Annotated in this window: 39 protein-coding genes, 1 tRNA gene and 5 pseudogenes; 26 read left to right on the forward strand and 19 right to left on the reverse strand. The window is 39.6% G+C overall.

The genetic code is table 11. The features are described 5' to 3' along the window. The first annotated feature begins 196 nt into the window (after nt 1-196). The 4 genes from P20652_RS20305 to P20652_RS01210 all read left to right on the forward strand — a co-directional run bounded on the left by P20652_RS20305 (nt 197) and on the right by P20652_RS01210 (nt 3357). Entirely contained in the window at nt 197-343 is a 147-nt protein-coding gene (locus P20652_RS20305; RefSeq protein ID WP_008172538.1) for a helix-turn-helix transcriptional regulator, read from the forward strand. A gap of 341 nt (nt 344-684) precedes the next feature. Beyond that, on the forward strand, nt 685-1182 hold the full coding sequence (locus tag P20652_RS19200; protein ID WP_237707160.1) for a transcriptional regulator: 498 nt from the start codon (nt 685-687) through the stop codon (nt 1180-1182). Between the two features lie 472 nt (nt 1183-1654). Then, a complete protein-coding gene (locus tag P20652_RS01215) occupies nt 1655-2245 on the forward strand; it encodes an ATP-binding cassette domain-containing protein (RefSeq protein ID WP_008172545.1) in 591 nt (196 codons plus the stop codon). After that, nucleotides 2242-3357, forward strand: coding sequence for a DUF6136 family protein (locus P20652_RS01210; protein ID WP_008172547.1), 1116 nt, complete (start codon nt 2242-2244; stop codon nt 3355-3357). The genes P20652_RS01215 and P20652_RS01210 overlap by 4 nt, the downstream gene beginning before the upstream one ends. On the opposite strand, the gene fadE is transcribed toward P20652_RS01210, so the two are convergent. Then, nucleotides 3358-5814 carry an acyl-CoA dehydrogenase FadE gene (gene fadE, locus P20652_RS01205; RefSeq protein ID WP_008172549.1) on the reverse strand — a complete coding sequence of 819 codons (2457 nt, stop codon included), beginning with the start codon at nt 5812-5814 and terminating at the stop codon, nt 3358-3360. A gap of 324 nt (nt 5815-6138) precedes the next feature. On the opposite strand from fadE, the gene P20652_RS01200 reads away from it, so the two are divergent. Next, nucleotides 6139-6903, forward strand: coding sequence for a class II glutamine amidotransferase (locus P20652_RS01200; RefSeq protein ID WP_008172551.1), 765 nt, complete (start codon nt 6139-6141; stop codon nt 6901-6903). Between the two features lie 300 nt (nt 6904-7203). On the opposite strand, the gene P20652_RS01195 is transcribed toward P20652_RS01200, so the two are convergent. From P20652_RS01195 to cmoA, 5 genes and pseudogenes are all read right to left on the reverse strand, one after another. Next, nucleotides 7204-7938, reverse strand: a complete 735-nt coding sequence (locus P20652_RS01195) for a DUF3108 domain-containing protein (RefSeq protein WP_008172553.1) — start codon at nt 7936-7938, stop codon at nt 7204-7206. 16 nt (nt 7939-7954) lie between these two features. Continuing rightward, entirely contained in the window at nt 7955-8602 is a 648-nt protein-coding gene (gene purN / locus P20652_RS01190; protein WP_008172555.1) for a phosphoribosylglycinamide formyltransferase, read from the reverse strand. Then, nucleotides 8602-9653: pseudogene (purM, locus tag P20652_RS19205) on the reverse strand (phosphoribosylformylglycinamidine cyclo-ligase). The gene purN and the pseudogene purM overlap by 1 nt, the downstream one beginning before the upstream one ends. Before the next feature lie 190 nt (nt 9654-9843). Further along, nucleotides 9844-10812, reverse strand: a complete 969-nt coding sequence (gene cmoB, locus P20652_RS01185) for a tRNA 5-methoxyuridine(34)/uridine 5-oxyacetic acid(34) synthase CmoB (RefSeq protein ID WP_008172560.1) — start codon at nt 10810-10812, stop codon at nt 9844-9846. Nucleotides 10813-10824: 12 nt separating this feature from the next. Continuing rightward, nucleotides 10825-11550 carry a carboxy-S-adenosyl-L-methionine synthase CmoA gene (cmoA, locus tag P20652_RS01180; RefSeq protein WP_008172562.1) on the reverse strand — a complete coding sequence of 242 codons (726 nt, stop codon included), beginning with the start codon at nt 11548-11550 and terminating at the stop codon, nt 10825-10827. Between the two features lie 116 nt (nt 11551-11666). On the opposite strand from cmoA, the pseudogene P20652_RS19210 reads away from it, so the two are divergent. Beyond that, nucleotides 11667-12352 (forward strand): annotated as a pseudogene (locus tag P20652_RS19210) (DUF3334 family protein). Between the two features lie 154 nt (nt 12353-12506). On the opposite strand, the gene P20652_RS01175 reads toward P20652_RS19210, so the two are convergent. The 6 genes from P20652_RS01175 to P20652_RS01150 all read right to left on the reverse strand — a co-directional run bounded on the left by P20652_RS01175 (nt 12507) and on the right by P20652_RS01150 (nt 19102). Beyond that, nucleotides 12507-13184, reverse strand: a complete 678-nt coding sequence (locus P20652_RS01175) for a response regulator (protein WP_008172568.1) — start codon at nt 13182-13184, stop codon at nt 12507-12509. Between the two features lie 4 nt (nt 13185-13188). Then, entirely contained in the window at nt 13189-14565 is a 1377-nt protein-coding gene (locus P20652_RS01170; protein WP_237707161.1) for an ATP-binding protein, read from the reverse strand. Nucleotides 14566-14767: 202 nt separating this feature from the next. After that, nucleotides 14768-15223 (reverse strand): hypothetical protein, encoded by a 456-nt coding sequence (locus tag P20652_RS01165; RefSeq protein ID WP_237707162.1) that lies wholly within the window; start codon nt 15221-15223, stop codon nt 14768-14770. Nucleotides 15224-15313: 90 nt separating this feature from the next. After that, complete coding sequence (locus P20652_RS01160) at nt 15314-17497, reverse strand: YHYH protein (RefSeq protein WP_008172573.1); 2184 nt, start codon at nt 17495-17497, stop codon at nt 15314-15316. A gap of 231 nt (nt 17498-17728) precedes the next feature. Beyond that, the gene (locus tag P20652_RS01155) at nt 17729-18229 is read right to left on the reverse strand and encodes a M48 family metallopeptidase (RefSeq protein WP_008172574.1); all 501 of its coding nucleotides are present in this window, start codon (nt 18227-18229) and stop codon (nt 17729-17731) included. Between the two features lie 24 nt (nt 18230-18253). Next, nucleotides 18254-19102: a DUF72 domain-containing protein gene (locus tag P20652_RS01150; RefSeq protein ID WP_033018145.1), complete on the reverse strand. Its 849-nt coding sequence runs from the start codon at nt 19100-19102 to the stop codon at nt 18254-18256. A gap of 249 nt (nt 19103-19351) precedes the next feature. On the opposite strand from P20652_RS01150, the gene aspS reads away from it, so the two are divergent. The 3 genes from aspS (at nt 19352) to P20652_RS01135 (ending at nt 22093) form a co-directional block, all read left to right on the forward strand. Beyond that, complete coding sequence (gene aspS, locus P20652_RS01145) at nt 19352-21130, forward strand: aspartate--tRNA ligase (protein WP_008172577.1); 1779 nt, start codon at nt 19352-19354, stop codon at nt 21128-21130. Nucleotides 21131-21250: 120 nt separating this feature from the next. Beyond that, on the forward strand, nt 21251-21481 hold the full coding sequence (locus tag P20652_RS01140; protein ID WP_008172579.1) for a hypothetical protein: 231 nt from the start codon (nt 21251-21253) through the stop codon (nt 21479-21481). Between the two features lie 15 nt (nt 21482-21496). Then, a complete protein-coding gene (locus tag P20652_RS01135) occupies nt 21497-22093 on the forward strand; it encodes a pentapeptide repeat-containing protein (RefSeq protein ID WP_033018139.1) in 597 nt (198 codons plus the stop codon). Nucleotides 22094-22165: 72 nt separating this feature from the next. Here P20652_RS01135 and P20652_RS01130 read toward each other — a convergent pair whose 3' ends face one another. Further along, nucleotides 22166-22489, reverse strand: a complete 324-nt coding sequence (locus tag P20652_RS01130; RefSeq protein WP_002959968.1) for a hypothetical protein — start codon at nt 22487-22489, stop codon at nt 22166-22168. 128 nt (nt 22490-22617) lie between these two features. Between P20652_RS01130 and P20652_RS01125 the strand changes: the two genes are divergently transcribed. After that, nucleotides 22618-23385 (forward strand): alpha/beta hydrolase, encoded by a 768-nt coding sequence (locus tag P20652_RS01125; RefSeq protein ID WP_008172582.1) that lies wholly within the window; start codon nt 22618-22620, stop codon nt 23383-23385. 58 nt (nt 23386-23443) lie between these two features. Here the strand turns inward: P20652_RS01125 and P20652_RS01120 are convergent, their stop codons facing one another. Then, nucleotides 23444-24646: a bifunctional alpha/beta hydrolase/OsmC family protein gene (locus P20652_RS01120; protein WP_008172583.1), complete on the reverse strand. Its 1203-nt coding sequence runs from the start codon at nt 24644-24646 to the stop codon at nt 23444-23446. 575 nt (nt 24647-25221) lie between these two features. On the opposite strand from P20652_RS01120, the gene P20652_RS01115 reads away from it, so the two are divergent. Together P20652_RS01115 and P20652_RS01110 are read left to right on the forward strand one after the other, a co-directional pair. After that, nucleotides 25222-26061, forward strand: a complete 840-nt coding sequence (locus tag P20652_RS01115) for an isopenicillin N synthase family oxygenase (protein WP_008172584.1) — start codon at nt 25222-25224, stop codon at nt 26059-26061. Nucleotides 26062-26261: 200 nt separating this feature from the next. Continuing rightward, the gene (locus P20652_RS01110) at nt 26262-27656 is read left to right on the forward strand and encodes a DEAD/DEAH box helicase (RefSeq protein ID WP_008172585.1); all 1395 of its coding nucleotides are present in this window, start codon (nt 26262-26264) and stop codon (nt 27654-27656) included. Nucleotides 27657-27787: 131 nt separating this feature from the next. Here P20652_RS01110 and P20652_RS01105 read toward each other — a convergent pair whose 3' ends face one another. Then, nucleotides 27788-28531: a DUF3307 domain-containing protein gene (locus tag P20652_RS01105; protein ID WP_008172586.1), complete on the reverse strand. Its 744-nt coding sequence runs from the start codon at nt 28529-28531 to the stop codon at nt 27788-27790. Next, the gene (locus tag P20652_RS01100) at nt 28531-29154 is read right to left on the reverse strand and encodes a hypothetical protein (RefSeq protein WP_008172589.1); all 624 of its coding nucleotides are present in this window, start codon (nt 29152-29154) and stop codon (nt 28531-28533) included. Before P20652_RS01100 ends, P20652_RS01105 begins: the two co-directional genes overlap by 1 nt. A gap of 137 nt (nt 29155-29291) precedes the next feature. Between P20652_RS01100 and P20652_RS19215 the strand changes: the two are divergent. The 8 genes and pseudogenes from P20652_RS19215 (at nt 29292) to P20652_RS01065 (ending at nt 36804) form a co-directional block, all read left to right on the forward strand. Continuing rightward, nucleotides 29292-29796 (forward strand): annotated as a pseudogene (locus P20652_RS19215) (NYN domain-containing protein). Between the two features lie 173 nt (nt 29797-29969). Next, entirely contained in the window at nt 29970-30890 is a 921-nt protein-coding gene (gene nudC / locus P20652_RS01095) for an NAD(+) diphosphatase (RefSeq protein ID WP_008172592.1), read from the forward strand. A 9-nt stretch (nt 30891-30899) separates the two neighbouring features. Continuing rightward, nucleotides 30900-32081 (forward strand): cystathionine beta-lyase, encoded by a 1182-nt coding sequence (locus P20652_RS01090; RefSeq protein WP_008172595.1) that lies wholly within the window; start codon nt 30900-30902, stop codon nt 32079-32081. A gap of 143 nt (nt 32082-32224) precedes the next feature. Further along, nucleotides 32225-33052 carry an ABC transporter permease gene (locus P20652_RS01085; RefSeq protein WP_008172597.1) on the forward strand — a complete coding sequence of 276 codons (828 nt, stop codon included), beginning with the start codon at nt 32225-32227 and terminating at the stop codon, nt 33050-33052. Then, nucleotides 33049-33957 (forward strand): ABC transporter ATP-binding protein, encoded by a 909-nt coding sequence (locus P20652_RS01080; protein WP_007377980.1) that lies wholly within the window; start codon nt 33049-33051, stop codon nt 33955-33957. The genes P20652_RS01085 and P20652_RS01080 overlap by 4 nt, the downstream gene beginning before the upstream one ends. Next, nucleotides 33957-34331 carry a PH domain-containing protein gene (locus P20652_RS01075; RefSeq protein ID WP_008172599.1) on the forward strand — a complete coding sequence of 125 codons (375 nt, stop codon included), beginning with the start codon at nt 33957-33959 and terminating at the stop codon, nt 34329-34331. Before P20652_RS01080 ends, P20652_RS01075 begins: the two co-directional genes overlap by 1 nt. A gap of 199 nt (nt 34332-34530) precedes the next feature. Next, on the forward strand, nt 34531-35325 hold the full coding sequence (locus tag P20652_RS01070) for a putative porin (protein ID WP_002962833.1): 795 nt from the start codon (nt 34531-34533) through the stop codon (nt 35323-35325). A 675-nt stretch (nt 35326-36000) separates the two neighbouring features. Further along, on the forward strand, nt 36001-36804 hold the full coding sequence (locus P20652_RS01065) for a putative porin (protein ID WP_008172601.1): 804 nt from the start codon (nt 36001-36003) through the stop codon (nt 36802-36804). Between the two features lie 68 nt (nt 36805-36872). Here the strand turns inward: P20652_RS01065 and P20652_RS19220 are convergent. Continuing rightward, nucleotides 36873-37592 (reverse strand): annotated as a pseudogene (locus tag P20652_RS19220) (M2 family metallopeptidase); the annotation flags it as partial. 641 nt (nt 37593-38233) lie between these two features. Here P20652_RS19220 and P20652_RS01060 point away from each other — a divergent pair. Further along, nucleotides 38234-40511, forward strand: a pseudogene (locus P20652_RS01060) (acyl-CoA dehydrogenase). 72 nt (nt 40512-40583) lie between these two features. Here the strand turns inward: P20652_RS01060 and P20652_RS01055 are convergent. Both P20652_RS01055 and cysK read right to left on the reverse strand, forming a co-directional pair. After that, nucleotides 40584-41018, reverse strand: a complete 435-nt coding sequence (locus P20652_RS01055) for a hypothetical protein (RefSeq protein ID WP_008172610.1) — start codon at nt 41016-41018, stop codon at nt 40584-40586. Between the two features lie 143 nt (nt 41019-41161). Continuing rightward, entirely contained in the window at nt 41162-42130 is a 969-nt protein-coding gene (gene cysK / locus P20652_RS01050; protein WP_008172612.1) for a cysteine synthase A, read from the reverse strand. A 360-nt stretch (nt 42131-42490) separates the two neighbouring features. Between cysK and P20652_RS01045 the strand changes: the two genes are divergently transcribed. The 5 genes from P20652_RS01045 (at nt 42491) to P20652_RS19225 (ending at nt 47108) form a co-directional block, all read left to right on the forward strand. After that, complete coding sequence (locus P20652_RS01045; protein WP_008172616.1) at nt 42491-43642, forward strand: dicarboxylate/amino acid:cation symporter; 1152 nt, start codon at nt 42491-42493, stop codon at nt 43640-43642. Nucleotides 43643-43750: 108 nt separating this feature from the next. Beyond that, nucleotides 43751-44401 carry a UvrY/SirA/GacA family response regulator transcription factor gene (gene uvrY, locus P20652_RS01040; protein WP_002963136.1) on the forward strand — a complete coding sequence of 217 codons (651 nt, stop codon included), beginning with the start codon at nt 43751-43753 and terminating at the stop codon, nt 44399-44401. A 9-nt stretch (nt 44402-44410) separates the two neighbouring features. Continuing rightward, nucleotides 44411-46234: an excinuclease ABC subunit UvrC gene (gene uvrC, locus P20652_RS01035; RefSeq protein ID WP_008172618.1), complete on the forward strand. Its 1824-nt coding sequence runs from the start codon at nt 44411-44413 to the stop codon at nt 46232-46234. Nucleotides 46235-46346: 112 nt separating this feature from the next. Continuing rightward, a complete protein-coding gene (gene pgsA / locus P20652_RS01030; RefSeq protein WP_008172620.1) occupies nt 46347-46820 on the forward strand; it encodes a CDP-diacylglycerol--glycerol-3-phosphate 3-phosphatidyltransferase in 474 nt (157 codons plus the stop codon). Nucleotides 46821-47032: 212 nt separating this feature from the next. Further along, nucleotides 47033-47108 (forward strand) — tRNA-Gly (locus P20652_RS19225). Nucleotides 47109-47137: the final 29 nt, after the last annotated feature.

Genomic DNA, 47137 nt, shown 5'->3' on the forward strand with positions numbered 1-47137 from the left:
CTTGTTATTTCCTCAATAACAAGTTTATAAAATCCTTGATTAAATAATTTAGTAAAACATTCTTTGGCTATCAGCTATCGTCTCGACTCTTTTGTACTAACCTGCTAATATTCCTGCTTATTCTTTAATATTCAGCTTCTCATATCTGCATGAATTACCAAGAATCTAATCTCACTTTAAAAAAGGAAGCATTAAGATGAGTACATTAGGTCAACAATTAAAGCAGCTACGAAATGACAAAAAACTGAGTCAGCCTGAATTTGCCCAGCAAGTGGGTATAGAGCAAAGCTATACCCAAACCACCTCAAGATGCGAGTTTCAGTTGGAATTAAAAGCGATTTAGGCAAGGCATTGATTGCAAGTAATAGTGGTTCTATTGTTAAAATCAATAACGCAGTATAAATCGCTTTTAAACCAACCCATAGGGCGTTTCACAGGCACTTACTTTCATCGTTGTTACTTCTTAAAAGGGATTGCCATTTTTGCAAAGTAACGCCTTGATATTAAGCCCCTGTGAAACGCTGAATTCTGCACCTTGAGGTGGCTTGGGTATATATATCCAAACTTGAAAACGATAAATCTATCCCATCGAATGAAATATTTAGATCTCTACTGATAGCATTAGCGCTTTCAATTGATGAGTTTATGGAGCCCCTCGTATCTAGCCATGACAAAACACGACTCATGCAAATACCCGATGTAGAGCTGTGGTTTAAAAGTAAAGCTGTAAAGAGCTCAGCCGCACAGCGTAAAATTATATACCTCGCTATGTTTTTGATTGCTTTTGGCTGTGCATTATTTTATGCAGGACATAAAAACTATGTGTTCAATGAACGCTTTTACGAATACAAATCAACGGGTGTGATCAAAACAGATGAACCTCTGAATGTTTTTACTCATTGGAGCAATTATATAATTGAGTCAAGCCGAGAGAAAAGAGAGGAAAAAAATCGGGAAATGCTGGCCAGAAGGGTACCAAGTTTTAAGTTAATGGATGAGTATGTCGGTGAATCATTTGTCGAAGAGGTTGAGGGAGGTAAACGTGTTTATAATGCAAATGAACTCTCGCGGACCATGTCACACGCGGGCAATAGTTGGCTTGAGTTTATCGGCATATTTGCCGCTGTATTTGGTTTGGTGTTCGCTGTATTTGAGCCAAAATTAACACGCCATCCACAATAAGTTTTAAGTTAAAAATACGCAGTTTAACTTTCAGTTTAGCCCACCGCTTCGTGGGCTCTCGTTATTTTATAAGCAAAACCTTCCAAGCTTATCTATTAGGCTAGGGAGAATGTGCCCTTTTTGCAATTGCATCTGCAATTATACTATTTACCTGATCAGGCGCTAATACATAAAATATTCAAGAGTGATATTAAAATTGCTTTTTAAAACAGTTTATATTGGCTTGAGGCTAAGCCATAACACCGTAGCTGTTAAAACTTATCTTTAGTGTGAAAACGGTAGGGTAAGTCGCTATTGATGACAGAGGTGGTTTCAGAGCTTCTTAAACTGTTTCATCTTTGCTAACAAAGCTCTATTACTATTAAGGAGTGAAGCTATTTTTATCATTAGTGTTGTTTCAAAAACGATCTCAATGGTTTTATTTCAAAGAAAAGTCTACTTATAATGTCATGCAAATTTAAAGGGATATTTTATGATTGAAGTGATTGGCTTAAATAAGCAGTTTTCTGACAACGTGGTTTACCGTGATTACAACAAAGTGTTTAGTAGCCAAAAAGTGTGTATTGATGCACCTAACGGTCAAGGTAAAACCACGTTACTTATGATGCTAGCGGGGCTTGAAAAGCCGCAAAGTGGTACATTTTTATTTGCAGGAAAAACGGCTAAAGAGCTAGGTAAAGAGGTCGCCCTTGCTACTGACCGTATTGCGTTACCAGAGTTTCTAACTGCCCGGCAAATTATACATTTATCTGTTAGTACACTGGGTTGCCAATGGCCTGAGGCGGTTATTAGCGGTTTTAATTTTAGTGAATTTCTAAATACGCGTTTTGATGCATTGTCATCTGGCAATCAAAAAAAGTGCCAGTTAATTTTAGCGTTAATGCGCAAAGCACCTTATCTATTACTTGATGAGCCTAGCGCAGCTCTTGATCAAACGAGTATCCAATATCTTCTCTACTTACTTGACTTCTACTTAGCAGATAAACCAAACGGACAAATTATTATTACTTGCCACGAGCCTGCGCCGTTTGTTGAACAGGGTTTTGAGTGCATCTCGTTATGAATATTGCTTTTAGTAAACACTCATTAACCCAATATAGAGTATTTATGGGTTATCGGTATTTGGCTTATCAGCTAGAGCTTAAGCAATTATTGTTACAACTGAAAAGCTTTGGGTTGTTATTTTTAGTGGTGCTAGGCTCGTCAGTGTTGGGTTTGATATTACTACTTTTTTTAGGCCTAGGAAAAATTATAGACAGTAGCTCAGCACCCCAATACGGCGCACAAATGGCGTTATTTTATTTGTTACTACAAAGCGTGATGCTTAGCGCAATGAAATCAGCGATTAAAAATAGTCACCAGCGGTTATTTCAGCGCACTATTGCGCGATCAGTTTGGTTATATTTAGTCGATATTAAATTATTAACTTTAAGTAATGGTTGGCTAATAGCCAGTGTATTAATTGCGCTGGATTTAACACTGTCACAATGGGTTAAAGTACCGCATTTTATTGTATTTATGTTGCTGCAGTTTAGCTTGGGCGTTTTGTGTTTATATAAACCCAGCGCACTGGTATATGGCTTTTTATTTAGCACGATATTAGTGCTGGTTCCTATTCATATGCAACCGCTCACTTATCATATGAGCTTTGCTTTACTGTTTGCGCTGAGTCTTTTTGTCCCCGTGGTTAATGTTAACGGGCGTATTGCAGTAAGTTCATTATTTGGCTTTTGGTTTTGTTATTTACTAAACCATCGTTGGACACTTGTTTGGCGCGTGTCGCTACTTTTATGTGTATTCATGGCATCAGCTGCGCTAATAAACGAACGTGCTGATTTAGTAGCTATACTTGTGATATTAGCCATGGCTTTTATTGTGCTTTTTAGTAGTTCATTGCAATTTGATTGCGGTAGGGTGTATGAGCAGTATCGATTATTTTTTAAAACATGCGAGCGAGAACGCGCCTTTTATATTAGCCAGTTTTTACCTAGCATATTGCTGTTTTTAGTAGCCACAATAAGTTATAGCGTTATTTTTGGTCACTCTCATAGTGTATTATTTGTCATTGGAAATATGTGGTGTGTATTACAGGTTTACCTTGCACAAAAAAAACCAGCGCATTATGCGCTGGTTTGGATTGCTTTTACAGCTGGGCTGCTTGCTTTACTAAATTAGTTAAGCGGCATCAGCTTCTTTTTTAACGCTATTACGCGCGGCTTTGCCTGCAAGTAAGTCAGCAGGGTCGAAGTCATCAACGTTAATAACATCTAAACGAGATTGCTCAACAGCAGCTAGTTTATCAGCCTCTGCTTGGCTTAAAATGCCTGCTTCAAGTCCCATTTGCGCTACTTTATCAAGCTGGAAGAATGGCAGTTTAAGACCTTTTTCTTTGCATACACGGTCAAATAATGGCTCAACAGCAAGTACGTCTTTAAGCGTTTGTTCTTGACGACCTACAAGGTTAAGCGGCTCATTTGTTAAGTATACATAGCTTGCTAAACGGTTACGCGTTTCGCTAGGTACTTGTAGTAGTTGCGCAAGTTTATGCTCAAGTTGGTCAGTTGGTTTACGAACCGGGCGACCAAACGGGAATAACAATACTTTTAACACGGCGCGTAGTGGAGCCGAAGGCATGTTATTAATTAAATCAGCAAGTGCACGTTGGCAATGATAAAGGTGATCTTGGCAACTCCATTTTACTAGCGCAAAATCTTCTTTTTTACGGCCTTCATCGTTGTAACGCTTAAGCGTTGCAGACACTAAATATAAGTAACTAAGTAAGTCACCTAAACGTGCTGAAATACGTTCTTTACGTTTTAGTGAACCACCAAATACTGCCATGCTAATGTCTGACATAAGAGCAAGTGATGCACTAAAGCGTGAAGCTATACGGTAAAACTCAGCGGTTTCGTCGTTGTATGGCACACTTGTAAAACGAGCACCGGTAAGTGCAAGCCACTTAGTACGTACCAGGTTCGACATGGTAAAACCAATATGACCCATTAACGCTTTATCAAATACATTAAGCGCTTCTTCGCGGTCTTCAATTTCGCACGCACCAAGCTCGGTAAGTACAAATGGATGACAGCGAATTGCACCTTGACCATAAATAATCATATTACGGGTCAAGATGTTTGCACCTTCAACGGTAATGGCAATAGGTGCACCTTGATAGCCACGACCTAAATAGTTATTTGGCCCAAGCATGATGCCCTTACCGCCAAGTACATCCATTGCATGAATAGTTGCATCACGCATTTGCTCTGTCAGGTGGTATTTAATAATGGCAGAAACAACCGATGGCTTTTCGCCTAAATCAACAGCACCCGTAGACATACTAACCGCAGCATCAGAGCTGTAAGCGTAACCAGCAAGTTTTGCTAGTGACTCTTCAACACCTTCCATTTTACCAATAGGTAAACGGAACTGACGACGAATACGGCTATACGCACCCGTTGCAACGGCAATCATTTTAATGCCACCGGCAGAGTTTGACGGCAATGTAATTGCACGACCAACCGATAAACACTCAACCAGCATGCGCCAGCCTTGACCAGCCATATCTGGACCACCAATAATATAATCAAGTGGTACGAAAATATCTTTACCGCGAGTAGGACCATTTTGAAATGGTACGTTTAGCGGGAAATGTCGACGACCAATTTCAACTCCAGGAGTGTCCGTTGGAATAAGTGCACAGGTAATGCCTGGCTCTTTATTGTCGCCAATTAGGCCATCTGGATCTTGTAACTTAAACGCAAGACCAAGTACGGTAGCCACTGGGGCAAGTGTAATGTAACGCTTATTCCACGTTAAACTAACACCCACAACCTCTTCACCATTCCATTGCCCTTTACATACCACACCGTAGTCTGGAATTGAGCTTGCATCAGAACCCGCTTCTGGCGACGTTAACGCAAAACATGGAATTTCTTGACCGCTCGCTAGGCGCGGTAAGTAATGATCTTTTTGCTCTTTTGTACCATAGTGCTGTAATAATTCACCTGGGCCTAAAGAGTTCGGTACACCAACAATTGACGAAAGTAATGTTGATTTACTTGTCAGTTTTTGAAGTACACAAGACTGTGCAAATGCAGAAAACTCTAAACCGCCGTATTCTTTTTTAATGATCATGGCAAAGAATTTATTATCTTTTAGATATTGCCATACATCTTGAGGAAGGTCGGTTAACTCGTGCGTTGCTTCCCAATCGTCCAACATGCTACAAACTACTTCAACAGGGCCATCAACAAAGGCTTGCTCTTCAATAGTAAGTTTAGGAACTGGGTATTGGTGAAGTTTTTTCCAATCTGGGTTACCGCAAAATAAGTCAGCTTCCCACCACGTCGTACCGGCATCAATAGCTGATTTTTCAGTATCAGACATGCTTGGCGTTACTTTTTTAAACGTAGCAAAAATAGGCTTGATGATATATTGCTGACGAAGGCCAGTAACAGAAAGAGGAACCGCGATGATCAAAAAGATCAACCAGCTAATTAAACCAAAAGCACCCGCAAAGGTACCAATTAATAAAGTTATAGCCGAAACACCAAGTGCTGTGTTCCAACTTGCTCTGTGGTAAACCGCTGTGCAAAGCAGCGCGATTAATACCAGTGTAAATATGAGTGTCATTTTTATTCCTTAATAGAGGTCAGACCACCTCACTTAGAGTAGCGCTAGTAACAGTAATTTTCAAGTACATAACGATGTTAAATTGTAGTAGATAGTAACTTAAATATTATATTTAATTACCCGGCAGAGGAGGGCTTAATTACTATAGTATAGTCAAAGCGTTAGCCGTAAGTAGTGTTAACGTAAAAATAAATAAATCTAATAGCAAAATGACACTTTTTAAGTAAGTATAGTTGTTATAGCGGGCTGCAAATTAGTGTACGCTTAATACACAACTATAACGCCATTTATTTTAATGTATGGTTTTTAAGGGTTATTTTATTAATGTGTGAATTACTTGGCATGTCAGCCAATGTGCCTACCGATATTTGTTTTAGTTTTTCAGGCCTTTTAGAGCGTGGCGGGAACACGGGACCACATAAAGATGGTTGGGGTATTACATTTTACGAAGGTAAAGGCTGTAGAACCTTTAAAGATCCGCAGCCGAGCTATCAATCTGAAATTGCAAAGTTCGTCAAAGCATACCCCATTAAAAGTGTCTCGGTTATTAGCCATATTCGCCAAGGTAACCGCGGGAGAGTATGCCTTGAAAATACTCATCCTTTTACGCGAGAGTTATGGGGGCGCGAGCTTACTTACGCTCATAACGGGCAGCTATCTAATTATCATGATTTAAAACCGCAGTACTATCGTCCAGTAGGTAACACCGATAGCGAACTCGCTTTTTGTTGGTTACTTGATAAAATTCGTGAAAAATACCCAAAGCGTCCAAGTAATATGGCGTCGGTTTTTAGATACGCCGCGAAGCTTTCGCATACGTTACGTGAAAAAGGGGTGTTTAATATGTTATTGACCGACGGGGTGTTTGTTTTAGCGTATTGCACTAATAACTTACATTACATAACGCGCCGTGCGCCATTTGGTAAAGCAACGTTGATTGATGCCGACATGGTGGTTGATTTTCAACAAGAGACAACTCCAAACGATGTGGTAACAGTTATAGCTACAAGGCCGCTTACAAACGATGAACGCTGGAAAAAAATGGAGCCGGGGGAATTTGCTTTGTTTAAAATGGGTGAGCTAATTTAGCCCACCTATTTTAAATATCAGGACCTGTTTATCTTTCGAGGTTAAATTTGCAGCAGACTGTTTGGTATTTAGGCAAGGCAGAGCCTATGTAGTGTGGTTATTCCCCATAAATAGGCGATAACGTTGCATAAATGCCAAACATGCGCTGTCCGAAGGGTTCTGCCTAGGGGCTATCTACTCTTTGTTGCTCGGTTTTTACTTAGCCCACTAGGTTACAAACCTCGCGCCGCGATTAAATAGCCCCTAGGTTGAACAAATTTTAATCCTGAAAGGTCAACAGGTCCTTTGGTTTAATTAAATTTAGTTAGCTTCTTGAGGTTGTTGTGCTGTTGCAGGCGCAATAGCTGTTGGTGCAGTAACAGTAAATGAATTCATTTGAACTTCAAACTGCTCCATACCTTTTTCGCCTTTCCACATACGTACCAGCATGTAATCCATTTCTGGTGCAAACCACGCAATTGCTTGGCGTTTATCATTATCGTATAAACGTTTTACTTTAATGGCTTCTACATTACCGATAGGTAGGGAGATCATCTCTTTTTCTACAACTTCAAAGTTGTAGTCGCGGCGGTTACCTTTTTTGTCTATGAGCGGGAATGAAAAACTTGTTTCGCCTTTTTTCAATCCTTCGCGCACTTGCACTTGGTATGAAATAGCATCCTGAAATTCATCAGTCCATTCGCATTTAAGTGGGTATTCGCTGACGCTACTAGTCACTACTTTATTTGTCGTATCAAAATCAATTTTATAATCTTTATCTGGGCCTGTACCGGTGCGGATCATATTGTAATGATGCGGGGTAACCTTGCCATCTTTAAAGGTAAACTGTGATGTTTCTTCACGAGAATCAGAGAAAATCATCCACTCAATATTGCTGTGGTATGTTAGTTCATAAGTATCGTCGCCCATTTTTTTGAGCTCACGAACAGCCTCACCATGATTTTTACCTTTGCGTAAAATATCGTAGTTAGCTTGATATTGGGTCAATTCGCCTGCAATTAGGCTAGTTGGAAGTAAAGCGCCCGCACATAGCAACAGGGCACTTATTTTTTTATTGTGAGTAGTGCGCGCCGTGTGCAGGAAGTTGTTTTTTGTCAAGAACTGCATAATCTGCTTCCATAGTAAGTCTGTGTTCACTGAACCACTTGACCACCAAAGGATAAATTATATGCTCTTGCTCATGCACGCGTTTTGCTAATGTGTCTGCTGTATCATCCTTGAGTACAGGTATTTGCGCCTGAAGAATAACGGGACCGCCGTCTAATTCTTCAGTAACAAAGTGAACACTTACGCCATGAACATCGTCTTTTGCATCAATTGCTCTTTGGTGGGTATTCAGCCCCTGATACTTAGGCAACAAAGATGGATGAATGTTCAACATTTTTCCAACATATTTTTGCACTAAGCCAGGAGTAAGAATACGCATAAACCCAGCTAATACAACTAGATTTGGCATAAAAGAGTCGATAACGTTCATTAATTGCGCATCGTACGCTTCGCGCGAGTCAAAATCTTTATGACTGAGCACTTTTGTAGCAATACCAGCTTGTTTTGCACGCTCTAGGCCATAAGCGTCTGCTTTATTACTAATAACAGCCGCTATATGTCCGTTTATCTCGCCACGTTCGCAGGCATCTATGATGGCTTGTAAATTAGAGCCACTACCTGAGATTAAAACTACCAGACGAGTCGGTGCCATTACTTAGCACCACCTACAATTTCAACTTGCTCTTCGCCAACTGCTGCATCTTGAATTTCACCAAGGTGCCATGCATTTTCGCCCAAGTCTTTTAGCATTGTTAAGCTTTGCTCAAGTTTGTCTGCAGGGACTACTAAAACCATGCCTACACCACAGTTAAATGTACGGTACATTTCGTGTGTAGTAATATTGCCGTTTTCTTGTAACCAATTAAAAATTGGTGGCCACTGCCAGCTATCACCTTTAACTACAGCTTTTGCTGAAGCGGGTAATACACGTGGAATGTTTTCCCAAAAACCGCCGCCAGTAATATGCGAAAGCGCATGTACGTCAACGTTTTTGAATAACTCGAGTAAAGGTTTTACGTAAATACGCGTAGGCTCAAGTAAAGTTTCGCCTAAAGTTTTACCTTCAAAGTCAGCGCTGGTATCAGCTTTTGACACTTCAAGTACTTTACGAATTAAAGAGAAGCCATTTGAATGAGGGCCGCTTGAAGCAAGTGCAATAAGCTGATCGCCTGCGGCTACTTTTGTGCCATCAATAATTTTTGATTTTTCTACAACGCCTGTACAAAAGCCTGCCATGTCGTAGTCTTCACCATCATACATACCTGGCATTTCAGCTGTTTCGCCACCAATTAGGGCACAACCTGAAATTTCACAACCTTTGCCAATACCTGTCACTACGTCAGCTGCTGTGTCTACATCTAGTTTACCAGTTGCATAGTAATCTAGAAAAAACAGGGGTTCAGCACCTTGAACAATTAAGTCGTTTACACACATTGCAACTAAATCAATACCAACCGTATCGTGTTTTTTAAGTCGATTGCTAAACGTAGTTTAGTACCAACGCCATCTGTGCCTGCAACTAATACTGGTTGCTTGTAGCCTTCAGGAATTTCGCAAAGTGCGCCAAAACCACCAATTCCGCCCATTACTTCAGGACGACGAGTTTTTTTAACTACGCCTTTAATACGCTCAACAAGTGCATTACCAGCGTCGATATCTACGCCCGCGTCTTTATAGCTTAGAGACTGTTTTTGTTCGCTCACAGGTTTTCCTCAAAATAGTTGTTTTGGGTTACTTAGAAACGCGCGTATTTTACAACAATTGCAAGGTCGCGGCCAGCGTAAATGTAGTTTTGAAATAATTAACAAGGACACTTGTCCGCTGTCTGTTGTTTAAATAAACAAAAAAACGCCCGTAGGCGTTTTTTAAGTATTAAAGGCATTAAATTAACCGCTATGCTTTTGCGGTTAATATAGCTCTAAGTGGAGCAGGGTAGCCTTCAATTGTTTTACTTGTATCGTTTGGATCTAAAAAGTCGATTAACGATTCGTTTTCCATCCAATCGGTTTTGCGTTGTTCTTCAAGCGTGGTAATAGCGCAATCTTTTATTTGCACATCTTTAAAGCCAACGCGTTCCATCCACAGTTTTAATGCTGCAGTACTTGGTATAAACCACACGTTGCGCATTTTAGCGTAGCGATCAGTAGGGACTAGTACTGTATTTTCATCGCCTTCAATTACTAGGGTTTCCAGTACGAGTTCGCCGCCTGGACGAAGCTGCGCTTTTAACTGCGCTAAAAAGTCGATAGGTGAGCGACGATGATAAAGTACGCCCATCGAAAAAACCGTATCAAACGCTTTAAGCTCGGGTAATGCTTCCACGCCTAGTGGCAGTAAATGCACGTTTTCGTCTGGGTTGTAGTGTTTAATTGCCTGAAACTGACATAAAAATAAATCAGACGGATCAATACCCACTACAAATTCTGCACCTTCACCGCGCATACGCCATAAATGATAACCAGAGCCACAACCAATATCTAAAACAGTGCGGCCTTTTAATGGCTCAATATGAGGCAGCAGGCGGTCCCACTTCCAATCACTGCGCCACTCTGTGTCTATTTCAATACCGTGCACACTAAATGGGCCTTTGCGCCATGGCATCATGCGTTTTAATAAATGCATGGCTTGCTTTTGCTCGCCATCACTCATCTCCCCTGGCGCGCCAATTTCTACCTTAGTAGAAATATCAACATGGCTTGTTGAAACCTCAGGCAAGTTTTTAAGTACTTTTTGCCATTTAGGTAAATCGCCATGGCTAGCCTCGTTCTGCCAATGTTTTAGTTGTGCAGGCAGTGTTTCTAGCCAGTGACTAAGTGGGCTTTGTGCAATAGATGCGTAAAATTGGTTAAACCATTGAGACATGGATGACTCTCTTTATTTAATTGCTACCATTGAGCAAAAATTAAAACATTGATACCACACTTGAGTTTGGCTAAAACCAATATCTTGTAAGCGAGTAAAGTGAGCGCTTAGTGTATCTGGGCGCATAACGTTTTCGATGGCGGTACGCTTTTGGCTTATTTCAAGCTCAGAGTAACCATTGTGTCGTTTAAAGTCGTGGTGCAAATCAATCAATAAATTGTCGCATTGCTCGTTTTGCGCTTTAATTTTTTCGCTTAGGAGCAATACGCCGCCAGGTTTTAAATTAGCGTATATTTTTTCAAGCACGGCTTGGCGCTGCGCGTGTGGAATAAACTGCAACGTAAAGTTCATTGCCACTACTGAGGCGTTTTGAATCTCAAGCTCGTTAATATCGCCCAAAGTAACAGTAACAGGCACATCTGATTTAAAACCTTGTAAATGTACCTTACAACGCTCAACCATAGCTTGAGAGTTATCTACCGCTATTATATGGCAGTTATCGGTGCGAATATTTCGTCGCATGCTGAGTGTTACTGCACCCAGTGAGCAGCCTAAATCATAAAGATTTGAGTTACTTTGCGCGTATTCACCGGCAAGTTTGCCCATTGTACTGACAATAGTTGCGTAGCCAGGCACAGAGCGCTGGATCATATCTGGAAAAACTTCGACTACATTTTGATCAAAGCTAAAGTCTTTTACTTGTTGCTCAGAGGCATAAATACTGTCTTTTATGGTCACGAAGGCAGTCTCTTTGAAAATAATGGTGCTATTTTAACATTTTATACTGGATAGTCAGTGATAAATTCAGTAGCTTGACTAGAATTATGAATAATAAGTACAAAAGAGAAGATTAAATGAGCAAAAGTAAGGTCATCAGTACCGACGATATATTAGCAACCCTTTGTCATTCAGTGACAGGTGTACTCACATCAGCCAGCGGTAATGGTATTAGCTACTCAGCCATGGTGCAAAAAATAACGCGAACATGTATGCGGCCAGATATTGGCTGCTTTGTTTTATTTGACGGCGGTTTCACTGGGCTCGTAATTACCAACTTTACTTCGCAAGCAGCGATGGAAATTTATGGCGACTACATGCGCAACATGGGAATGCCAGAAGATGAAATAGCGCATAGCCATTTATCAGACGATGTATCAAACGTATTAGGCGAGTTAATGAACCAAATTGTTGGCGACTTTACGTCTAAAGTGCGCGAGCAATTACATACTTCAATTACACAAAACCAGCCAAAAATGATGGCAATAAACAAGCAAGTGCAAATATCGGTAGATACCACGATGGATCGCCCACAAGCCCGCCGCGTAACATTTACCACAAGTAAACAAAATATTTTTACTTGGAATTAGCAATGGATAAAACGGAGTTTATTAAATTACATGACTTTGATATTGCAGAAGCAATAGATCCAGACGACATAATTGCGGACGAAGCTAAAAAGAAAGCGGATAAAGAAAAAGCATCTACCGCAGTAGAGCAAGACGATAGCGATGATGATTTTATGGCAGGTTTAGGGCTTTAAGTCTATCTACGTAGGTTGAGTGAAACAAAATCCAACGATTGCTCAGCCATCAATCTTTAGTTGATAGCTGTTAGCAATCAGATTAGTGATTAAAATAAAAGCGCGATTTATATCGCGCTTTTTCGTCATGTTAGTTTAATTTGAATAAGTAAACCTACTCTTTAAACTTATAACCCACACTATAAACCGCTGCTATTGGGTTTAGCCCTGCTTGAATGTCGTTAATCTTTTTTCGTATATTTTTAATATGTGTATCTATGTTGCGATCGGATATGTCGGTTGTGTCGCTGTATACGTTATTAATAATATCTTCGCGGGTAAAAACACGCCCTACGTGGCTTATAAATAATAAAAATATTTTAAACTCGACGGCGGTAAAGCCAATACTTTTGTCGTTTAGGCGTGCTTCGTAATCGTCTTTGTGTAATTGGAAATTATTATGATTGATGATGTTGGTTTTAGGCTGGCTGGTCCTTCTTAGTACGGCTTTTATGCGTGCTATAACTTCTTTGGGGCTGAAGGGTTTGCATATGTAGTCATCGGCGCCGATCTCTAAACCCTGCAAGCGGTCTATTTCCTCACTTTTTGCGGTAAGCATAATAATAGGCAGACTTGAAAAGGCTCTTATTTGCTTACATAGCTCTATGCCATCAACATCTGGCAGCATTAAATCAAGAAGTATTAAATCTACTGCGTTTTGTTTTACAAAACTAACTACACCTTTGCCACTATTAAAGTGCTCAGTTTCGTAATTTTGTTGCTTAGCGTAGGCAATAAGTACCTCGGCAATGTTTTCTTCGTCTTCAACGATAAGTATTTTTTGTGATGCCATTATTTTAACCTAAAAGTGTCAGCGTTATTTTTACCTCTAGCCCACCGAGTGGTGAGTTGTGCAACGATATTTGACCGCCATGTGCCTCTACTATCTGTTTGCAAAGTGCAAGTCCTAAGCCCGAGCCGCCGTGCTCTCGGCTTCGAGATTTTTCAACACGATAAAAACGCTCAAACAATTTTTGTAAGTCGTTTGGTAAAACACTTGGGGCTGAGTCTTGTAAAATAAGCTCAATGTTATTAGGCGTTTTGTTGGCAAGTATTATTACTTGCCCACCTTTATGCGTGTATCTGCAGGTGTTTTCTAACAGGTTTGAAAATAATTGTATAAGGCGTTCTTTATCACCATTTATTATGCATTTACCGGCTTTGGTTAAGCTTTTGCTGTCTACATTTAATTCACGCTCTTTAAAGCGAGCGGTGTAGTTTTCAATTGATTGCTCAAAAATGTTTATTAAATCAATGCGCGCATTGTTATAGGTTAAATTAACGCTATCTGTATGTGCTAGTTGAGCTAGGTCATCAACAATGTGACTTAAATTATCTACTTGGTTTATGAGTAAACTAATGCGCTTTGTATCGGCTGTAAATACGCCATCTTGTACGGCTAGTAAATGCGAGCGTAGTACGGTAAGTGGGGTTCTTAATTCGTGGGATGTGTCTGACACCCATTGAAACCGCATTTGTTGGTTTTGCTCAAGCGTGTGGGCTAAGGCGTTAAAATTGTTGGATAGGGTACCTAGCTCATCTTTACTAGAGGAGGATATTCTGCTGGCAAAATTTCCGTTTGTTAACTCATCGGTGCCAGTTACTATTTGCTTTATTGGTTTTATTAAATGGCGAGATAACACAATAGCCATAATAAATGCGAGCGCAATAACGAGTAATGTGATCATAAAATAGTTATGAAATTGCGCTGCTAAAAAGGCTTTTGCTGGGCTACTTTGCACAAGCTTTGAAGGGACTAAACCTATCCAACCTATAACGTTATTGTTTAATAAAATAGGTTCTATATGTGGGTTGTCGTTTAAATTAGCTCTACCAACAACAACCTTTTTATTTTGATCATATAAACTTATACGCTGCCCAGTTTTAAGGGAACCTGCAGGTAAGTGTACCCACAATAAAGAGGGCGTTGCATTGCTGTTATTTGGTTTGGGTGGGGTGCTTGTGTGTTTATTCGTTTTAGGTTCGCCTGGCTTTTTTTGCGGCTCTACAATAGAGCGCCATAATTGCGTGTTTTGCGTAATGGGTTGCCAACTGTCTAATTCACTATAAAGCTCAATAAGTTGCTGCTTCACCATTGCTACATGCTTTGTTTCTTCTTGTTCAACAAAGTCGTTAAACCCTGACGAAAAGGTCATGTATATAAACACAAACATAAGTCCAACAAGGGCGATATTAGTGATAAAAAAAGCTAAAAAGAATTTATGTATTAATTTCACTGATTGGCAAATAGTAAAAATCATGTGTTAACGTACCAAGCAGTATTGCATATTGATTATGTGCCTACAATTAGCGTATTTAGGGCGTTGCTTACTAAAATCCTTTTTAAGTAAGCTTTTAGGTATGTTGATATTTGGACTAGAACTTTATTTTTGCGGTATCGCCAGCACCCAGTAACTTATATTGTGGTTTTACAAAGCTTGCGTGTACTGCACCTAAACTTTTAGGGAACGATATAGCAAGCTCATTTACTGTTGTAAATGTGTGCTTCGCTTGAAAAACAATTTCTAGGTCGTGCGCTTCGTTGTTGCTGCTGGTGGTAAAAGCGACGCGTTCAAACACGATAACTTGCTGATTTACACGTAAGCTCGTTTTTTGTTTAAGTGCATTTTTTACAAACTCTTCTCGTTGCTCTGCACTTAAGTTTGTAGGCATAAGCTTATCAATATCGCCCATAAGCCATGCTTGCTCGCTTTGCAGCGCTGAAATTAAATGCTCAGCATTAGTTAATACTTTAACCTCAACTTGCCCGTCTCTTAAAATCACTTGGGCTGTTGTGTTTTTTAATACATGGGCGCTCACTTGAGCGCTCATACTTGTTAAAATACACGCTAGCATTAGCCATTTTAATTTTTTAAAAAATACATAATTACTACCTTTTATTGAAGCGGTTGACCTTTTTGTTTATTGAGGTTGCTCAATAGTTGCTTTACAAATAAGGGTGTTGTCGGTTTCTAAGTCTTCGCCCCATATGAATTTTGCGTTTTCATCCCAGTTAATATCGTCGTAACCGTCTTTTGGTCCTACATCGGCAAAGTTGTGCTCTACTGCATTAGCCCAATTAGTATCGTCAAAGTTACTTTGCAGCCAGTTAGTTGGTGCTTCTTTTGACATAAACGTACAAACGCCTTCGCCCGCGACAGGGTTTGATTCGCTTTCGCATAATTTGTTGAGCGGCGCTTTGTGAAGTATTTCGCATTTAAAGCTTTTATTGCTTACCGCAACTACTTTATTTGTATCGGTGTCGGTAAGTTGCATAATAAAACCGCCATCACCCATTTGCTGATTTTTAGCACCGATGTATTCAAGTCCAGTGTCGTTTTGCTTAAAGTCTTTAATTATTAAATTAAGCTCAATAGGGTAGTTTGCAGAAAACGTAATACTTTCGGCATTAAATGAGCGCTCTGTGGTTATAGGCACAGAATCTTCGACAAGTAACTGCTCGCCTATGTAGGCTGTAAACCAGTTATCAGCCCATGCTTCTAGCTTTAAGTTATGCTTGCCTGTAATAGCAGGATTTGTATTTTGCTTAGTGACTGTTGGAGTAAGGTGATTTGGTTGCGGGCCTCTACAAAATGTACCTGTTTGAACCTTGCCACCATTACTGATGGTTTTTTGTTTAAAGCTATAGCAGTCTTTTCCCTGTGATGCAGGGCTGTAGGTAGTAAAGTAGTTTTCGCCTTTGTATGAATAGCTCATTGTACGGCTGCCATTTTCAGAGATTGCGTGCGTTAAGTTTTCAACGCCTCCTTGTGGCGGGCGCAGGTCGGCTCTTATACCTTGAGTATCGCCACTCAGTGGTGCCACTCTTGGTAATTTTGCTGTATCTACTTCACCTACTAAGCACTGAATAATATACGGCGGTGTAGCTGATGTTTGGTAGCGATAGCCAAATGTGTCGTCGGCTTGCCCGTTACATACATCAAGGTCACCTTTGGCAATTGCACTGCCGTCTGGGTTTTTACTGCCATACAGCGGGTAACCATCGTAAGCCCAACCAATAATGGCATCGCTTGTTTGGTTTTTCATTGTGTCAATCATACACGTTGGCGATACATGATAATGGTAGTCATCACCCCGTCCTGCGTGTCCGCCACATATATCTAACTGTCCGAGTGCTAACGTGTCGTGTTTTTCATCGTAGCTATTTACGTCCAGTTCACCTTGCGAAGAATAGTCATATATTGGTACGCCATTAACGGCAACACCTACGGCTGCATCAATTGTTGTTATTGTTTTTGCTTTTTTAGGATTTAGCTTTATAGGTGCGCCATAGTCTTTAGCTGGAACGGGTATTTGCTCGTTAGTACCTGTAATACCAGTCATTACGTCATGATCAGGGTAAGTAGATGAGGCAATATAGGCATATTGTTCATCGCACGTAACAGATACGCTTTTATCAAACCCTGCATTACTCACTGATTGTGTAATAGCATCGCAACGAGGTGATTTTACGTTAGCGGTTAAATATGATTTGTCAGGCTTTGGTTGCTCGTTTGGTGTTGGTTTTGAATTCGGTTTTTGCTCGGCGCTACTGGCGCTTCGCGAGTATTTAACCGTCATACTTGCAGTATCGAGCGTAATATCTTTTACAGCAGCGAGTAATGCTGAGCGATCTACTTTTGTATCACTATTAAATGTAACTGGTGCAGATAACGCGTACACAGTATAAGTATAGCTTTTTTCACCTGGGCCTTTAGAGCAAGGCGGCGCGTATTGGTTTAAACCGTTTACGCTATTAGAGCCTACTTCACCGAGGGTTTCGCCCGCTTTAATTTGCGTTTTATCGGCGGCAATATTGTACATGGTCCAATACCAATGCATTCCCTCTGGCGCTTTATGATCCATAATTAATGCATAATATTTGGTTGCGTTAGGTGCACCACTCCAGTTAAGTGGAGAGCTAATACTTTGTCCATCACACGTATAAGTAATAGGCAAATTACCGCCATCACTTACTTTTGAGCTCGTTAGAGTAAAATCATTGAGGTTTAATTGTTTAAGTGATTGGCTGTTTTGCTCGTTGCAGGCACTTAAGGTTACACAGCACAGTGCACTGAGTAAAATGGCATGGATATTTTTCATCATTTAAAAACTCCAAAGATTAAGAGTACATAGAAAGAATTAACTATTAAGAGTGTAGTTCTCAAATGTAGGGCAATTATGTAGTTTTAAACTTTTTTGTTTTTATTAAGGACAAGGCGTTAAGTTGTGAGCTGCTTACGTGGATAAGAGATTGGATATGATCGCTTGGGCATGGAAGGAAATATTAACTTAAGCATGGCGCTGTTTTCACTCAGCTAAATAACGCTAAAATCCTTATTTTAAATAAGGATTTTCTCCCATTGCGACTGCCACACAAAAAATCCGTAAATCTAACTCTAGCTGGCGGTAACTCGGCTCCATATGGCAGCAAAGTTGATAAAAGCCCTTGTTATGGTCTTTTTCTTTAAAGTGGGCGAGTTCGTGTACCACTAACGCTTTTAATAACGGCTCGGGAGCGCGGAGCAAGTCGCTGTTTATGGCTAAATCGTGTTTGCGGGTTTTACCTTGCATACGATACGTATGTGTACCAAGCGCGTTGGTGACCATATCGCCTTGCTTTTTAAACGCCGCACGACCAAACGGTGGTGCGTTTTTTAAATACTGTTTTTTAAGCTCAGTTGCGTAGTTATAAAGTAGTTTATCGCTGGTAATAGTGTGTGCTTGCGGATACTTTTTAAGTAAGTAGTCGCATACTTTATTGTTATTTATAAGGTTTAATACTTGCTCAACAATGTTAGCTGGGTAGCCGGTAAAGTAACGTGCGTATTCACTCATTATTATTTCTCTGTCGTTTTACTTTTAAAAAAGTGCTTGCTGGTGGGCTTCTTTTTCGCCAGTAAATGGGGTTAATGCTTTGTGATTATAACCAAGGTCCTTACAAAACTGCCTTGCTAATAAAGGTGCTTCTCGGTTATCTGCCGTATGAAAAAACACATAAGGCGTTTTTCCTTCATCAAGCCATTGTTTTACTTTGCTTAGCCACGGTTTATAAAAGGGTTTATAGTCGCTTTGTAAATCGGCAATAACAAAGCGCGCCATGGGTTGCGTGCTTGTAGCAATGGCATGTACCGGTAAATGCGGCTTTTTTTGCTGTGCATCTATTAGCGCTTCGGTTGTTGGTTTTACCGCAAATAAGGCGCGAGTATCCATCGATATGCGATTTATGTTGTTTGCCATTAATAACTGATTAAGCGCTATTTCGGCTTCACCCTTTTGAAAAAACGCAGTATGACGTACCTCTACACCGTAATTAACCTCTTTTGGTAACAGGCTAATAAATTGTGCGAGTTTGGGTAAGTCACCAGGGCCAAATGCTTTAGGTAATTGCAGCATGATTTGCCCTGTTTTTTCTAAAATAGGGGAGAACAAGTTAAGCCAATCAGTAAGCTCGGTTTGAACATTAGTTAGGTGCAGCTCGTGGCTAAAGCGACGAGTAAACTTAAACGTAAATTTGAAATCGTCGGGTACGCTGTTTGCCCAGCGCAATACGGTGCTTGGCGATGGGTCAGCGTAAAAGCTGGTATTGCCTTCAACAGAGTTAAAGTGTTGTGCGTATTGGCTAAGCATATCGGCGTTTTTACACTGGCTTGAAAATAAATTGCCTTTCCATGCGTTGCTCGACCACTGAGGGCATCCAATATATAACATATAAATGGCTGATAAATTACTTCGTGGCGCAAGTGTACCAAATACATGCGGTGGTTGCTGCAAATTAACATTACAAAGCTAAACACACGCCCTAGCATCTTGATACTACTTGGGTATAATGCAGGGCTTAATTTGATTATTTTTAGATTGCTAGCTGCTTTATTTGTATTGTGGTGACCTGTTTTTTAAATCACACGCCTTAAAACAAATAAGTTTAGCCGTTTAAGCCTTTTATCTGACAGGAAAACTATGCGCTCTATATATTGCGGACAGCTAAATAAAACTCACGTAGATCAAGAAGTTGAACTATGTGGCTGGATCAACAAACGACGTGACCTTGGTGGACTTATCTTTGTCGATTTACGCGATAGAGAAGGTTTAGTACAAGTTGTATTCGACTCTGACATTGAAGAGTTAATGAGTTCAGCTAACACACTTCGCCAAGAATTTTGTGTTCAGTTAAAAGGTATTGTTCGCGCACGCCCAGACAGCCAAGTAAATAAAGACATGGCAACAGGGGAGATCGAAATTTTAGGTAAAGAGCTTACAATTATTAACCGCTCTGAACCGCTTCCACTTGATTTTAACCAAGTAAACTCAGAAGAGCGTCGTTTAAAATACCGTTACCTAGATTTACGTCGTCTAGAAATGAGTGACCGTATTAAATTACGTGCTAAAGCAAGCAGCTTTGTTCGTCGCTTTTTAGATGAAAACGGCTTTTTAGACATCGAAACACCTGTACTTACTAAAGCAACGCCAGAAGGCGCGCGCGATTACTTAGTGCCAAGCCGCGTTCATAAAGGTAGTTTTTACGCATTACCACAGTCTCCACAGTTGTTTAAGCAATTGTTGATGATGTCGGGTTTTGACCGTTACTACCAAATTGTTAAATGTTTCCGTGATGAAGATTTACGCGCCGATCGCCAACCAGAATTTACCCAAATTGATATAGAAACCTCGTTCATGAGCTCTGATCAAGTACGTGGTATGACTGAAAAAATGATCCGCGAGATGTGGCAAACATTGTTAAACGTTGATTTAGGCGATTTTCCAATCATGCCTTATAGCGAGGCAATGAGCCTTTACGGTTCTGATAAGCCAGATTTACGTAACCCAATGAAATTGGTCGATGTTGCAGATTTAGTTAAAGACGTAGAGTTTAATGTTTTCTCTGGTCCGGCTAACGATGAAAAAGGTCGTGTTGCTGTATTAACTGTACCGGGTGGCGCTAAGCTTTCTCGTAAACAACTTGACGATTACACTAAGTTTATTGGTATTTACGGCGCTAAAGGTATGGCGTGGATGAAAGTAAACGACCACACTGCAGGCGCTGAGGGTGTTCAATCACCAGTGGCTAAGTTTTTAAGCGAAGACGTAATCACTAAATTACTTGAGCGTACTAATGCTCAGTCTGGCGATATCATTTTATTTGGTGCCGATAAGCGCAACACAGTAAACGAAGCAATGGGCGCACTGCGCGTTAAGATTGGTGTTGATTTAGAAATCACTAACCTTAATAGCTGGGCACCACTTTGGGTTGTAGACTTCCCAATGTTTGAAGAAGATGACGAAGGCACATTACATGCTGTACATCATCCATTCACTGCACCAAAAGACATTAACGCCAGTGAGCTTGAAGCAAACCCAGCAGCTGCTATCTCAGATGCCTACGATATGGTATTAAACGGCTACGAAGTGGGTGGTGGTTCGGTACGTATTCATAATGCAGATATGCAAGAAACTGCATTTAGAATTTTAGGTATTAACGAGCAAGAGCAACAAGACAAGTTTGGCTTTTTACTTGATGCACTTAAATACGGCACACCACCACATGCTGGTTTAGCATTTGGCCTTGACCGTTTAGCAATGCTTTTATGTGGTACCGATAACATTCGTGACGTTATTGCTTTCCCTAAAACAACACAAGCGTCGTGTTTATTAACCAACGCGCCAAGCAAACCTAACCTTGATTCGTTAGCTGAGCTTGCAATTAGTGTTGTAGAAAAAGCGATACCTAACGAAGAGTAATATTTGTTTAGCTTTTTTGAGCTAAATTTAAAAACCCTTAAGTTATATGCTTAAGGGTTTTTTTATGGTTAAATTTGTAGCAGAGTGTATTTTAACCAAACTGATGAAAAAGGAATTATTATGTCGATCAATGCAACCTTATTTGGTGAATTTTTAGCTTTTCTTATTGTGCTGTGTATCCCTGTTTTTGCTGTAATTAGCTACAAAATAGGTAAGCGTAAAAGTACTATGCCGGGTGCTTTAGCTTTTGTGGGTGGCTGTTTAGCGCTATTTCCACTATTTGGTTTGATTTTTATCGCTGTGCTTGCGCTCAAAAAAGATTTACCTAAAAATAATGGCTACGCTGGTTAAATTAATAGGTGAATTGTGTTGTTAAGTAATAATAACCAGTATTTTGATCAGCAATTTAATGCTTTACACTGTACACATCAGTTAATTGAAAGCTCTGAGTTTGAAGCGTGTACTTTTATCGATTGCGACTTTTCAGGCGGGCAGTTTAAACATTGTCGATTTATAGAATGCAGTTTTAAAAACTGTAATTTATCGTCACTTAAATGGAACTACAGTTCACTTGAAAATGTAAGTTTTAGCCACTGTAAATTAAATAGTCTGCAATGGACTGACGTAGATTGGCCAGCGCTTAGTATTAACGCACCGGTGAGTTTTAATTATTGCGAGCTCAGTAATAGTTCTTTTTTTGAATTAACCCTCAAAGCCCTCAAACTAACACACTGCTTTGCCAAAAATGTTGATTTTAGACATGCAGATTTAAGCGGTAGTGAATTTACAGGAACAGATTTTCGCGATAGTGAGTTTTTCCAAACTAACTTAACAAAATGTGATTTTGTAGGTGCTACAGCGTTTCATATAGATTTGAATAATAATACTTTAGCGAATGCTAAGTTTGATCGCTTCGAAGCACTTAATTTGCTTACCAGCCTTAATATAGAACTATGTGATTAATTTAGTTTAATATGATTACATATCTAGAAGCGACAGCTTGGCTGGGCTTCTAGATACTGCGTGACTGCGTAATTAACGGCTAGGGCCATTTTTATTACGTGCACTGGCAAGTTGTCTTGCTATTTCTAATAACGCTGGTGAAATATCTTCAGCGCCATCTTTAATTAGTTTTGTAACGTCACCTGATGAAAACAAACCGTCACGTGGTGATTTAATACCTAACTCACGAACAAAATCCTTCGTTTTACCTGTGCTGCCTGTTTCAATAAACTTAAAAATAATACGTTCATTGTTGTTTTTAGCAGGGGTTTTTAGTGTTTCGATTTCGTCATGTATTGCCGTTAGTTTGTCTTCTAAAATTTCTATACGTTCTTGAATGCTATTGTATGATTTCATTTATTGGATCTTTTACTAAATATATTTAAACAATGGCGACTATTATCGCATAGTTTGACAATAGAGAATGCAAACCTATAAAGTAAAATTATTTTTAATTAAAAACAATAATTTATATAAGTTTAAATATGCAAAAAACACTTAAAAAGCTTTTTATATTAAGCGCACTAGCTCTAAGTACATCAGTTATAAGCACATCAGTAATAGGCGCAACAAGCTATGCAAACGATGGCGTTATAACTGATGAAAGCCGTAATCGCACTATTCCTATCAATATCACACTACCAAGTAACAATGCTAAGTGCACTGAACAAGTAAAATGCCCTGTAGCGTTTATTAACGCAGGTTACGGGATTAGCCATAACGGGTATACGTTTGCCAGTAATGCGTTTAGTCAGCGCGGATATTTAACAATAGCCGTTGCACATGAACTAAAAACCGACCCTGACCTTAATCGTGAGCAACCTTACTTAACCACTCGCATGGAAAACTGGCACCGTGGCGTAGTGACGCTTAAGTTTTTAGTTAATGAGCTATCGAGTAAATACCCAGCGTATGATTTTACAAAGCTCGCCTTATTTGGGCACTCAAACGGCGGTGATATTTCAGCGTTATATGGCTCTATTTACCCCAATGAAGTAAGCCAAATTATTACGCTCGATCATCGCCGCATGTTGATCCCGCGCAATAAAAACATTCGCGTACTTACTCTACGCGGTAGTGATTACCCAGCTGATGCGAATGTGCTGTTAAACGATTCAGAGCTCGATAGGTTTCCTGTTACACAAACACTAATAGAAAAATCGCGTCATAACGATATGTACGATGGCGGACAAAAATGGCTGGTGGATAGAATGAGTAAAGAAGTAGGGGGATTTTTAGATAGTAAAAATTAGGTTTATAAAAGTTTAATCATAGCGCAGTGTTACCTGCGCTATATTAATTTTACGGCAGTTATTCTACCAGTTCACTAACAATAACAGGGTTATTATGTAGTGTTTTATGCACTGGGCATTTGTCGGCTATTTCGAGTAAACGCTGACGCTCTGGCTCAGTTAAGTCGCCACGTAAGGTGATTTTACGGGTAATGGCTTCAAGGTTACCTGTTTGCTCACAATCGTCGCAATCTTTGTTGTAATCGCGAGTGTGATCAAGCTCTACTTTTACATGCTCCAGTGGTAAGTTTTTACGTGTAGCGTACATACGCAGTGTCATGGCCGTACAGGCACCAAGCCCCGCTAATAAGTGATGATAAGGATCAGGACCTAAGTTTTTACCGCCTACTTTTATTGGCTCATCTGCAAGCCAAGTATGATCTTTTGTACTTACGTGCTGAGTAAATACATGGTCTTTTTCTTCAACGAGTACATTGCCACCCGTTAAACTTGCCGTGTATTTAGTTTTGTCGTACTTAACATAACGGTTTGCCCACGTTGCAATTATTTGTGCAGCGTAGTCGGCATCGTTTTTATTTGTTAAAAGATGATCGGCGTTATCTAGACTAATAAAGCTTTTAGGGTGTTTAGCTGATGCATAAATTTTTTCAGCTTCACTAATATTTACCGTCGCATCAATAGGGGAGTGCATTACTAATAATGCGCGCTTAAGTTTACTAATATGGCTTTTATCGTACTTGGCTATATCGTCAATAAATTGCTTTTTAATAGTAAATTCACGACCGGCTAGGTTTACTTTTGCTTCACCTGCTGCGTTAATTTCATCAAGGTGTGCTTTAAAATTATGCGCTACGTGCTGCGCATCTGACGGTGCACCAATGGTTGTAATAGCCGATACTTCAGGAATATGCTCCGCAGCAGCAAGAACGGCTGCCCCGCCTAAACTGTGGCCAATGAGTAGTTGTGGCGCCGCAAAATGCTCACGTAAATGATTAGCCGCAGATACTAAATCTTGAATGTTTGATGAAAAGTTACTGTTAGCAAAATCGCCATCACTATTACCTAAACCGGTAAAGTCGAAACGTAGTACCGCGATACCTTGTTGTGTTAAAGCTCGGCTAATACGTGTGGCTGCTGCAATGTCTTTACCGCAGGTAAAGCAGTGTGCAAATAGCGCGTAAAACTTAACGTCACCAGAGGGAAGTTCAAGTTGGCCGGCAAGTTCTAAATCGCCGCTTTTAAAAGATACTTTTTGTCGCATGGGGAACCTTATTTACACAAATAAAATACATTAGGGCGTGTTGACCGTTGTAGATTGAAATTTGTTCAATCTAGGGGCGATTTAATCGCGGCGCGAGGTTTGTAACCTAGTGGGCTAAGTAAAAACCGAGCAAAGCTTCCGCGTCCTGCTCACGCCCCTTACCTACATCCATGTAGGCAACAAAGAGTTAATCGTCCCTAGAAAGAACCCAAAGGGTAGCGCATGTTTGGCATTTATGCTGCGTTATCGCCTATTTATGGGGAACAACCACACATCATAGGCTCTGCCTTGCTTAAACACCAAACAGTCTGCTGCAAATTCACCCACCAAAGGTCAGCACGCCCTAGTAGACCAGATATAAGTACTAAACCTTGCAAATTCAACGTTTTTTTATAAGTTGATCTTGATCAAGCCAAGTGGCGGTGACTATGCTTTGCGGACATATGTCCTTATATTTTTGAGGTCATTTGTCTATCCTCGCATAGCGCTATAATGAAGGCTTTGCTACTTTATATAAGTAATTTAGCACTATTAAAAGCAACTCACTTCACACAACCTATTCACTGGAACGTACAATGCAATTACCTACTGTTGATTATAAAGCTCCCGATGCGGCTGCACAATTTGTTGAATCGTTAAGAAATACTGGATTTGGCGTTTTAAAAAACCACCCAATCCCACAGTCTTTAGTTGAGTCTATTTACAAAAATTGGCAAGACTTTTTTAACTCAGAGCAAAAGCACGATTTTTTATTCTCTAAAGAAACTCAAGACGGTTACTTTCCGCCTTCAGTATCAGAAGTGGCGAAAGGCTTTACAATAAAAGACATTAAAGAGTACTTTCATGTTTACCCTAAAGGTCGCGTTCCTGCCCAGCTTGAAGCTGATGTACGTGAATACTACCGTTTAGCAAGTGAATTTGCTGGCACATTATTAAGCTGGGTTCAGGCTGAAGCACCAGCTGATGTGCGTGCTAAGTTTTCGATTGATTTAAAAGACATGATTGCCGATTCTGAGCAAACATTGTTACGTATCCTACATTACCCACCAATGACGGGTGATGAAGAGCCTGGTGCTATTCGCGCAGCAGCCCATGGCGATATTAATTTATTGACTGTATTACCAGCTTCTAATGAGCCTGGTTTACAAGTTCAAAAAACAGATGGCGGTTGGTTAGACGTGCCATGTGATTTTGGCAGCTTAATTATTAATATCGGCGACATGCTACAAGAAGCGTCGGGCGGGTATTTCCCATCGACAATTCACCGTGTAATTAACCCAACGGGTAAAGCATCTACTAAATCGCGTATTTCACTACCGTTATTTTTACACCCGCATCCAGATGTTGTGCTTTCAGAGCGCTACACGGCAGATAGCTACTTGCAAGAACGTTTGCGTGAGTTAGGTGTTAAGTAACTCTAATACTTAGAGTAATTAAGTATAAACAAAAAACGGCTTATGGCCGTTTTTTGCATTTTTAAGCAACTTGATCACAGGTTTAATTTTAATAAACTATGCTCAATTGCCTGCAACGTAAATAATGGCATGCATTCTTAGCTACTACAGGTATAATGCGCGCAACTGGCTAATGTAGCCTTATTTAAAAGAGAGTTTATATGAGTTTTGAAGGTTTAGGTTTATCACAGTCTTTGGTTAATGCGGTTTTAGAAAAGGGCTATGAAACGCCAACGCCGATTCAGGCTCAAGCAATTCCTGCAATTATTGAACGCCGTGATGTTATGGCAGCAGCGCAAACAGGTACAGGTAAAACAGCGGGTTTTACATTACCACTTATTGAGCGTTTGTCGTCAGGCCCTAAAGCTAAAAGTAACCACGTACGTGCACTTATTTTAACGCCTACACGTGAACTTGCTTTACAAGTAAGTGAAAACGTTGAAGAGTACGCTAAGCATTCGGATGTGAGCTCGTTTGTAGTTTACGGTGGCGTTAAAATTAACCCACAAATGCAGCGTCTTCGTAAAGGTGTTGATATTTTAGTAGCAACGCCGGGTCGTTTAATCGACTTACATAATCAAAATGCAGTTAAATTTGATAGCGTTGAAGTGCTTGTACTCGATGAAGCTGACCGCATGTTAGACATGGGCTTTATTCACGACATTAAACGCTTAATTGCTAAAATGCCTGCTAAACGTCAAAACTTGATGTTTTCGGCTACATTTTCAGATGAAATTCGTGCACTAGCAAAAGGGTTAATTAATGACCCAGTTGAAATTTCAGTTGCTGCAAAAAATACTACAGCGAAAAGTGTTACTCAGTGCGTTTACGCGGTAGATAAAACACGTAAAACAGCATTGCTAAGCCACTTGATTCGCACTAACGATTGGCAACAAGTATTAGTGTTTAGCCGTACAAAGCACGGTGCTAACCGCTTAGTTAAACAACTAGAGCGCGATGACATTGTAGGCGCGGCTATTCATGGTAATAAATCACAAGGCGCCCGCGTTAAAGCGCTTGATGGTTTTAAAAGTGGTGAAGTACGCGTACTAGTAGCAACAGACATTGTTGCACGTGGTTTGGACATTGTTGAATTACCGCATGTTGTTAACTACGACTTACCAAACGTATATGAAGATTATGTTCATCGTATTGGCCGTACAGGCCGTGCTGGTGCATCGGGTCATGCGATTTCGTTTGTAACAACAGAAGATGCTGTTGATTTATACGGTATTGAACGCTTTATTGGTGAGCTTATTCCACGTGCTGAGGAAGACGGTTTTGAGCCTATTAACCCAGTAGCTGAACGCGCATTAGATGCTCGCCCTCTACCGGCTAAAAAGCCTAAGAAAAAGCAGCCTTTTAATAAGCCTAAATCTGATAGCAGCAAGCCTAACAGTAAAAAGCCGAACAATGGTGGTAATGGTACCGGCCCACGCCGTGGTGGTTCTAAAAAGCCAGCTGCTAAAACAGATGACAGCGCGCAAAACCCATGGGCAAAGCGTGAATCTGTGGGCGGTAATGGCCAACGCCGTCGTCGCACAAATAACGATTAATCATTATTAACGATTAATAATTGTATTGGCGTTTAATTAATTTAGAATTTAGTTAAAGGCTGATACAAAAAACGCGCTCTCTTCTTTGAATAAATAGAAGCAGCGCGTTTTTTATTGCCTATAATTTGTCATTAGCTGATTAAATAGTTAATACCTAAACCTACAAATAAAGTCACACTTACGCTAAGTAATGTGCCGAGCATGACGTACTCGGTAAGTTTTTTATCTTTACTTGCACTTAAATCGCCAAACCTAAATACCGACTTTGCCGCAAGTAAAAAGCCAAGCCCTGCAAATTGGTCAAGCAATATAAAGCTCAGCATAAGTACGCGCTCAAGCATGCCAATGCTTTGTCCTGCAAGTGGTAAGCTACCAGTACTTGAAAAGTTACTTGTTAAACGCTCTAACATCATTCTTATAAATACGGCGCTGGGACTTAAAATAATTAAATAACCGCATACCACCCACAGTATTTTGGGATCAGTGAGCATATTATTAATTGCTGCCATAAAGCTGCTGTTATCAGTTAGCCAAATACTGAGCGCAATAATAACGAGTATGTGCGCTATTTGATCAAGTAAAAAAGGCACCACGCCTTTATTAGAATACGATTTAGCTATATCAATAAAGTAATGGCTCAACATAATGCTCGCCGTGGCAATTAAAACACTGCTTAGTTGCTGCCACCCGAATGTGTATTCCCACACGGTAATAATGAGTGCACTTGTTACACCATGCACGAGTACATGAAAATAAAGCTTACTGGCTTTAAAGTGACGGGTATTTCTGTCGTTTACCCAACTCATAGGTTGCCAGTAAAAATCAGCGAGTAAGTGGCCAATAATAAGCGCGACCAGTAAAAGTGAAAACGCCATTATTCACCTCCTTTAATTATATTTTTTATAACGTGTTGTGTGTGCGCAATAAAGCGCTCTATAAGTTGGTAGTGCGCTAAATTTAGTAGTTTGGTTACATTTTCGCGACTTGTTTTAAGTTCTTTAGCCAGTGCCGCGTGGCTGTTGTCTGATGATGTTAAATAGACATACAGGGCATTTGCTTGTTTTTGTGTGATTTTAGTGAGCAATACGTCGGCAAAGGCTAAATTAAGATTTAAGCTTTCATCGAGCTGCTGCTCGTTAATATTAAAAACAAAGCGTTGATTGCCTATTTTATCAAGGCCTTGCCCCGAAAGAGTAAAAGCAGAACCGGTTGCTGTTTTTATATCGCTGCGTGGGTTATCTATTTGCCCAAGTGCCAAGCTTTGTCGTAGTTCATAACCTGACGATTTAAGGTGTAAATATACAAGTATGGCATTTTTAAAAAGGAGCTCAGGATTATTAACTTGTAACTGAAAGGCATCGCCTCGGTATATATTCCAAAGGGTTTGCTCACCCGAAATGTTTCGCAAACTTTGCTCTAGTTGGTAAAGCATGGCATCGTATTGCTGCTTAGGGATTGTTTGCGATTTAATAATATCGCCGCTGATCACACCAATCATAAAAATCTCAAAATGGTTACTTTTTAATATGTAACCAATATTGGTTACATAGGGGTATGTAACTAATTTAGGTTACTTAAATATAAATTGCAAGGTACACTTATTTTAATTGCTATTAATCCTCATTAGGACACTAAATGACTTTACAAAACGAGCAGCAAAGCACAAAACCACGAGTTGGTATTTTTGTTGATGTGCAAAATATTTATTACACGTGCCGCGAGAGTTACGGGAAAAACTTTGACTACAATGCGTTTTGGCGAACGATGGAGGCGCAATACAATATTGAGTGTGCTTTTGCGTATGCTATTTATCGAGGAGATGAAAAGCAAAATCAGTTTCAAAATATTTTGCGTGCAATTGGTTTTGACGTAAAGCTAAAGCCATTTATTCAACGCCGTGATGGAAGTGCCAAAGGCGACTGGGATGTAGGTATAACAATAGACATGTTAGAGCAGGGTAAAAATCTTGATAAGGTTATTTTGCTCTCTGGCGATGGTGACTTTGCTTTGTTACTTGGGCATTTAAAAAAATCAATATAATGTACCGTGCGATGTATACGGTGCTGACAGGTTAACCGCTGAGGTATTAAAACAAAGCGCAGAGCAATTTCATTTAATTGATAATACTTTGCTTCTTTGAGAACAAAAAATAGTTAAAAAAGTGCAAGCTAAGTGCCTGCAACATGAGAGATTTTAATACAAAGCCGTAATAGATGAATTAAGCCTTATATAGGCTTTTTTATTACTGTAATCAATTGGGTTTGCTAAATGATTATGGTAATTTTAAAGCATAACGAGTTACCAAGGACTTACATGCTTCATTACAGCAACATGCCACTAGATAGAGGCTCAAATCTTCGTAAAGACCCATCGTGGCTTAAAGCGCAAATGTCGGCGCAAAGTAAATGGGTTTTAGTTAAAAATAATCAAACCCTATTTATTAAAGATACCCCTAAAGTAAGCTATTTAACGTATCAACAAGTGGCGCATTTAGATTTAACTGATGCTATTTTTGTTGGTTTAAACAATGCTAAACATGGTGTGTTTGCATTGGATGTCTCTGATCTGGATGAAAGCGTACTTACGCCTTTAATAGAGGGCGCTCAGTTTTTTGATATTCGCCAATATGGGCCTCAAGTAACCATTAAATATGCCTCAATAGCCGCCCTTGCGAGAGGGTTATGTTATTGGCATGCCACGCATCGTTTTTGTGGGCGCTGTGGTAGTAAAAACCGTTTAGTGGAAGCAGGGCATTCTCGAGTATGTGAAAACGAAAACTGTAAGCATCCTACATTCCCGCGCACCGATCCTGCGGTAATTATGGTCGTTACTAAAGTCTTTGCTGACGGAGTAGAACGCTGTTTATTAGGTCGCCAAGCTGCGTGGCCTATCGGTATGTATTCGTCGCTTGCTGGATTTGTAGACCCAGGGGAGACACTGGAACAAGCTGTTGCGCGTGAAGTTAAAGAAGAGGCAGGCATAGAGGTTGAAAATGTACGTTATGTTGCATCTCAGCCATGGCCGTTCCCATCGTCAATTATGCTTGGTTTTTTTGCAGAGGCGACATCTGAGCAAATTAACGTAGATAAAGAAGAGCTAGACGATGCAAAATGGTTTAGCCGTGAAGACTTAGAGCAATTTGGTAATTGGCACGAAGAAGGTGAGCATTTAAAGCTGCCTAGAACTGATTCTATCTCTCGTTATTTAATTGAGCATTGGCGCACAAACCCTTAAGGATTAACAATGTCGAGTAAAAGTAATAAAAACACTCAGCTGGTGTCATCAGGGCGCAAGAAAGCGTATACACACGGCGTAGTAAATCCCGTTGTACAGCGTGCATCTACCATTGTATTTGATACCGTAGCAGATTTAAAAGAAGCAGCTAAAACCCGTGGCGATAAAACATTATTTTATGGGCGCCGGGGAACAACAACACACTTTGCGCTACAAGAAGCGATTACAGAACTTGAGGGCGGCGAAGGGTGTGCATTATACCCTTGTGGCGCAGCGGCGATCAGCCAAGTATTTTTATCGTTTTTAAAAACCGGTGATCATATTTTAATGGTTGATAACGTGTACGAACCAACTCGCGATTTTTGCGATAAAATTTTAGTAGGACTGGGCATTACAACAACATACTACCCGCCAACCATTGGCGCAGGTATTAAAGACTACATTCAGCCAAATACCAAAGTATTGTTTTTAGAATCTCCTGGTTCTATTACGATGGAAGTGCAAGATGTGCCCGCTATGGTAAAAGTAGCCAATAAGCACAACGTAATGACCATACTTGATAATACCTACGGCAACGGTTTGCATTATCGTCCGCTAGAGCACGGTGTTGATATTAGTATTCAGGCTGCAACGAAGTATATTGTCGGCCATTCAGACGTGATGATGGGGGTGGCTGTTGCTAATAAAAAGTACTGGCCAACCTTGCGCGAAAACTCATATTTACTAGGGCAATGTACCAGTGCCGATGATGCGTATTTAGCGCTTAGAGGCCTGCGTACAATGGGTGTGCGTTTAAATCAACATGAAAAAGCAGCAATAGAAGTAGCTAAATGGCTTGAACAACATGAGCTTGTTGATCATATTCGCCACCCTGCATTTGAAACCTGCCCAGGGCATGAGTTTTTTAAACGTGATTTTGATGGCAGTAATGGGTTGTTTTCATTTGTGATGAAAACCGGCAATCAAAAAGCGATTGATGCATTTTTAGATAGCCTTGAGCATATCAAAATGGGCTTTTCGTGGGGCGGTTTTGAAAGCTTGGTAACCGCTAATTTAACCATGAAAGGGCTGCGCTCAAATACCGGTTGGGATTTAGGGCCGGTTATTCGCTTGCACATAGGTCTTGAAGATGTAGAAGATTTAATTAGCGATTTAAGCCAAGCACTTGAGGTTTATAAGCAGCATTTATAATTTTTAATGCAATTTATGTTGTTACATTTAAATGTATTGTTACAAAGCTCACCACAGGTGAGCTTTTTTTTGCTGGTAATTCAAGGTGTTTACACTTAGTGTGGATAAATACACAGAAAATAAAAAGTCATTAAGGATAGTCAATGGCAACACCATTACCGATAAACGTAGGGCGATTAACGCAAATAGCGGGATTTGAGCTTGTACGTATGTTTTTAACTAAACGTGGACTTATTGCATTAGCTGCCTTTGCATTAGTGTGGCTAATAATACTGCGCTACCCAATAGGGCAGGCAGTAGGCATTGTAAGTGCGCCCGATTTTGAGCAAATAGCCCGTGATATATCAGGTTCTATTGGTTTAAGTAAATTATTGGATTGGCCTGAGGCCGAATTTGCTATGTACTGGTTAATAGCTCTGTATAGCTTTCCCGTTTTTGGTTTATTTATTTGTAGCGACCAAACGGTAGGCGATAGAGAGCGCGGCACACTAAGGTTTTTATCACTGCGCTCCACTCGCTTTGAAATACTGTTTGGTCGTTTTCTAGGGCAATTAGCGGTATTAGCCTGTTTGGTGGCTATAACGCTTGTGGCTACGCTCGCCGTACTAGGGTTTAGAGATCCAAGTTTACTGGCTGGTGGTTTTGCCCGTGCGCTTTCTATATTTTTAATATTAGTGATTACTCTGTGTCCATTTGTAGCACTTATGACGTTAATAAATACCTTTGCTCGCTCATCGCGTTTATCTATTGTATTGGCAATTTTATATTTTGCAGCAGGCGGTATTATAGTTGGTATATTGCAATGGCAAATACCCGTATTAGGCTTGCTTGATTATTTATTTCCGGGTGTGCAAATAGAGTTATTAGCGGGGCAAAATTTACCATTATTGAGCGCTGTGGCTATTCCCCTTGTGCAAACAGCGGTGCTACTAAGCGTTGCTCAACGTATTTTTGCAAGGAGCTCACTATGAGACCATTAATTACAGCCAGCGGTTTGAGTAAATCGTATGGTGCAAAACTTGCGCTTAATAATGTGGACTTTGAGATTAATAAAGGTGCGCCAGTGGCGCTTGTTGGGCCAAATGGTGCGGGTAAAACCACCTTATTTAGTTTGTTGTGCGGCTATATAGCGCCAAGTAAAGGCAGTCTTGAAATATTAGGGCATAAACCTGGTAGTGCTGCTTTATTTAATAAAGTAAGTGCATTACCGCAAGACGCACAACTTGACCCCCGTTTTAATATAGACAAGCAACTCGCCTTTTATGCAAAGCTACAAGGTATGGGGGCAAAGCAAAGCCAAACTGAGGCGCTACGTGTACTTGATTTGGTAGGCTTAAAAGAGATTGCAAAGCAGCGTGCAGGGGATTTATCGCACGGTATGCGCAAGCGCGTTACGATAGCGCAAGCACTTATTGGCGCGCCACAAATTGTAATGCTTGATGAAGCAACCGCAGGCCTTGATCCTATTCATGCCAGAGAAGTACGTGAGCTGGTATCAGAATTAAGTGAACAGGCTACATTTATTTTAAGCTCTCACGATTTAACAGAGCTTGAGCGACTATGCTCGCAGGTACTTCATTTAGATAAAGGCGTACTGAGCGAGCATCAAACAAAAACTAATAATACCGATAAACACTTTTATACATTAATGCTAAGCGAAGCTTATCAAAATGTTGAGCAACAGCTTCAAGCAATTGCAGGGGTGAGCCGGGTGTATATGAGCCAACATAAAGAATATGTAGTTGAGTATCAGCCAACGAGCGATCCACTTGATATTGCACTACTGAATTTTTGTCATCAACAACACTGGCAGTACAGGCAGTTAGTTAATGGTCACACATTAGAGAATCAAATATTTAAACAGGAGAAAGTATAATGGGTTTACTTAGCGGACTTATGGGTAATGCAAGCGAAGTTGACGATTCTGATTTAGAGAAAATACTCGCCAATACATTAATTGAGGGTGAGCAAGTAGAAAAGGCATATAAAGTAGTACGTGATATGTTTATTTTTACTAATAAGCGCTTAATCTTAATTGATAAGCAAGGTATGACCGGCTCTAAAATGGAAATGGTGAGTATTGCTTACTCTAAAATCACCAAGTTTAGTAAAGAAAGTGCAGGCCATTTTGACTTAGATGCCGAGCTAAAAATATGGGTTGGCTCAGATCCAACACCAATTAGTAAAGAGTTTAAGTCTGGCGATAATATTAATGATGTTTATCGTATTATTAGCCAACACGCGCTTTAATACGGTACATGTTTTAAGTAGTTGTTGACTAGATGTTGCAACTACTTTAATTTTACAATTTACAACACTTTCTTACAATTAACTTAGTAAATACAACTGGTTAGTTAAGTTTTCATTCAGTTCCCTAACGTTAGCATGTGCCTCGACTTTAGCAATACAGCTAGAGCATAAAAAGCAATGTATATAGGGAAGTCTTACAATGAAAAAATTAGCAGTTATTATTTCGAGCATTTTATTATCTAGCACTGCGGCTGCTGCAGACAGCTATAATTCAATTAGTAACCTAAGCTACAAAAATAGCGATAACAACGATACTGTTGCTGTAGATTCTATTTACTACTTATCTCCTAAAAAAACGTTAGGTCCGTACGATCAGTTTGAATACATCAATAAGCAAACTAACGTATATGGTGGCTACGCTGATGACGACTTTGGCGATTTAACATCAGTTGGTGGTGAATACTTCATTAATGAATTTGTTGTTGGCGCATCTTACGAAAACCTAGACCCTGATTCAGGTTCTAACAGTGAGCTTTATAAACTGACGGGTGGTTACTTTTTCAACCCTGATTTACTTGCAAAAGTAACACTAGTTGAAAACAAAGACGGCGATGATTACGCATTGTTTGATTTAGCTTACAACTACATGCTAAACAGCACTGATTACGTAGGTGTTACACTTACATCAGACGACGATTTTGATTACCGTGCAGTTGCTGCTAAATACTTTATTGATTTACAGCAAGGTAACTACCTAACTTTTGAAGGTAAATACGAAAGCATTGATGATGCAGAGAACCAATGGGTAGCAGAAACTAACTACTACTTCTCAAAAGCAACATCTGTATTTGCTAACTACAACAAGCAAGACACTTACAGCTTTGGTGCTCAACACTTTATCAATAAAAATATTGGTGTAAAGGTGGGTTACGAAAACAACGCTGATGATTCTGATAACGATGCGTACTTTGCTAACATGCGTTTTCAGTTTTAATTAAGTCCCGTACTTAGTTAATACAAAAGTAATATTAAAAAGCCCGCTAAATTTAGCGGGCTTTGTTGTTTTTAAACGTTTGAGCTTTTAACTATAAACTTTTACCAGCCATTATTACGGCCTTTATTATGCTCATCTAAATAACTCCTTTAAGTTATAAATAGAGTCGCCAAGAATGGCTAAATTGTTATTAAAGTCATTAAGTGCAGTCGATGATAATAGCTATAAAATAGTAAGTATTGGAGTTGTTTTTGCTAGTAAACAATGATTATTGGAAAAAACAGATAAAAATATGCACTTATACAAACCTATTTATCATTATAAATACAGAAATAATGAATTAAATAGAGTAATTTTTTTGAGAAATTAGAAAAATTTAGTGAGAGGAAATTATATTGATGAGGTTTATCGAATAATTAAGTTGTGTTCAACTTAGCGATAAATTGTACCTTTTTTGTTACTTTTTAAGTTTAAATGATGACAGACTATTGTTACGTAGATTTCTTGAATACTTTTTGTTTACATTTGCGTGTAATTATTTACAGTTTTGGTGGTTTTATTTGATTTTAATTTGGCCATTCATTCAGTTTTTGTTCATTTTTTTGACGTTAGGATGCGCCCCGACTTTGGCTAGACAGCTGAGGCATAAAAAGTAATATTTATAGGGAATTTAAAATGAAAAAATTAGCCGTTATCATTTCGAGCATTTTATTATCAAGCGCTGCAACCACTGCAATAGCTGCAGATACTTACCAATCAATCAGCCATGTAGGATACGTGGATGTAGATGGTAATGACACGGTAACTGTTGACTCAACTTATTATTTTTCTCCAAAAGCGACTTTAGGTCCTTACGATCAATTTGAATACATCAATAAGCAAACAAATGTTTATGGTGCATACAGTGATAATGATTTTGGAGATGTTACTAGCGTTGGCGGTGAGTATTTTGTAGAAGATTTTGTATTAGGTGCACAGTACAATAATTTCGATAGTGATTTTGGCTCAAGCACGGATGTGATTGAACTTTCAGCTGGTTACTTCTTTAACCCAAACCTTGTGTTAAAAGCAACGTTTGTTGATGTAGAAGATGCTGACAATCAGTTCATATTTGATTTGGCATATAACCACCAGTTAAACAGCACTGATTATATTGGCTTTACAGTAACAGCAGATGATGAGTTTGATTACCGTGCAGTAGCAGCTAAGTACTTTGTTGATTTACAGCAAGGTAACTACTTGACTGTTGAAGGTAAATTTGAAGATGTTGATGGCGGTTCAAGTAACTGGGAATTAGCATCTAACTACTATTTCAGCAAAGCAACATCGGTATTTGTTACAGTTAATAAAAATGATGATTACACTCTTGGTGCTCAACACTTTTTCAACAACAATGTTGGTTTAGAAGCAGGTTACGGCAATAACTGGGATGATTCTGATTATGATGCTTACTTTGCAAATTTAAGCTTACAGTTCTAATTTAACTAAAATTAGAATATGAACAAAAAGACCCGCTCATTTGAGCGGGCTTTTTTGTTCAGCGCTATTTACCAGCCGCAGTTGCGGTCTTCGTTTTGTTTATCTAAATATGTTTGTAATGGTGCAAAGTAATCGAGCATTGCTGTTGCATCCATTTGCGGCTTACCTGTTACAGTTTCAAGCGCTTCTTGCCAAGGGCGAGATGAACCCATTTCAAGCATAGCGTTTAGCTTATCCCCTGCTGCTTTTGAATTATAAATAGAGCAGCGATGAATGGCTTTATCGTTACCGGCAATTTCACATAAGCTGCGATGAAACTCAAATTGTAAAATATGCGCTAAAAAGTAACGTGTATAAGGCGTGTTGCCCGGAACGTGGTACTTAGCACCCGGATCAAAGTCGTTTTCGCTACGTGCGATAGGCGCTTGCACCCCTTGGTATTTTTGACGTAGTTCCCATCATACTTTATTGTAATTCTCTGGTGTTACTTCATCTGAAAATACCTGCTAGCGCCACTGATCAACATCAAATGCCATTTTCATTAACAAACCGATATCTTTAGATTCATCAGGCACTTGTTCAAGTAAGCCGATTTCTTTTAAGTAACCTGGTGTAACCGATAAGGCAATGGTGTCACCAATGGCTTCATAAAAACCATCGTTTGCACTTTCTTGATAGAATAAAGGCTGCTTGCTGTATGCGCGTTGATAAAAGTTATGCCCTAATTCATGGTGAATAACTGAAAACTCTTCGCCTGTGCGCAGAACACACATTTTAATGTGTAAATCCACTCTGCACGGCTCGATTCTAAATAAAGTGCACTTAGTTCTTTTTCTGTGTTTGTTATAAATGTATTTGCATCTCTAGGGCGTGTTGATCTTTGGTGGTTGAATTTGCAGCAGTATGTTTGGTTTTTAGGCAAGGTAGAGCTTATGTAGTGTAGTTATTTCCCATAAATAGGCGATAACGCAGCATAAATACCAAACATGCGCTGCCCTTTGAGTTCTTTCTAGGGACGATTGACTCTTTGTTGCTCGGTTTTTACTTAGCCCACTAGGTTACAAACCTCGCGCCATGATTAAATCGCCCCTAGATTGAAGAAATTTCAATCTACAAAGTTTAACACGCCCTAGCTGTTACCGCTTTTTTAGTGTGTGCTGAATCGGTAGTGTCTATTGTTACTTGGCATCGTAGGCTATTAAAGCAAGAGTACCTGCTACCATTAAGGCGCTCATGTTTAGTTTAAATCGAAAGGGGATCATGCTATTCCTTCAATTTTTTGTTATTAAAACGTTGATAGTATAAGTGATGTTTAAAACAATAAAATGAATGCGTTAAGGTTCACGACTCGTCGTGCAATGATTGTATTTAAATTAAGATGGGTCATAATTAAGTTACTATTTTCATTCAATGTGTAAGGAATGTGCGCATGTTAATATTTATAATATTGCTGGTCGTGGTGGTGGTTATTTTTGCGGTTAAAGATATTCGCCTAAAACTTGATTAGTCGTCCTACGTTTAAAATGTTCAAAAAGGTGCTTCCGCCATTATCGCAAACAGAGCGAGAGGCGATGGAAGCAGGTGATGTTTGGTGGGATGGTGAGTTATTTAGTGGTAACCCAGACTGGCAAAAACTGCACCGCTTTCCTAAACCAGAGCTTAGCGATAAAGAAAACGCATTTATGGCTAACCAAGTAGAAACCTTATTGGCGATGCTTGATGATTATCAAATTGTACAAAAAGACAAAGACTTACCAAAAGAAGTGTGGGATTACCTAAAAACAGAAGGTTTTTTTGCGCTGATCATTCCTGAAAAATTTGGCGGTCGTGAGTTCTCAGCAATTGCTAATTCAACGATAGTGTCAAAAATTTCGACTAAAAGCTTAACAGCCGCAGTCACTGTTATGGTGCCTAATAGCTTAGGTCCGGGTGAGTTACTTCTTCACTATGGTACTAAAGAGCAGCAAGATCGTTGGCTGCCAAGTTTAGCTAATGGTACAGATGTTCCTTGTTTTGCATTAACGGGACCAGAGGCGGGCTCTGATGCTGGCAGCATTCCTGATTCAGGCGTTGTGTGTATGGGTGAGCACAATGGCGAGCAAGTAATGGGCCTGCGTTTAAATTGGTCAAAACGTTACATTACGCTTGCACCAGTGGCTACTGTACTCGGCTTAGCATTTAAAATGTATGATCCAGACGCTTTATTAGGTGATAAAAAAGAGCTAGGCATTACATGTGCGCTTATACCAACCGATCATCCGGGTGTTGAAACGGGTGAGCGTCATTATCCGCTTAATATGGCCTTTATGAATGGGACCACTTACGGTAAAGATGTATTTATACCACTGGACTGGATCATTGGTGGTCAAGAGTGTGCAGGGCGTGGCTGGAGAATGCTTGTTGAGTGTTTAAGTGCAGGGCGTGGTATATCACTACCAGCATTGAGTGCAGCAACTGGGCATTTAGCTTCAAAAATGACATCGGCATATGCAATGGTACGCCAGCAGTTTGGTGTATCTATAGGGCAATTTGAAGGCGTGCAAGAGGCACTTGCGCGTATTGGTGGTTTAACTTACACACTTGAGTCGTGTCGATTAATGACCGCAGGTGCGATTGATTTAAAATTAAGCCCATCGGTTGTAACAGCGATTGCTAAATACCATATGACTGAAATGGGTCGTACGGTAATGAATGATGCAATGGATATTCATTCAGGTAAAGGAATTCAAGTAGGGCCTAATAACTATTTGGCGCATGGCTATATGGGTATTCCGGTATCAATTACGGTTGAAGGCGCGAATATTTTAACGCGTAACTTAATGATATTTGGCCAAGGTGCAACACGCTGTCATCCATTTGTTTTAAAAGAAATGGAAGCCGCTGCAATGGAAGATGACGACGCAGCACTTGAACAATTTGATGGTTTATTAATGAACCATATAATATTTGCAGCAAGTAATGCAGGCATGGCATTTGTGCATGGCTTAACACGTAGTTATTTTGCTAAAGCGCCTGTAGGTGGTGAAACGGCTGTTTATTATAAGCAACTGAGCAGAATGAGCCGAGGCCTAGCTATTTGTACAGACGTTGCAATGTTAATGCTTGGCGGAGAACTTAAACGTAAAGAAATGATATCGGCACGTTTGGGTGATGTATTAAGTCATTTGTACTTAGCATCAACCGTTTTAAAACGTTATGAAGATGAAGGACGCCAACAAGCTGATTTACCATTTGTAAAATATGCAATTGAGAACTCATTATTTGAAATTGGCCAAGCGTTTAATGGCTTCTTTAAAAACTTTTCAAATCCGGTTGTCAATTTTACCCTTAAACGCATCGTGTTCCCGCTTGGAAACCATTACCACAGACCAAGTGATGAAATAGCACAAAGTATTTGCGAGCGTATGACTCAACCTGGAGTATTTAGAAACCGTTTAACGCATTTATGTTATGTAGATGAAAATGCAGGGACAGGGGTAATGGAAAGCGCATTTTTAGCTATGCATGATATGCAAGCGCAGTTTAAAGATCTAAAACAATGGCAGCGTAAGGGCAGTGTGCCTGCAACGCTTGATATTGAAAGCGCTATAAATTATGCACTTGAGAATAAGCTGTTAGAGCAAACGGATGCTGATGCAATGCATCACGCTAATAAGTTGCGAAAGAAAGCTATTGCAGTTGATAACTTTAAGCCTGATGAGCTTTAAAATAACATTTTAGATAACGATTAAAAGTAAAAAGGCCTTACAAATGTAAGGCCTTTTTATTTTTAATTTATTTTAACGCGCGTAAGGGTCGGCAATTATTTTATCTATGTACCATTTCCCTTTTTTACGAAGCATTTTGACACTACGGAAATCATCAATCTTGTCGCCATTTAAATAACCGGTAAAAATAAGGTTTATTTTGGCATTATCGCCGTATTGTTCACGGACGCTCATATTGGTCATATCAACTTCAATGGTTACTTCATCGTATTGCATATTTACTAAGTTACGGGAAAACTGTTTGGCGGTGCCGTAAGACTTCATTATGCGTGTAAGATTTGGTGTTGCCATGGTACTGGCTTTTTGAAGGTTTTGTTGGTTATAAAGCGCATCAAAATAAGCAGTTGCTGTATCGCCAGGAGTGTCGCCAAGTGTTTTGCTATCGTCACCGCAGGCTGATAAAAATAAACAGATAACCAAACTTAATAAACTCGTGATTTTTTTCATATTAATTATTATTAACTAGTTTTTTTAAAGTGTGTGATTAATCAATGAAGATGTAAAGGTATGGTAGGAAATAAATATAGAATTGGATAATAAATAATAAAAAAGGATGCCTAAAGCATCCTTTTAAAACGTAATATACCTAATTATTGCACTAACTCTTGTTCGGTAAACTCTTCATCAAACATTGGGCTTGATAAGTAGCGCTCAGTGGCACTTGGTAGGATAACAACAATATTTTTATCTGCGTTTTCAGGTTTTTCCGCAATACGCTTGGCTGCAACAACCGCTGCACCTGATGAAATACCCACTAAGATACCTTCTTTTTTCATTAACTGATGTGCCATTGCAATTGCATCTTCATTAGATACTTGCTCTGCTGCATCAATTAGTTCTAAGTCTAAGTTGCCAGGGATAAAGCCTGCGCCAATCCCTTGTATTTTATGAGGGCCTGGTTTAATTTCTTCGCCTGCAAGCGTTTGACTAATTACTGGAGAGTTTGTTGGCTCAACGGCAATAGACTTAACGTTTAAGCCTTTTTCTGTTTTAAGGTATCGACTAACACCTGTAATCGTTCCACCAGTACCAACACCGGCTACAAAAAAGTCTACTTTGCCATCAAGCGCATCGTAAATCTCAGGACCTGTTGTTTCAAAGTGAATTTTAGGATTTGCTGGATTTTCAAACTGTTGCAATAATATGTACTTATCAGGGGCGGTAGCTTGAATTTCTTTTGCTTTGTTAATTGCGCCATTCATACCTTTGGCACCGTCGGTAAGTATTAGATTTGCACCCAATGCCTTTAATAACTTACGACGCTCTAAACTCATAGTATTTGGCATAGTAAGGGTTAATTTATAGCCACGCGCCGCAGCAACGAATGCTAAAGCGATACCTGTATTACCTGAAGTTGGCTCGATAAGTTCTTTATCTTTAGTTAACTGACCTGATTTTTCAGCTTCCCAAATCATTGATGCACCAATACGACATTTAATACTAAAACTAGGATTACGAGATTCTACTTTAGCGTATACATTCCCACCTGTAACACGGTTGAGTTTTACTAGCGGCGTATTACCGATAGTTAGTGAGTTATCTTCAAAAATAGTAGACATAATGTTCCTTTGGATACAATCTGATCAACGTGTTAATAGCCTTTGCTACTAACTATATAGATACACTTTACTGGGAGTTTAAAAAAATAAAAGTAAAGTTTGGCTATAACATATATTTATTGAGCTTATAACCTGCCGAAATTAAAATGAATTATTAACGGTGCTTTAATTATTTTAGGTGCAAGCTTAATTTAAATACAAAAGTAAAAAACAACGCGGTTAAAAAACATGCGAAACAGACTTGCAGTAAGCTTTATTTGTCTGTTATTTGCGCATGTGAACATAACTTGAATAGTTTTATCACACAATGCGCTTAAAACATGATAAAAATACATATCTAAATTTAACTAAGCAATAACAATGAAGTTAATCTTAAAATTAATTGCCGGTATTGTGGCCGGTATTTTAGTCGGACTCTACTTACCTATAACTGGAGTTGAACTTTTATTCACAGTAAAAGAGCTAATTGGTCAAATTATTTCCTTTACGATTCCCCTTATAATTTTATTTTTTATTGCTTCAGGTATTGCTGGTTTACCAAAAGGCTCTGGGCACTTATTAGGTAAAACAGTCGGGTTTGCTTATAGCTCTACAATTATTGCAGGTACGCTTGCATTTTTATCAGTAAGCGCTTTTATACCGTTTTTAAGTGGTGGCATTACATTTGAAGCAGAAGTTGCTACAGAAATTGGTAGCTTTATTGATTTAGAAATTCCTCCATTGATGGGGGTTATGACTGCACTAGTGACTGCTTTTGTATTTGGTATAGGCATGAGTCAATTAGAACTTGATACGCTTAAAAAGGTGTCTGATCAGGGGCGTGATGTAATTGACGGATTATTATCAAAAGTAATTATCCCTGCTTTACCATTTTACATTGCCGGTGTATTTGCCGAAATGACGGTAGCTGGGACTGTGGTTGATACATTGAAAACATTTGGTGTAGTACTAATTGCAGCGCTTGTTATGCATTGGTTATGGTTAAGCGTTTTATATATATCGACAGGTATATTATTAAAACGTAATCCAATCGAATTAGTTAAAAATATGCTACCTGCTTACTTTACTGCATTAGGTACTATGTCGAGTGCGGCAACGATTCCAGTCTCACTCCAGTCAAGTAAAGCAAATAATGTTAAAGAAGATGTAGCTAATTTTACTGTGCCGCTTTGCGCCACTATTCATTTATCAGGTTCAACCATTACCATAGTTACCTGTGCTATGGCTGTTATGTTTTTATCGCCGAGCATGGAAGTACCTTCATTAATGGGTATGATCCCGTTTATTATGATGTTAGGTTTAGTAATGATTGCAGCTCCAGGTGCTCCAGGCGGTGCAGTAATGTCGGCGCTTGGTTTATTAACAAGCATGCTTGGGTTTAATGAAGGTGCGGTTGCATTAATGATTGCACTTTATTTAGCACAAGATAGTTTTGGTACTGCGTGTAATGTAACGGGTGATGGTATCATTGCGTTATGGGTTGACAGATTTAGCGAAAAATCGTCATCTTAAACTATTAGAGCGAGGCAATAATATTAATTATTGTTTCGCTTTATGTATGTTACTGTGGCAAATTAATTTAATTAAATTGCATGTTGTTAGGTAAATGAGGATGTCCCATTGATTAATGTACTTTTAGTTGATGACCATGAACTTGTGCGAACAGGAATCAAGCGTATTCTTGATGACGTACGAGGGTTTAAAGTAATTGGCGAAGCTAAAACTGGCGAAGAGGCTGTACAGTTTTGTCGTCAGCATGCGCCAAACATAGTATTAATGGATATGAATATGCCAGGCATGGGCGGATTAGAAGCGACTAAAAAGATTTGTCGTTACTGCCCAGATGTAAAAATTATTGTGCTTACTGTTAATTGTGAAGACCCGTTTCCGAGCAAGGTAATGCAGATTGGTGCGCATGGCTTTTTAACTAAAGGTGCGGGCTCTGACGAAATGGTTCGTGCCATTCGTTGTGTTCACGCTGGTCAGCGTTATATTGCCCCTGAAATTGCACAGCAGATAGCGCTTGCACAAGTGACAGGCCGCACAGACGAAAATCCTTTTCAGAGCTTATCTGAACGCGAACTGCAAATTATGCTTATGATCACTAAAGGTGAAAAAGCACAAAATATAGCTGAGCGTTTAAACCTAAGTTCAAAAACAGTAAATAGCTATCGCTACCGTATGTTTGAAAAGCTAAATGTAGGTGGTGATGTTGAGCTTACTCATTTAGCAATTCGTCATAAAATGATTGATATAGACGTTTCGTACTAACTATAATTTATGTCTGAATTTGATCACGTACATTTTCTCAAAACGCTATCAAGTGAGCCGGGTGTATACCGCATGCTTGATAGTGACAACCAAGTTATTTATGTTGGTAAAGCTAAGCATTTAAAAAAGCGTGTGAGCAGTTACTTTAGAAGTAACATTACCGATAGCAAAACACGCGTTTTAGTGAGTAATATTTGTGACATCGAAGTCACACTCACTAATACTGAAACAGAAGCGCTGCTGCTTGAAAATAATCTAATAAAAAAATACCAGCCTCGCTACAACATATTATTACGCGACGATAAGTCGTATCCCTATATTTTATTAACTAGCCATAAACACCCTCGTTTAGCGTTTCATCGTGGCAGTCGTAAAATTAAAGGTGAGTACTTTGGGCCTTTTCCGAGCGCGGGAGCGGTATCTGAAAGCTTGCGCTTAATGCAAAAAATATTTCCTGTTCGTCAATGTGAAGATGCTTATTACCGCGCAAGAAGTCGCCCGTGTCTGCAATATCAGCTTAAGCGTTGCTCAGCTCCGTGTGTGAATAAAGTCACGGATGATGATTACAGCGAGCAAGTCGACTATGTCCGTAAGTTTTTAACGGGTAAATCTCACGAAGTTATTGCTGATTTAATAAAAAAAATGGAAGCAGCCAGCCTACAATTAAATTTTGAACTGGCGGCAAAAGTTCGCGACCAAATAATGCTACTTCGTAAAATGCAGGAGCAACAGTCTATTTCTGGTAACTTTGCAGAAATGGATGTTGTCGGTTTTGCACATTTAAATGGTTTAAACGGCATTCATTTATTAATGATTCGGGATCACAAAGTGCTGGGTAGTAAAACCTATTTTCCAAAAGTACCTAAAGATTCGAGTGAGCAAGAAATACTGACCTCATTTTTAGGTCAGTACTATCTAGCGCCAGGAGCAACAGGGCGTATTGCAAAAGAAATCATATTACCGTTTGAAATAGAAGAGAGCGGGGCACTCGGCGAAGCACTCACACAAATAAGTGAGCGAAAAGTAACCCTTAAAGTAGTTACCCGTGGTGAGCGTGCTCAATACTTACAACTGGCCAATAAAAATGCATTAAACAGTATTGCAGTTAAGCAAAGTACCCAAGACTCTATTAATAAACGTTATGCACAATTAAAAGCAACATTGCGACTTGATGATATTACCCGAATGGAGTGTTTTGACATAAGCCACACCATGGGGGAGAACACCGTTGCAAGCTGTGTTGTATTTGACTCACAAGGCCCAAATACAAAAGAGTATAGGCGCTATAATGTAACGGGTATAACCGGTGGTGATGATTATGCTGCAATGGAGTTTGCACTTAATAAGCGTTACAACAAATTAGTAGACGAAGACAAAATTCCAGACGTTATCTTTATTGATGGTGGTAAGGGGCAACTGGGGCGCGCGGAGCAGTACTTTTCTAACTGGCCACATACAAAAATGCCTTTGTTAGTAGGTGTTGCTAAAGGTACTAGTCGTAAGCCTGGCCTTGAAACACTATTAATTGACGGTGGTCGAAAAACCATTCCTATGGATTCAGATGCACCTGCGCTACATTTGATTCAACATATACGTGATGAGTCTCATCGTTTTGCAATTGCAGGGCATCGTAATAAACGCCAAAAACAACGCACGCAATCACTACTAGAAGAAATAAATGGAGTCGGTTCTACGCGTCGCCAAACATTATTAAAATATTTAGGGGGCATGCAAGGTGTAAAAGCTGCTAATATAGAACAGCTAAAGAAAGTTCCTGGGATCAGCCCTGATATGGCTGAGAAGATATTTAACCATTTGCATGACAAGGGCTAGCCCTGCATGCAATATAGCAAAAAAGACATATCCAAGTAGTTATGTGGAATATTCCAAACACACTCACAACATTTAGACTCTTTCTTATCCCCGTTTTTTGGTGATATTTTATTTGCCTTATAGCTGGGCTTTTTTTGCTGCCGCATTTATTTTTTGGCTTGCATCAATTACTGATATATTAGACGGCTATTTAGCAAGAAAGCTTGAGCAATCAACTCCTTTTGGTGCTTTTTTAGATCCAGTTGCTGATAAAGTAATGGTATGTGCCGCTCTTGTAGCGTTAGCTGATCAATATCAGTCGATGTATATGACGATACCCGCTCTTATTATAATAAGTCGCGAAATTATCATATCTGCACTTCGTGAATGGATGGCAGAGCAAGGTAAGCGCGGCAATGTGGCTGTATCAAATATGGGTAAAATAAAAACAGCTGCACAAATGTTAGCCATTATCGGTTTGATTTGGCAATATGATACATGGATGAACTATTTAAGTTTTGGACTACTGTACATTGCGACCTTTTTAACCTTGAGTTCTATGGTGCAATATTTACGTGCAGCATGGGGTGAATTGACTAAAAATTAACTCTAAATGTATAATAACGCACCGTTTTAGATAAAAAACAAGCAAACAGTTCAAAACTAGCATTTTTTGTATTGACGCGTTTAATAATCTCTGTAGAATGCGTCCGTGTTGAGAGGGCATAGCCCCCGAGATAAGCGAAACGGTAATTAATCAGTTACCTGTATGTTCACATAAATCATCATGTGGTAATTCAAATAACTGATAAATAAAATGCGGTACTAGCTCAGTTGGTAGAGCGCGACCTTGCCAAGGTCGAGGTCACGAGTTCGAGCCTCGTGTACCGCTCCAAGTTTATCTTAAGGTTAATACCCCGTACT

The sequence above is a fragment of the Pseudoalteromonas sp. BSi20652 genome, assembly GCF_000239855.1.
GTDB lineage: Bacteria > Pseudomonadota > Gammaproteobacteria > Enterobacterales > Alteromonadaceae > Pseudoalteromonas.

Coding starts and splice junctions, on each gene's coding strand:
- uvrC (WP_008172618.1), top strand. CDS start 44,411: ATGTCTGAATTTGATCACGTACATTTTCTCAAAACGCTATCAAGTGAG.
- P20652_RS01210 (WP_008172547.1), top strand. CDS start 2,242: ATGAATATTGCTTTTAGTAAACACTCATTAACCCAATATAGAGTATTT.
- P20652_RS01075 (WP_008172599.1), top strand. CDS start 33,957: ATGGGTTTACTTAGCGGACTTATGGGTAATGCAAGCGAAGTTGACGAT.
- P20652_RS01080 (WP_007377980.1), top strand. CDS start 33,049: ATGAGACCATTAATTACAGCCAGCGGTTTGAGTAAATCGTATGGTGCA.
- purN (WP_008172555.1), bottom strand. CDS start 8,602: ATGGCACCGACTCGTCTGGTAGTTTTAATCTCAGGTAGTGGCTCTAAT.
- P20652_RS01100 (WP_008172589.1), bottom strand. CDS start 29,154: ATGATTGGTGTGATCAGCGGCGATATTATTAAATCGCAAACAATCCCT.
- P20652_RS01150 (WP_033018145.1), bottom strand. CDS start 19,102: ATGTTATATATTGGATGCCCTCAGTGGTCGAGCAACGCATGGAAAGGC.
- P20652_RS20305 (WP_008172538.1), top strand. CDS start 197: ATGAGTACATTAGGTCAACAATTAAAGCAGCTACGAAATGACAAAAAA.
- P20652_RS01070 (WP_002962833.1), top strand. CDS start 34,531: ATGAAAAAATTAGCAGTTATTATTTCGAGCATTTTATTATCTAGCACT.
- P20652_RS01045 (WP_008172616.1), top strand. CDS start 42,491: ATGAAGTTAATCTTAAAATTAATTGCCGGTATTGTGGCCGGTATTTTA.
- aspS (WP_008172577.1), top strand. CDS start 19,352: ATGCGCTCTATATATTGCGGACAGCTAAATAAAACTCACGTAGATCAA.
- P20652_RS01200 (WP_008172551.1), top strand. CDS start 6,139: ATGTGTGAATTACTTGGCATGTCAGCCAATGTGCCTACCGATATTTGT.
- P20652_RS01155 (WP_008172574.1), bottom strand. CDS start 18,229: ATGAGTGAATACGCACGTTACTTTACCGGCTACCCAGCTAACATTGTT.
- P20652_RS01110 (WP_008172585.1), top strand. CDS start 26,262: ATGAGTTTTGAAGGTTTAGGTTTATCACAGTCTTTGGTTAATGCGGTT.
- P20652_RS19200 (WP_237707160.1), top strand. CDS start 685: ATGCAAATACCCGATGTAGAGCTGTGGTTTAAAAGTAAAGCTGTAAAG.
- P20652_RS01090 (WP_008172595.1), top strand. CDS start 30,900: ATGTCGAGTAAAAGTAATAAAAACACTCAGCTGGTGTCATCAGGGCGC.
- cmoB (WP_008172560.1), bottom strand. CDS start 10,812: ATGTCTCAATGGTTTAACCAATTTTACGCATCTATTGCACAAAGCCCA.
- P20652_RS01065 (WP_008172601.1), top strand. CDS start 36,001: ATGAAAAAATTAGCCGTTATCATTTCGAGCATTTTATTATCAAGCGCT.
- P20652_RS01085 (WP_008172597.1), top strand. CDS start 32,225: ATGGCAACACCATTACCGATAAACGTAGGGCGATTAACGCAAATAGCG.
- nudC (WP_008172592.1), top strand. CDS start 29,970: ATGCTTCATTACAGCAACATGCCACTAGATAGAGGCTCAAATCTTCGT.
- P20652_RS01170 (WP_237707161.1), bottom strand. CDS start 14,565: ATGTTTGTGTTTATATACATGACCTTTTCGTCAGGGTTTAACGACTTT.
- P20652_RS01055 (WP_008172610.1), bottom strand. CDS start 41,018: ATGAAAAAAATCACGAGTTTATTAAGTTTGGTTATCTGTTTATTTTTA.
- fadE (WP_008172549.1), bottom strand. CDS start 5,814: ATGACACTCATATTTACACTGGTATTAATCGCGCTGCTTTGCACAGCG.
- P20652_RS01165 (WP_237707162.1), bottom strand. CDS start 15,223: ATGAGCGCTCAAGTGAGCGCCCATGTATTAAAAAACACAACAGCCCAA.
- cysK (WP_008172612.1), bottom strand. CDS start 42,130: ATGTCTACTATTTTTGAAGATAACTCACTAACTATCGGTAATACGCCG.
- P20652_RS01160 (WP_008172573.1), bottom strand. CDS start 17,497: ATGATGAAAAATATCCATGCCATTTTACTCAGTGCACTGTGCTGTGTA.
- P20652_RS01140 (WP_008172579.1), top strand. CDS start 21,251: ATGTCGATCAATGCAACCTTATTTGGTGAATTTTTAGCTTTTCTTATT.
- P20652_RS01120 (WP_008172583.1), bottom strand. CDS start 24,646: ATGCGACAAAAAGTATCTTTTAAAAGCGGCGATTTAGAACTTGCCGGC.
- P20652_RS01115 (WP_008172584.1), top strand. CDS start 25,222: ATGCAATTACCTACTGTTGATTATAAAGCTCCCGATGCGGCTGCACAA.
- P20652_RS01125 (WP_008172582.1), top strand. CDS start 22,618: ATGCAAAAAACACTTAAAAAGCTTTTTATATTAAGCGCACTAGCTCTA.
- P20652_RS01130 (WP_002959968.1), bottom strand. CDS start 22,489: ATGAAATCATACAATAGCATTCAAGAACGTATAGAAATTTTAGAAGAC.
- P20652_RS01215 (WP_008172545.1), top strand. CDS start 1,655: ATGATTGAAGTGATTGGCTTAAATAAGCAGTTTTCTGACAACGTGGTT.
- P20652_RS01105 (WP_008172586.1), bottom strand. CDS start 28,531: ATGGCGTTTTCACTTTTACTGGTCGCGCTTATTATTGGCCACTTACTC.
- P20652_RS01175 (WP_008172568.1), bottom strand. CDS start 13,184: ATGGCATCACAAAAAATACTTATCGTTGAAGACGAAGAAAACATTGCC.